Origin of the sequence: Mesorhizobium sp. BR1-1-4 (assembly GCF_020165375.1) — a bacterium.
Lineage (GTDB): Bacteria > Pseudomonadota > Alphaproteobacteria > Rhizobiales > Rhizobiaceae > Mesorhizobium > Mesorhizobium australicum.
This window is the reverse complement of record NZ_JAIUIB010000017.1, coordinates 1-54117: the sequence shown is the minus strand read 5'-3', so window position 1 is coordinate 54117 and position 54117 is coordinate 1. Positions and strand designations below refer to the sequence as shown.

The window sequence follows — 54117 nt, the reverse complement described above, 5'->3', positions numbered from 1 at the left end:
CGTGCCGGCCGCGTCTGGATCCGCATTTTCCCGGACGTGCCGGTCACGTCGAAGCCGACCGAAGTCCGCATGGGCAAGGGCAAGGGCGCGGTCGATTACTGGGCGGCGCGCGTCAAGCCGGGCCGCATCATGTTCGAGATCGACGGCGTCAATGAAGAAACCGCCCGTGAGGCGCTGCGTCTCGGCGCGGCCAAGCTCTCGGTCAGGACGCGCTTCGTACAGCGCATCGCAGAATAAGGACGGGCTGATCATGAAAGCCGAAGACATCCGGACCAAGACCCAGGACCAGCTGACCGACGACCTGGCCAGCCTGAAGAAGGAGCAGTTCAACCTGCGCTTCCAGAAGGCCACCGGCCAGCTCGAGAAGACCGCGCGCGTGAGGCAGGTTCGCAAGGACATTGCGCGTATCAAGACCATCGCTGCGGAAAAGTCCGCGGCCAAGAAGGCTTAAGGACGAAAACCATGCCAAAGCGCATTCTGCAGGGCACCGTCGTCAGCGACAAGAACGAGAAGACGGTTGTCGTCAAGGTCGAACGGCGCTTCACGCATCCCGTGATGAAGAAGACCGTGCGCATGACCAAGAAGTACAAGGCGCACGACGAGAACAACGCCCACAAGGTCGGCGATCAGGTGTTCATCCAGGAATCGAAGCCGATTTCTAAGGATAAGCGCTGGATCGTCGTATCCTCGGATCAGGCGTAAACAAACGAATTTTGGACAGACCGGGGAGGGGCTTCGAGCCCATCCCGTTAGAAAAGAAGAAGGCGGCCAGTCATGATTCAGATGCAAACAAACCTCGACGTGGCGGATAATTCCGGCGCGCGTCGTGTCATGTGCATCAAGGTGCTGGGCGGCTCGAAGCGGAAATACGCTTCCGTGGGCGACATCATCGTGGTGTCGATCAAGGAAGCCATTCCGCGCGGCCGCGTTAAGAAGGGCGATGTGATGAAGGCGGTCGTGGTTCGCACGGCCAAGGACATCCGCCGCCCGGACGGCAGCGTGATCCGTTTCGACAAGAACGCGGCCGTTCTCGTCGACAACAAGAAAGAGCCGATCGGCACGCGTATCTTCGGACCGGTTCCGCGCGAACTTCGCGCCAAGAACCACATGAAGATCATCTCGCTCGCGCCTGAAGTGCTGTAAGGAGCCGGACCAATGCAAAAGATTAGAAAAGGCGACAAGGTCGTCGTGCTGGCCGGCAAGGACAAGGGCCGTTCGGGCGAAGTCCTGTCGGTTCAGCCGAAGGATGACACCGCGCTGGTGCGCGGCGTCAACATGATCCGTCGTCACCAGAAGCAGTCCCAGTCCCAAGAGGGCGGGATCATCACCAAGGAAGCGCCGATCCAGCTGTCGAACATCGCGCTGGCCGACCCGAAGGATGGCAAGCCGACCCGCGTCGGTTTCATCTTCCAGAAGGACGGCAAGAAGGTGCGCGTCGCCAAGCGCTCGGGAGAAGTCATCAATGGCTAAGGCTCAAACCAAGCAGGCGACTGCCAACAACACGCCGCGCCTCAAGCAGGTCTACAACGAGACCATCCGCAAGGCGCTGCAGGAGCAGTTCGGCTACGACAACGAGATGCAGGTTCCGCGCCTCGACAAGATCGTGCTGAACATGGGTGTGGGCGAAGCGACCGCCGATTCGAAGAAGCCTTCGGTCGCGGCCGAGGACCTGGCGATGATCGCCGGCCAGAAGGCCGTCGTCACCCGCGCCCGCAATTCGATCGCGGGCTTCAAGGTTCGCGAGAAGATGCCGATCGGCGCCAAGGTCACGCTGCGCAAGGAACGCATGTACGAGTTCCTCGACCGCCTCGTGAACATCGCGCTGCCGCGCGTCCGCGACTTCCGCGGACTGAACCCCAAGAGCTTCGATGGCCGTGGCAACTACGCCATGGGCATCAAGGAGCACATCGTGTTCCCGGAGATCAACTACGACAAGGTTGATCAGATCTGGGGCATGGACGTCATCGTTTGTACGACTGCGAAGACGGACGACGAAGCCAGGGCTTTGCTCAAGGCTTTCAACTTCCCCTTCCGCCAGTAACGGCAGCGAGAAAAGGAAAAATCTGAAATGGCAAAGACCAGCTCAGTCGAGAAGAACAACAGGCGCCGCAAGCTTGCCGACCAGTACGGTCCCAAGCGCGCTGCGCTCAAGGCGATCATCATGGATCAATCCAAGCCGATGGAAGAGCGCTTCCGCGCTCAGCTCAAGCTTGCCGCCATGCCGCGCAACTCGGCCAAAATCCGCATCCGCAACCGCTGCGAAGTCACCGGCCGCCCGCGTGCCTACTATCGCAAGCTCAAAGTATCGCGCATCGCGCTTCGGGACCTCGGCAATAACGGCCAGATCCCGGGCCTGGTCAAGTCGAGCTGGTAAGGAGGACATAACATGTCATTGAGCGATCCTCTCGGCGATATGCTGACCCGCATCCGCAACGCCTATGGCCGCAAGAAGTCGAGTGTCTCGACGCCGGCCTCGCGTCTGCGCACCCGCGTCCTCGACGTGCTGAAGGCTGAAGGCTATATCCGCGATTACAGCCAGACCGATTTCGACAACGGCAAGTCCGAGATCGAAATCGAGCTGAAGTATTTCGACGGTGCCCCGGTCGTGCGCGAAATCGCCCGCGTTTCGAAGCCCGGCCGCCGCGTTTACGTCTCGGCCAAGTCGATCCCGCACGTTGCCAACGGCCTCGGCATTGCCATCCTTTCGACACCGAAGGGCGTGATGGCCGACCATGAAGCACGCGAACAGAACGTCGGCGGCGAGATCCTCTGCCAGATCTTCTGATCCGGCAGCTTACCGCACGTGGAATTCGGTCTTCGGATCGTTCCCGAAGACAGAGACCTGAAACAAGAGAAGTGACGAGGACAACCTGATGTCTCGTATTGGAAAGAAACCCGTTTCGCTGCCGCAGGGCGTGACCGCGACCGTCAATGGCCAGACCGTGACGGCGAAGGGCCCCAAGGGCGAGCTGAAGTTCGTGGTGAACGACGAAGTCCTGGTCAAGATGGAAGGCAGCGAAATCGCTGTCCAGCCTCGCGACCAGACCAAGACCGCCCGCTCTAAGTGGGGCATGTCGCGCACGCAGATCGTCAACATCCTGCAGGGCGTGAAGGACGGTTTCGAGAAGAAGCTCGAGATCACCGGCGTCGGCTATCGCGCCGCCTTGCAGGGCAAGAACCTGCAACTGGCCCTTGGCTTCAGCCATGATGTCGTCTACGAGACGCCGGCCGGCATCACGATCACCGTGCCGAAGCCGACCGAAATCACCGTGGCCGGCATCGACAAGCAGCAGGTCGGCCAGGTCGCGGCGGAGATCCGCGAATACCGCGGTCCCGAGCCCTACAAGGGCAAGGGCGTCCGCTACGCTGGCGAGAAGATCGTCCGCAAGGAAGGCAAGAAGAAGTAATCGGCTTGGTCCTGAAAAGTTGCAGACTTTTCGGACAGGGACCAAGCCACGGAAGTTAACGCCGCGGGGAGCGGTCGCGGGAGGCGCTTCGCCTACCGCATATGGCGGCCCCCGTTTTTTGAAGGCAAGGAACTGTCATGGCTATCAAGGAATCCATCCAGCGCCGCGCGCAGCGCGTGCGCCGTCAGATCAAGAAAGTCGCCGGCGAGCGTCCGCGTCTGTCGGTTCATCGCACGTCGAAGAACATCTACGTTCAGGTCATCGACGACGCCAAGGGCCACACCATTGCCGCCGCCTCGACGCTCGAGAAGGACCTCAAGGGGTCGCTCAAGACCGGCGCTGACACTGCTGCTGCCGCTGCGATCGGCAAGCTGATCGCCGAGCGCGCCACCAAGGCCGGCGTCAAGGAAGTCGTCTTCGATCGCGGCGCCTACATCTATCACGGCCGCGTCAAGGCGCTGGCTGAAGCGGCCCGCGAAGGCGGTCTCAGCTTCTAAGCATGACCCCGAAAAGTTGCAGACTTTTCGGATAAGATCATGCAAGGGAAGAACTAATTTTCACCGTCGGCGACCCAAAGCGGCGCCGGCAATCAGCAACCCGTGCTTCCGGAAAAGAACAAGGAACAGGATATGGCACAGGAACGTAGGGATGGCGGCCGCGGCCGCGATCGTGAAGAACGCGATGACGGCATGGTGGACAAGCTTGTCCACATCAACCGGGTCGCCAAGGTCGTCAAGGGCGGCCGTCGCTTTGGTTTTGCCGCGCTCGTCGTCGTCGGCGACCAGAAGGGCCGCGTTGGCTTTGGTCACGGCAAGGCGCGCGAAGTGCCGGAAGCTATCCGCAAGGCAACTGAATCCGCAAAGCGCGACATGATCTTCGTGCCGTTGCGCTCGGGCCGCACGCTGCACCATGACGTCGAGGGACGTTGGGGCGCTGGCCGCGTTCTGCTGCGCGCTGCCAAGCAGGGTACCGGCATCATCGCCGGCGGCCCGATGCGCGCCGTCTTCGAGACGCTCGGCATGCACGACGTGGTTGCCAAGTCGATGGGTTCGTCGAACCCGTACAACATGGTTCGCGCCACCTTCGACGCGCTGAAGAGCCAAATGCATCCCAAGGATGTGGCTGCCGCGCGTGGCATCAAGTATTCGACCCTTCAGGCCCGCCGCGGCACCGCCGTTGCGGCTGAAGAATAGTCGATCTGACCAGGGATTTTGACCATGGCCAAGAAAGCAACCAAGACCATCACCGTTGAGCAGATCGGTTCGCCGATCCGCCGCCCGAAGGAACAGCGCGCAACGCTGGTCGGCCTCGGCCTCAACAAGATGCACAAGCAGCGCACGCTGGAAGATACGCCTTCCGTGCGCGGCATGATCGCTGCCGTCCAGCATCTCGTCCGCGTCGTGGACGAGGGCTGAGCAAGAGCGCAGGAGAACCCAGATGAAACTCAATGATCTGCGTGACAAGGACGGTGCGACGCACTCCAAGAAGCGTCTCGGCCGCGGTATCGGCTCCGGCTCGGGCAAGACCGCCGGTCGCGGCGTCAAGGGCCAGAAGGCGCGCTCCGGCGTCGCCGTCAACGGCTTCGAGGGTGGCCAGATGCCGCTCTACAGGCGTCTGCCGAAGCGTGGCTTCAACAACATCTTCGCCAAGAGCTTCACCGTCGTCTCGCTGGCCCGTATCCAGGAAGCCGTCGATGCCAAGAAGCTTGACGTCAAGGCGACCGTGACGGCCGAGGCGCTTGTCGCCGCCGGCGTCATCCGCCGCGTCAAGGATGGCGTGCGCGTGCTGTCCGATGGCGAACTCAAGGCCAAGCTCGCCTTCGACGTCGCCGGCGCCTCCAAGGCCGCGATCGAGAAGATCGAAAAGGCCGGCGGTTCGGTCAAGCTGCCGGAAAAGGCAGCCGCCGAGTAAGGGCAATTTGAAGAGCGGTCGGCAAGAGTGGTATCCGTTTTTGCTTCCGATCGCGCTTTGACCTGCTCAATTTAGCGGCCGCGTCGACGCGGCCGCTTGCATGTTTACAGCCCGGAGCTTATCTCGTGAGCTTCGGTGAAACGCACCGCCTGACCTCACGGGCCATCAAGCGTTACCAAGCGGAGAATCAGGCATGGCTTCGGCTGCTGAACAACTAGCCTCGAATCTGAATTTCTCGGCCTTCGCCAAGGCGGAGGACCTTAAGAAACGCATCTGGTTCACCATCGGCGCGTTGCTCGTCTATCGCCTCGGCACCTACATCCCGCTTCCCGGCATCAATCCCGATGCTTTCGCCCAGGCCTTCTCCTCGCAGAGCAAGGGCGTGCTCGGCATGTTCAACATGTTCGCCGGCGGTGCCGTGCAGCGCATGGCGATCTTTGCACTCGGCATCATGCCCTACATCTCCGCTTCCATCATCATGCAGCTGATGACCTCGGTCATTCCCTCGCTGGAAGCGCTGAAGAAGGAAGGCGAGCAGGGCCGCAAGGTCATCAACCAGTACACGCGCTACGGCACCGTGCTCCTGGCGCTGGTACAGGCCTATGGCATTTCGGTGGGACTGGAGAACGGCAACGGCATCGTCAGCGATCCCGGCATGTTCTTCCGCATCTCCACCGTCGTCACGCTGGTCGGCGGCACCATGTTCCTGATGTGGCTGGGCGAGCAGATCACAGCGCGCGGCATCGGCAACGGCATTTCGCTGATCATCTTCTCCGGCATCGTCGCCGGCTTGCCGCATGCCATTTCCGGCACACTGGAACTCGGCCGTACCGGCGCCCTGTCGACCGGCCTGATCCTGGCGATCATCGTGCTGGCCATCGTCGTCATAGCGCTTATCGTGTTCTTCGAGCGCGCCCAGCGCCGCCTGCTGATCCAGTATCCGAAGCGCCAGGTCGGCAACCGCATGTTCCAGGGCGATACCTCGCATCTGCCGCTTAAGCTCAACACCTCGGGCGTCATCCCGCCGATCTTCGCGTCGTCGCTGCTTCTGCTGCCGGCCACCGTCGCCGGCTTCTCGCAGACGACCAACATGCCGGCCTGGGCTAGCACCATCCTGGCCTCGCTTGGCCACGGCCAGCCGCTCTACATGGCATTCTATGCGGCGATGATCGTGTTCTTCGCCTTCTTCTACACAGCGATCGTGTTCAACCCGAAGGACACCGCCGACCAGCTCAAGAAGCATTCGGGCTTCATCCCTGGCTATCGTCCGGGCGAGCGCACCGCCGACTATATTGATTACGTCCTTACCCGCATCACCGTCGTCGGCGCCATCTATCTGGTGCTGGTGTGCCTGCTGCCGGAGTTCCTGATCTCGGCGACTGGCGTACCATTCTACCTCGGTGGCACATCGCTTCTGATCGTGGTCAGTGTCACGCTCGATACGGTTGCGCAGATTCAGGGGCACCTGATCGCGCACCAGTATGAAGGCCTGATCAAGAAGTCGAAGCTGCGCGGGGGGAAGAAAGCCAGATGAGGTTGATTTTGCTTGGGCCGCCAGGAGCGGGCAAGGGGACACAAGCACAAAGACTGGTAGAAAAACACGGCATACCCCAGCTCTCGACGGGTGATATGCTGCGTGCCGCCGTTCAGGCCGGTACCGAGGTCGGCAAGCGTGCCAAGGCGGTGATGGATGCCGGCGAGCTGGTGTCCGACGCCATCGTCAACGCCATCGTCGCCGAGCGTATCGATCAGGCTGACTGCGCCAAGGGTTTTATCCTCGACGGCTATCCGCGCACGCTGGTGCAGGCGGATGCGGTTGAATCGATGCTTTCAGAGCGTGGCATTGGTCTCGACACCGTCGTCGAACTGGTCGTCGACGACAGGGCCCTGGTTGGTCGAATCGTCAAGCGCGCCGATGATGCAAAGGCCGCCGGCCAGCCGGTGCGCAAGGACGACAATCCCGCCGTGTTCGAAGAGCGGCTGCGGGAGTACTACAAGAAGACCGCTCCGCTGACCGGCTACTATTACGCCAAGGGCAAGCTCAAGACTGTGGACGGCATGGCCAGTATCGACGCGGTAACCGCCGAGATTGAAGCCGTGCTCGCGGCGGCCGAGAAGGCGCGGTAAGGGAATTTAAAGATTAAGCTTGACGGAGACGACTTGCTGCGGTATGGCGGCCCGTCTTCCTATCAGATGCGCGCTTTGCCTGTCCGCAAGGGCAGGGCAGTCGCTTTGAACTGGAAACTCCCGCAAGGGCCGGCCTCCACCGGACGCGGGGCAATCTGAATAATGCCGGCTTGTCCGGCCCACATGGAGAAGAGAAGAACATGGCTCGTATAGCCGGCGTCAACATTCCGACCAACAAGCGCGTCGTCATCGCGCTTCAGTACATTCACGGCATTGGCAAGAAGTTCGCCCAGGAGATCGTCGACAAGGTCGGCATCCCGGCCGAGCGCCGCGTCAACCAGTTGACCGATGCGGAAGTGCTGCAGATCCGCGAGACCATCGACCGCGACTATCAGGTCGAAGGCGACCTGCGCCGCGAAGTGTCGATGAACATCAAGCGGCTCATGGACCTTGGCTGCTACCGCGGCCTGCGTCACCGCCGCTCGCTACCGGTTCGCGGCCAGCGCACGCACACCAATGCACGTACCCGCAAGGGCCCGGCCAAGTCGATCGCCGGCAAGAAGAAGTAATAAGAGTGAGTGATTGGTAGTGGGTGGTGAGGACGTCATCGCTACTCACTAATTCACTATTCACTTCCAGGTGGAGCCGCTGGCATTACGGCGGTGTAGAGATCAACTGAAAGGACTGTCATGGCCAAGGAAGCCGCTCGTGTTCGCCGTCGCGAACGCAAGAATATTTCGTCGGGCGTTGCCCACGTCAATTCGACCTTCAACAACACGATGATCACCATCACCGACGCGCAGGGCAATTCGATTGCCTGGTCGTCGGCCGGTGCCCAGGGCTTCAAGGGTTCGCGCAAGTCGACCCCGTTCGCCGCCCAGATGGCTGCCGAGGACGTTGCCAAGAAGGCCCAGGAACACGGCATGCGCATGCTCGAAGTCGAGGTCTGCGGACCGGGCTCCGGTCGTGAATCGGCGCTGCGCGCCCTGCAGGCGGCCGGCTTCACCATCACCTCGATCCGTGATGTGACGCCGATCCCGCACAATGGCTGCCGCCCGCGCAAGAAGCGTCGCGTCTAAGCAATTTATCGAACGCCGCGTGAGCGCCCAAGGGCGTTCCTCCACGGTATTCCAGGTCGCCCGCCACGATTGGATGGTGGCGGGTCAACGGAAGGAAAGCATCATGATCCAGAAAAATTGGCAGGAACTGATCAAGCCGAACAAGATCGAGTTCTCGTCGAAGAAGAAGACGCTGACCACGCTGGTCGCCGAGCCGCTCGAGCGTGGCTTTGGCCTGACGCTTGGCAACGCGCTGCGCCGCGTGCTTCTGTCTTCGCTGCGCGGGGCGGCCGTCACCGCCGTGCAGATCGACGGTGTTCTGCATGAATTCTCGTCCATCGCCGGCGTGCGCGAGGACGTGACCGACATCGTCCTGAACATCAAGGAAATCGCAATCCGCATGGAAGGCGATGGCCCCAAGCGCATGGTCGTTCGCAAGCAGGGCCCGGGTGCGGTTCTTGCCGGCGACATCCAGACGGTTGGCGACGTCGAGATCCTCAACCCCGACCACGTCATCTGCACGCTGGACGAAGGCGCTGAAATCCGCATGGAATTCACCGTCGACACCGGCAAGGGCTACGTGCCTGCCGAGCGCAACCGCGCCGAGGACGCGCCGATCGGCCTGATCCCGGTGGACAGCCTCTATTCGCCGGTGAAGAAGGTCTCCTACAAGGTCGAGAACACCCGCGAGGGCCAGGTTCTCGACTATGACAAGCTGACCATGACCATCGAGACCGACGGTTCGATCTCGGGCGAGGACGCGGTGGCTTTCGCCGCCCGCATCCTGCAGGACCAGCTTGGCCTGTTCGTCAACTTCGACGAGCCGCAGAAGGAAGTCGCCGCCGAAGCCGTTACCGAGCTCGCCTTCAACCCGGCGCTGCTCAAGAAGGTCGACGAACTCGAGCTTTCGGTGCGATCGGCCAACTGTCTGAAGAACGACAACATCGTCTATATCGGCGATCTCATCCAGAAGACCGAAGCCGAGATGCTGCGCACCCCGAACTTCGGCCGCAAGTCGCTGAACGAGATCAAGGAAGTGCTGGCGGCGATGGGCCTGCACCTCGGCATGGAAGTGCCGGACTGGCCGCCGGAAAACATCGAAGACCTCGCCAAGCGTTACGAAGACCAATATTGAGCATGAATTCCAAGGATCTGCGGCGTGAGCCGCTCGATCCGACGGTCATGCGGAAAACCCTCGGAGGCCGTGGCCTCTTGAACAACTGAAGAAGGAAAAGAGCCATGCGCCACGGTTTCAAAGGCCGCCGCTTCGCCCGCAGCATAAGCCACCGCAAGTCGATGTTTGCCAACCTGGCGGTGTCGCTGCTCGAGCACGAGCAGATCGTCACCACCTTGCCGAAGGCGAAGGACCTGCGTCCGATCGTCGAGAAGCTGGTGACGCTCGGCAAGCGCGGCGACCTGCACGCGCGCCGCCAGGTGATCGCGCAGATCGGCAATGAGGGCGTCGTCAAGCGCCTGTTCGACACCATCGCCCCGCGCTATGCCACCCGCAACGGCGGCTATCTGCGCATCATGAAGGCCGGCTTCCGTCACGGCGACAATGCCGCGATGGCGGTCATCGAGTTCGTCGATCGCGACACCTCGGCCAAGGGCGCCGGCGATCGCGCCCGCATCGAAGCCGAAGGCGCGGACGAAGCCGCGGCCGCATAAGGCTTCGCCTTTTCGGAGTGAATTAGAGGGGCCTGCGGGCCCCTTTTTCATAACTGCGTGCGCCCAAGGCGTGCCAAAAACGATTGACTGCCGCGAAAATAATCGGATTTCAGCGGCTTAGCCTTTCATTTTGCACATTCGTCGGGACAATGCGCCCGAACTCGCTTGGAGGATTCGCAATGCGCGCCAAAAGACTGTCCCTTGTTCTGCTCTGCGCCTTCATGGTGTTCGCAGCCGCACCGGCAGTTCGGCAGGCGCAGGCCGAAGACGCCGCCAAGCCCGCCGATCCAGGCCTCTCCGATGTGTTGACGGACTTGCTGCATGGCGTCGAAGGCGAGAATGCCACTTCAGGTCCGGACAAGCGCGTGCCTTTCGGCCGCGAGGAGGTCCAGCTTTCGTTCGCGCCGCTGGTCAAGCAGACGGCACCCGCGGTGGTCAATGTCTATGCCTCGCAGACCGCCAAGGTGACATCGCCTTTCGAAGGCGATCCGTTCTTCGAGGAATTCTTCGGCCGTGCCCAGCCGCGTGCGCAGTCTTCGCTCGGCTCGGGTGTGCTCGTCGATCCGAGCGGTGTCATCGTCACCAATTTCCACGTCATCAAGGATGCCGACGAGGTCAAGGTGGCGACCGCCGACGGCCGCGAATTCACCAGCAAGGTGATGCTGAAGGACGAGACGCTCGATCTCGCCGTGCTCAAGATCGAGTCCGACAAGCCGTTCCCGGTCATCGCCATCGGGGATTCCGACGCGCTCGAGGTCGGCGACCTTGTGCTGGCCATCGGCAACCCGTTCGGTGTTGGCCAGACCACCACCAGCGGTATCGTTTCCGCGCTCGCCCGCAGCCATATCGGCGTTTCGGATTCGGGTTATTTCATCCAGACGGACGCCGCCATCAATCCCGGCAATTCCGGCGGCGCGCTGATCAACATGGGCGGTCAGCTGGTCGGCATCAACACCGCCATCTACAGCCGCAGCGGCGGCTCGATCGGCATCGGGTTCGCCATCCCCGCCAACATGGTGCGGGCTTTCGCCGATGCCGCCAAGGCCGGTCTCGATTTCTTCGAACGGCCCTATATCGGCGCCGAATTCGAAGCGGTGACGCCGCAGATCGCCGAATCACTGGGCATGGAAAAGCCGACCGGGGCGCTGGTCTCCTCGGTCGACGCGACGGGTCCCGCTGGCAAGGCAGGGTTGAAGCCGGGCGATGTCGTGCTGCAGATCAATGGCAAGCCGGTCGAGAGCATCGAGGCGCTCGACTACCGCATGGCGACACTGTCGATCGGCACCAAGGCGAATTTCGCGATCCTGACCAAGGGTCAGCAAGCGGCGATGGACATTGCGCTGGAGCGCGCGCCGGAGGGGGCAAAAGCCTCGGAAGTGACGCTGCATGGCCGCAGCCCGTTCTCGGGCGCGAAGGTCTCGGAACTGTCGCCGCGGCTTGCCCAGAAGCTTGGCTTGCGTACCGACCTCAAGGGTGTGACGGTGATCGATATCAATCGCGATTCGCCGGCCGCCGATTTCGGCTTTCAGCCAGGCGACATCGTGCGCGAGGTCAACGGCACCACCATCGACACCGCCGCAGTGCTGGCGCAGGTAGCCCAGCAGGATACGCGCTGGTGGCGCTTTACCGTCGAGCGCGGCGGGCAGATACTGCGCCAGGTTTTGCGTTACTGAGTTCGACCCTGAAGGGATCGCGCTCCAAACTTGGAGCAGGTCGGCGTTTCACCAAAACGCCGACCTGCCCTATATCCTTGTTTTGACGCAATCCCGGACCGAAAGTCGCTTCACACTTTTCCGGGAATTGCTCTGAGGAAGTGCATGGCCGATCTGTTCAGCGTTGACGAACCGGAAAAGGTGCCGCCCGGACGGCCGCTGGCCGACAGGCTGCGTCCGAAGAATCTTGGGGAGGTCGTTGGCCAGGAACATCTGACGGGACCCGATGGCGCGCTGACCCGGTTGATCGGCTCCGGTTCGCTGGGATCGATGATCTTCTGGGGGCCGCCAGGCACCGGCAAGACCACGGTGGCGAGGCTGCTTGCCGGCGAGACCAGCCTTGCCTTCGAGCAGATATCGGCGGTCTTTTCCGGCGTCGCCGACCTGAAGAAAGTGTTCGAGGCGGCCAAGCTGCGCCGTGCCAACGGCCGCCAGACTTTGCTCTTCGTCGACGAGATTCATCGTTTCAACCGCGCCCAGCAGGATTCATTCCTCCCCGCCATGGAGGATGGGACGGTCGTGCTGGTGGGTGCCACCACCGAAAACCCGTCCTTCGAACTCAACGCGGCCTTGTTGTCGCGCGCGCGGGTCATGGTCTTTCATTCGCTGGGTGAGGACAGCATCGCCAAGCTGATGACGCGGGCGGAGGAGGCGGAGGGCAGGGCGCTGCCGCTTGATGATGAAGCACGCACGATGCTCATTCGTATGAGCGATGGCGACGGACGCGCATCGCTGACCCTGGCGGAAGAGGTCTGGCGCGCGGCCAAGGCTGGCGAGATATTCGATCCCGAAGGGCTTCAGCGCATCGTCCAGCGCCGTGCGCCGATCTACGACAAGGGCCAGGACGGCCATTACAACCTGATCTCGGCCCTGCACAAGTCGGTGCGCGGCTCGGATCCCGATGCCGCCCTTTACTATCTCGCGCGCATGTTCGATGCCGGGGAGGATCCGCTCTATCTCGGCCGCCGGCTGGTTCGCATGGCGATGGAGGACATTGGTCTGGCCGATCCGCAGGCCCTGGTCGTCGCCAACGCGGCCAAGGATGCCTATGACTATCTCGGCTCTCCGGAGGGCGAACTCGCCTTTGCCGAGGCCACCGTCTATCTCGCCACCGCGCCCAAATCCAATGCCGTTTACACTGCCTTCAAGGCTGCCACGCGGGCCGCCAAGGAACATGGCTCGCTGCTGCCGCCGAAGCACATTCTCAACGCGCCGACCAAGCTGATGAAGGAAGAGGATTACGGCGCCGGCTACCGCTACGACCATGATGAGCCAGATGCCTTTTCAGGCCAGGATTATTTTCCGGAAAAGATGGGCCGCCAGACCTTCTACGATCCGCCCGAGCGTGGTTTCGAGCGCGACATCAGGAAGCGGCTCGACTACTGGGCAAAGCTGCGCAAAGAGCGGGAATAGCCGGCTTGCGGAGCCCGGTGGCCTTGTCAGTGCGAAACGAGGCCTCGCCCTGGGGGATTTCCACTTCGGTTCTCCTGCATGGGCTGCTCGCCGCCAGCGTTATGTTGTTACCATCGCCGAAGCGCTCGAGCGGGAGAGAGGAGGAGGAGCGCGTGTCGGTCGCCATCCTGACGCCACAGCAATTCGAGGTTTCGACAAGGCCGCCCGCACCTCCCATCGAGGAGGCACCCCGCGCACCCATGCCCGAGGCACCGGCGCCTGCTCCAAGCGCTCCTCGATTTCCCGCCACGCCCGCCATGATCCGCCCAACGCGGATGCTGTCGGCCAAGACCCTCGCCGATCCGCGCAGCAAGCAGGCCCGCGCCGATCTCAAGACCTTCGCATCCGATGAGCGCATGGTGCAGCTTTGCAATCTGGAGGCCATGGACCAAATCCGCAATGGCATGCGGATTTCCAGCCGGAGCGGGTGGTGCCCTACGCGACCGCGGAGGAGAAGATCACCGGCACGACGATCGCCGCTAATGGTGCGGCCTTTCGCAGCCGTAAAAGCTGGTACAGTCTGAAGTTCAAATGCCAGCTCGCCAAGGACGGCGAAAGCGTCATTGGCTTTGAATTTCTAGTCGGCGATCCCGTGGCCAGGGACAAATGGGACGAGCTTGGCTTGCCGGCAGTGCATTGACGGCCCGGCAAACTCCACCAGGCAACCAGCCCGGCCAGACACCATGGCCGTTGTGCGGTGACCCAAAAAACCTTATCAAGGCGCACGGTCGGGCGGTGGCCGTTGCCATGATTGGGCACCTCATTCGCAACAGGATCGCGCTTCGCGCGTGGAAAAATGACAAAAACCCTTCGCAAATCCCTTCGCAAATTCGCCATTGCCATCCCGCTTCTCGCCCTTGGCTTCTATTTCATCCCCATCCTGACGACGATCTTCATCGTCTGTGGTCTGATCGACGTGTTGCGCAACGACAGGAAGGATTTGGCGCTGTTCAGTGGCTACTTTCTTGGCAACGGGCTCTTCACCTGGTTGCTGTCGCCCTTCAACCTGCTGGTCGATCTCCTGTGCTACAGAAATCCGGGCGTGTGGAAGCTGGAGCAGTTTCCCGCCGACTACCAGCGTGAGGTCAATGAGGTCCTTGATATCTTCAAGGCGCGCAAAGATGAGATCATCGCCGACATCGACGCCAATTTCGGCGCCGGCCGGCGCGGCATGTATGTCTACCAGTGGTACGGCAAGCACAGGATCGACAACGTCGAGGAATTCAACAAGGACTTCAAATACATCAAAACGATTGCCGTTTCCGTCTTCAGCAAGCGCGAATCGACCTCCTGGCATTTCGGACCGCTGCGGCTCAGCCTGCGTATCCTCTACAATCTGATCCCGGTGAAAGCGGAGATTTTCGTCGAATGCGGCAACGTCAAGAACTACTGGTACGACAATCCGCAGTTCATTTTCGACGACACGCTGCTGCATCGCTCGGTCAACGAGTATGATGGCCGCCGCTACTGCGTGTTCATGGATATTATCAGGCCATCCCCGGTGCCCCGCCTGATCGCTGGCATGCTTGCGGTCGTCTCGGTGAGCGTCGAGCGCATCAACTCGATGTTCTACAAGAACTGGAAGATGATTGGCTCGACAAAGCCAAAGAAGGTCGAAACCACCTAAGTTGAAGATCTGTCGATACTGCCGGCGGAGCCGGCAGTATCCTGAATGCGTCACGGCAGTGATTGCGCTACGTGAGTTGGAAGCCCGGTTCTTGATAGGTCGACTATCTCTGCCATCCCGAAGCTGCGTCACCTCGCTCAAGGGATTGACGCCGGCGTCCTCGCGGGGGCAGTAACGTTCTATGTTCAATCTGCTTCTCGTAGCCGTCGGCGGCGGCATCGGCGCCGGCATCCGTCATCTGACCAGCATGGGCGCGCTGCGCCTCGTCGGTCCCAACTATCCCTGGGGCACGATGGCGATCAACATCGTCGGCTCGTTTGCGATGGGGCTGTTCATCGCCATCCTTGCGCGTCGCGGCGGGTCCGATGAGGTCAGGCTGTTCGTTGCTACCGGCATTCTCGGAGGCTTCACCACCTTCTCCGCCTTTTCGCTCGACTTCGCCGCCCTGTGGGAACGAGGTTCGACACTGCCGGCATTCGGATATGCGCTTGCCAGCGTCGTTGGCGCGATCATTGCCCTGTTTCTGGGACTTTGGCTCGCAAGAACCGTTTCATAATGTTATTGCCGCGCCAAGCGCAGGCCAAGAGCCCTGCTCGGGAAACGGATAAGCGAAGAAGACATGGCAGGCGTTGAACAGATCACTGTGGAGGCCGGCGAGGCGGGCATGCGGCTCGATCGCTGGTTCAAGACGCATTTCCCGGGCCTTGGCTTCGGCCATCTACAGAAGCTGCTGCGCTCCGGCCAGATCCGCGTCGATGGCGGCCGGGTCAAGGCCGACACCCGCGTCGAGCCGGGGCAGATGGTCCGCGTTCCGCCGCTCGAGGTGGACAAGAAGGGCGAGAGCGCGCTCACCGGCCACTCGATCCGCAACCAGGGCGACGCCGATGTGCTCGCCAAGATGCTGATCCACGAGGATCCCAAGGTCTTCGTCTTCAACAAGCCGGCGGGCCTCGCCGTTCAGGGCGGCTCCGGCGTTACCCGCAATGTCGACGACATGCTGGAAGCCTGGCGCAGCCAGAAAGGCGAGAAGCCGCGGCTGGTGCACCGGCTCGACCGCGACACGTCGGGCGTGCTGGTGGTGGCCCGCACCAGGCTGGCCGCGATGAAGCTTTCAGAGGCGTTCCGGGCGCGGGAAACCAAGAAGACCTACTGGGCGCTGGTCAAGGGCGTGCCGCCCAAGCGCGAGGACAAGATCTCGACCTGGCTGATCAAGGAGGCTACGCCGGACGGCGACCGCGTGCGCATCGCCGCGCATGGCGAAAAAGGCGCCGACCATGCCGTGTCCTATTATCGCATTATCGAGCAGGCGGCGCAGACCATGACCTGGCTGGAGATGGAACCTTATACCGGCCGCACACACCAGCTTCGCGTCCATGCCGCCCATATCGGCTGCCCGATCATCGGCGACCCGAAATACTTCGAGGCCGACACCAACTGGGATTTTCCTGGCGGCATACAAAACCGCCTGCATCTGCACGCGCGCCGCATCATTATCCCGCACCCGGACAAGGGCGTCATCGACGTCACCGCTCCGATGCCGCCGCATATGCGCCAGAGCTGGAACCTGATCGGCTTCGACGACGCCAGCGCGGAGGACTAACCGTGAGCGGCGCCACCGATGCGCTCGATCGGCGCGACGCGGTCGACATGGCCGCAGCCGCCATCATGGTCGGCCTGACCTTTTCCTGGGGGCTGAACTACGTCGCCGCCAAGATCTCCTATGCAGGCTATGATCCCGTCTTCCTATCGATCGCGCGTTCGGTCATCGGTGGTTTCTGCGTCTTTCTCTGGTGCCGCTGGCGCGGCATTGCGCTGTTCAGCAGGGATGGGACATTGCCGGCGGGCATTGCGGTCGGCGTGCTTTTCGGCGTTGAGTTCCTTTGTCTCTACGTTGGCCTGGAGCATACGACCGTGGCGCGCAATACGCTGCTGGTCAACTCAATGCCGTTCTGGATGCTGATCGGCGGCCATTTCCTGCTCGGCGAACAGATCACCATGCGCAAGTTCCTCGGCCTGCTGTTGGCCTTCGCCGGTCTTGCCACGGTCTTTTCCGACAAGCTCGGCGGTAGCGGAGACATGCTGTTCGGTGATCTCCTGAGCCTCGGTTCGGGGTTTTTCTGGGCCCTGACCAATATCCTTATCAAACGATCAAAACTGGTCGAGGCGAGTGCGGAAAAACTGCTGCTCTATCAACTCGCCGGCGCGGCGATCGTTGGCATGATGGTGCTGCCTCTTGCCGGCCCACCGGTGCGCGATCCGTCCCTGTTGCCGACATTGGCGCTGCTTTTCCAGGCGGTCTATATCGTCGCTTTCACCTATGTGCTCTGGTTCTGGCTGCTGCGCCGCTATCCGGCTTCAGGCTTGTCCAGCTTCACCTTCCTGTCGCCGGTCTTCGGTGTCCTGTGCGGTGCGATCATCTTGAACGAGCCGCTGACCATTCGCATTTTTCTCGCACTTGGCTTGATTGCGGCCGGCCTGATCATCGTCAACCGGCCGGCACGCAAGCTGATACCGGTGTAAGAAAGGCACTTCATGCGTGATATCCTCAACGACCTCGAAGCGGGCAAGTATCTTTCCGATCCGGATCCGGTGCGTCGCGCCCAGATTCAGATGAAGACGCCGCTGCCCAAGCGCTTCTATAAGGAGGTCTCGGTCGCGTCGGCGGAAGGTGGCTTTGCCGTCCATCTCGACGGCAAGCCGGTGCGCACGCCGGGCAAGGCAATGCTGGCGCTGCCGACCGAGGCGGCCGCGACGCTGGTTGCCGGCGAGTTCGCGGAACAGGGCGAGACGATCAATCCGATGACGATGCCGGTGATGCGGCTGGTCAACACCGCCATCGATGGCGTGGCCAGCGATCCGCAGGCGGTGCTGGAAGACATTCTGCGTTTTGCCTCGTCGGATCTGCTCTGTTATCGCGCCGATGCCCCGCAAGGGCTGGTCGAGCGGCAGAACGAGCGGTGGGATCCCGTCATCGACTGGGCTCGCGCAGCACTTGGGACCCGTTTCAACCTTGCCGAGGGCATCATCCATGTCGAGCAGCCACGCGAAACCATTGCCGTGCTGGGCAGCCATCTGGCGCAACGCGCCGAACCGCTGCGCCTTGCCGCCATCCATGTCATGACATCGTTGACCGGCTCGGCATTGCTGGCGTTGGCGGTCGATTTCGGCGAGCTCGACGGCGAGGAGGCCTGGGCCGCCGGCCATGTCGATGAGGACTGGCAGATCGCACAGTGGGGACAGGACGCCGAAGCCGTCGCGCGCCGCGCCGCTCGCAAACGGGACATGATGGCCGCCGTCAGCTTGCTCGAAGCGCTGCGGGCCTGAGGGCTTCGCTCCGCCTTCGCACTGCACCTAATACGAAAGTCATAATCCCATCGTCGCGGTGCCCTTTCCCCGCCCTTTCTGCCATTTTTCCTGTGTTGGCTGCGTCTTTGAGTCCGCGTTCGGAGGAGAACGCGGACGTCGGCGCGCAGCATCGAGGTCTCACGGGAGGATAGCTCTATGGCAATGGCATCGACCGCCGGCGGAACGAGCCGCGGCATGACGCGGGAGGAGAAGAAAGTCATCTTCGCTTCCTCGCTCGGCACTGTTTTCGAATGGTACGATTTCTATCTCTACGGCTCACTGGCGGCTTTCATCGGCTCGACCTTTTTCAGTCCGACCATTCCCGAGGCAACGCGCAACATCTTCGCGCTGCTGGCCTTTGCCGCAGGCTTCCTGGTTCGCCCGTTCGGCGCGCTGCTGTTCGGTCGCATCGGCGACCTCGTCGGCCGCAAATACACGTTCCTGGTCACAATGACGATCATGGGCCTGTCGACCTTCCTGGTCGGTCTGCTGCCCGGCTATGCAACCTTGGGCATCGCGGCTCCGGTGATCCTTATCGTCCTGCGCATGCTGCAGGGTTTGGCGCTGGGCGGCGAATATGGCGGCGCGGCGACCTATGTCGCCGAACATGCACCCGATGACCGCCGTGGCTTCTACACCTCGTGGATCCAGACGACCGCGACGCTCGGCCTGTTCCTGTCGCTGATCGTCATCCTGATCGTGCAGGGATCGCTGAGCAAGGAGACCTACGCCGCCTGGGGCTGGCGCATTCCGTTCATCGTCTCTTTCCTGCTGCTCGCCGTTTCGATCTGGATCCGGTTGTCACTCTCGGAGTCTCCGACCTTCCAGAAGATGAAGGACGAAGGCAAGGGCTCAAAGGCGCCGCTCTCGGAAGCCTTTGGTCAGTGGAAGAACGCCAAGATCGCGCTCCTGGCGCTGCTCGGCCTCACAGCCGGTCAGGCCGTGGTTTGGTACAACGGCCAGTTCTACGCGCTGTTCTTCCTGCAGAATGTGCTGAAGGTCGACGCGCAGTCGGTCAACATCATGATCGCCATCGCGCTGGCTATCGGCTCGATCTTCTTCGTCGTCTTCGGCTGGCTCTCCGACAAGATCGGCCGCAAGCCGATCATCATGGCTGGCCTTGCGCTGGCCATTGTCTGTACCTTCCCGCTGTTCAAGGCGTTGACCTGGGCCGCTAATCCGGCGCTCGCCAAGGCTCAGCAGAGCACTCGGGCAACGGTGACGGCAGCTCCCGGCGACTGCAAGTTCCAGTTCAATCCGGTCGGCACGGCGAAGTTCACGACGTCCTGCGACATCGCGACTTCGTTCCTGACCAAGAACTCGGTTCCCTATGAAGTGGTGTCGACGGCTGCGGCCGGGACGCCTGCGTCAGTCAAGATCGGTACAGAGACAGTGGCGTCCTACGATGCGGTCGCCGCCGGCGATCAGGCCAAGGCTAAGGACGCCGCCTTCGTCAAGGCAGTCAACATGTCCTTGCAGGACGGCGGCTATCCGCTGAAGCGAGCGCCGATCAAGGTCGCGGACCAGAAACTCGATGCCTTCATCGCAGCCAATCCTGAACTTAAGCTCGACGCGGCCGCCATCCGCGGCGGTGAAAAGGCAGCGGTGCCGACCGACCAGGCGGTTAAGGACAAGCTCTTGACCGCCGATGAGGCAGCGGGCGCCCCCGAGGTCACCGTCTACAACATACCGGGCGGCGGTGCCTTTGCCATGTTCGCCGATCCGGCGGCGGTTAACTGGCCGATGACGATCGGCATCCTGTTCATCCTGGTCCTGTTCGTGACCATGGTCTATGGGCCGATCGCGGCGATCCTTGTCGAGATGTTCCCGACTCGCATTCGGTACACGGGCATGTCATTGCCCTACCACATCGGCAATGGCTGGTTCGGCGGCCTGCTGCCGGCGACGGTGTTCGCGCTCAGCGCCTACAAGGGCGACATCTACTACGGCCTTTGGTATCCGGTGGTCATCGCGGCGATGACCCTGATCATCGGCATGATCTTCGTCAAGGACACGCTCGGCACCGACCTGCACGCCAAGGAATAGTCGGTAGGCCAGAACGAAAAGCCCGGCGCGAGCGATCGCGCCGGGCTTTTTTATTCAAGATCGACGTGGAAGGGTTCAGCCCTTCCGCCGCGGGTCTTCTTCCTCGACGGCGGCCTCGTGATACCAGCCATCGAAATCGGCGTGCTCGCCGCGAAGCGCGGCAAGCTCTGCCGCGAATTTGGCCTTGGCGCCTAAATTTAAGGCAGTCCTGCGCGCTGCCAGCGGGAACATCAGGATTTTCGCCGACGGACGCGATTGCGTGACTTGCATTGCCGGTGTCCCCGCTTTTTCAGGCGCTCGTTGATTCAGCTTTCACCAAAATAGGTCCTGCGATTCATTTAGGCAATATGCCTATGAAAAGATCATGATTTGCCTATGATTTAAGCAATATTGCTGCCTGGATCATCCGCAAGCATTGCTGAGGCGGCTCATTAAAATAATCGCCTGGGCACGATCATTTTGCCGCACCCTGCGAGAGCCGAGTGGCACACGAATTGCTTTTTATCCATCGGCAGGCCGGCCTGTTTCGGCCATGCATCGACATCCGCCTGCTTGCGGTGTCCAAGCAACGAGAGGCTCTAGAATGACCAAATACAAGCTCGAGTATATCTGGCTCGATGGATACACCCCGGTCCCGAATCTTCGCGGCAAGACGCAGATCAAGGAATTCGCTGAGTTCCCGACGCTCGAGCAACTGCCGCTGTGGGGTTTCGACGGATCCTCGACGCAGCAGGCCGAGGGCCACAGCTCCGATTGCGTGCTGAAGCCGGTCGCGGTCTATCCCGATCCGGCCCGCACCAACGGCGTGCTCGTCATGTGCGAAGTCATGATGCCCGACGGTGTTACGCCGCATGCATCCAACAAGCGCGCCACCATCCTCGACGACGAAGGCGCCTGGTTCGGCTTCGAGCAGGAATATTTCTTCTACAAGGACGGCCGTCCGCTCGGCTTCCCCGAGAGCGGCTATCCCGCACCACAGGGGCCGTACTATACCGGCGTCGGCTACTCGAATGTCGGCTCCGTTGCGCGCCAGATCGTCGAGGAACATCTTGATCTCTGCCTCGCGGCCGGCATCAACCATGAAGGCATCAACGCCGAAGTGGCGAAGGGGCAGTGGGAATTCCAGATATTCGGCAAGGGTTCCAAAAAGGCCGCCGACCAGATGTGGATGGCCCGCTATCTGATGCAGCGCTTGACCGAAAAGTACGGCATCGACATCGAATACCACTGCAAGCCCCTCGGCGACACCGACTGGAACGGCTCGGGCATGCATGCCAATTTCTCGACCACCTATATGCGTGAAGTCGGCGGCAAGGCCTATTTCGAAGCGCTGATGGCGGCTTTCGACAAGAACCTGATGGACCACATCGCCGTCTACGGCCCGGACAACGACAAACGTCTGACCGGCAAGCACGAGACCGCGCCGTGGAACAGGTTCAGCTACGGCATCGCCGATCGCGGCGCCTCGATCCGCGTCCCGCATTCGTTCGTCAAGAACGATTACAAGGGCTATCTGGAAGACCGCCGTCCGAACTCGCAGGGCGACCCCTACCAGATCGCCTCGCAGATCCTGAAGACGATCGCTTCGGTGCCGGCGAGCGCAGAGATTTCGGCCGCCGCCTGATCCGTTTTGCGGGCGCTTCAATGCGCGGCAGATGGATGTTCTTGCAATAAAGGCCCGGGCGGAAGCGCCCGGGCCTTTCTTTTTACCGACCCGACATGACGCCACGCGCGGTCAGCGTCGTCACCGACTGCCCCGGAGCGGCGAATTCCCCCAAAAAAAGTCAGGTTGAAAAACAACGAGCGGTTTCACCGAAACGAGCGGCTTTGGCTGACGCTCCTTGCCGCTACTCGTCTCGTGCGGTTCCAAGTTTTCATTGAAAAAGCCCGGAAAACAGCCTGTTTCAGCTCGGTTCGTACGCGGCGGTCCTTTATATAAGCCACTGTTCATACATTGAAATCGGCGATTTATGCCTCCGTGTGGCGGCGTTGACAGGCTACGCCGCGGCATGCGTATTCGTGGCCTTGGGGTTACGCCAAGCGATGCTGTTCGAACGGGGCGGGGGTTTCGTGAACGACGGCATTGGCGGGGGCGCCGGACGAGCGGGCATTGCAGCCTGAGGCAGTGTGCCGCTCGCTCCTGGCGATTGATTGCGTCCCCCAAAAAAGCAAGTTGACCATCGTTGTGTGGCTGGCCGCACGCAATCCATCGATGAGCCTTTGGATCAGCAAAAAGCCCTTGAAGGGGGAAAGCCTTCAAGGGCCTTAAAACATTATTCGAGCGGAATCCTAGACCGAATAGTACATGTCGTACTCGACCGGATGCGGAGTCATTTCGAAGCGCATCACTTCGGCCATCTTGAGCTCGATATAGCTGTCGATCTGGTCGTCGTCGAAGACGCCGCCGGCCTTCAGGAAGCCGCGGTCCTTGTCGAGGCTCTGGAGCGCTTCGCGCAGCGAACCGCAGACGGTCGGGATCTTCTTCAGTTCCTTCGGCGGCAGGTCGTAGAGATCCTTGTCCATCGGCTGTCCCGGATGGATCTTGTTCTTGATGCCGTCGAGACCTGCCATCAGCATGGCGGCGAAAGCGAGGTAGGGGTTCGCGCCCGGATCGGGGAAGCGGACTTCGACGCGCTTGGCCTTTGGTGAGCTGCCGAACGGGATGCGGCAGGAAGCCGAACGGTTGCGCGCCGAATAGGCAAGCAGCACCGGCGCCTCGTAGCCCGGCACCAGGCGCTTGTAGGAGTTGGTCAGCGGGTTGGTGAAGGCGTTGATCGCCTTGGCATGCTTGATGATGCCGCCGATGTAGAACAGGCAGCTCTCCGAAAGACCGGCATATTCATTGCCGGCGAAAGTCGGCTTGCCGCCTTTCCAGATCGACTGGTGAACGTGCATGCCCGAGCCGTTATCGCCGAAGATCGGCTTCGGCATGAAGGTGGCCGTCTTGCCATAGGCATTGGCGACCTGGTGCACGACGTACTTGTAGATCAGCATCTTGTCGGCGTTGCGGACAAGCGTGTCGAACTTGATGCCGAGCTCGTGCTGGGCGGCTGCCACCTCGTGGTGGTGCTTTTCGACGCGCACGCCCATTTCGGCGAGTACGGTCAGCATTTCGGAGCGCATGTCCTGCGCCGAATCGATCGGCGGCACCGGGAAATAGCCGCCCTTGATGCGCGGGCGGTGGCCGAGGTTGCCGGTCTCGTAATCGGTGTCGTCGTTCGACGGCAGTTCCGTCGAATCGAGCTTGAAGCCGGTGTTATACGGATCGGCCTTGTATTTCACGTCGTCGAACACGAAGAACTCGGCTTCCGGGCCGACATAGATGGTGTCGCCGATGCCTTCCGACTTCATGTAGGCCTCGGCCTTCTTGGCGGTGCCGCGCGGGTCGCGGTTGTAGGATTCGCCCGAGACCGGATCGAGAATGTCGCACAGGATGACCATGGTCGACTGCGCGAAGAACGGATCCATGTGGACGGTGTCCGGATCGGGCATCAGCACCATGTCGGACTCGTTGATGGCCTTCCAGCCGGCGATCGAGGAGCCGTCGAACATGACACCGTCGGCGAACATGTCTTCCTCGACCTCGACGACATCCATGGTGACGTGCTGCAGCTTGCCCTTCGGGTCGGTGAAGCGCAGGTCGACGAATTTCACGTCGTTGTCCTTGATCTGCTTCATGATGTCTTTGGCTGTCGTCATGTCATGTAATCCCTGTGTGCTGACGTTTTTTGATGGATGACGTTTCTTAGAGGATGGCCGGCTCGGATCAAACCGCGTCCATTCCGGTTTCGCCGGTGCGGATGCGCACCACTTCCTCGATGTTGGAGACGAAGATCTTGCCGTCGCCGATGCGGCCGGTCTGGGCCGCCTTGCGGATAGCCTCGATCGCGCCTTCCACGGCATCGTCGCCGAGCACGACCTCGATTTTCACCTTGGGCAGGAAGTCGACGACATATTCGGCGCCGCGGTAGAGTTCGGTATGACCCTTCTGGCGGCCGAAGCCTTTGGCCTCGGTCACGGTAATGCCTTGCAGTCCGGCCTCCTGAAGCGCTTCCTTCACTTCGTCCAGCTTGAATGGCTTGATGATCGCTTCGATCTTTTTCATGTAAAAAGTGGCCTCCACTGCCAAAAAAACGGGTTGTGAGCCCCCGCTTGCGCCTCAATCAAGCACGAACTGTGCCAGTCGAAGGGAACAGAAGCGGTGTCATACGATTTCAAAGTCATGTCACCCCCATATGCAAATTCGCGTCATTCGCTGCATCGGAAGCGGCATAGATGGCTGCAGCCTACCCGGCACGACTGTGCATGTCTGCCCAATATTCGGGCAAATTGCTCATCTTGCGGGCAGATCGGTGCCTGCAATCCTCGCGCCGATCGACGTGCTCATGACAGCGCCAACTCCTCCCCGTTTGCGTCGAGCCGAAAACTGGACAATGCTTGATCGAATGCGGATCGGCAATCCATGAGCCACGAACTTCTTACCTCCGCCGAGATGGGCGAGGCGGATCGGCTGACAATTGCAGCAGGTCCAACCGACGGCGTTGGATTGATGCGCCGTGCCGGGCAGGCCGTCGCGACCGAAGTGCTCAGCCGCTATCCCTCGGCAGCGCATGTCCATGTGTTATGCGGCCCGGGCAACAATGGCGGCGACGGTTATGTCGTCGCTCGCATTCTGGCCGGCAGCGGTGTCGCCACCACGGTCTGGACGTCTGGCCCGCCGAGGCCGGGTAGCGACGCGGCAGTCGCCGCCGCGGAATGCCCCATCAAGCCCCGACCGCTATCGGACTTTGATCCCGGTCCCCGCTCGATCGTGGTCGATGCGCTTTATGGGGCAGGGCTGTCCAAGCCGCTGTCCGGCGACGCCGCCAGGGCGGTCGATCTGGCCGCCAAGCTGCATTTGCGGGTTGTCGCCGTCGACCTGCCTTCCGGCATTTCCGGTGACAGCGGCAAAGTGCTCGGAACGTCGTTTTCAGCAGACCTCACAGTGACCTTCGCGCGCAAGAAACCCGGCCATCTGCTGCTGCCGGGCCGGGAAAGATGCGGCGAGATCGTGCTTGCCGATATCGGCATAGTGGCGGAGATCATCGCAAGGCTGCAGCCCCGCACGTTCGAGAACGGTCCAGCGCTTTGGTTGCGCGATTTACCGGTGCCGGCAATCGATGCCCACAAATACAAGCGCGGTCATGTCGGCGTCTTTTCCGGCGGGCCGAGCGCCACTGGCGCGGCGCGGCTCTCAGCCCTTGCCGCTGCCCGAAGCGGGGCAGGGGCGGTGACGGTTCTGTCGCCGGGCAACGCCATGCAGGTCAATGCCGCGCACCTGACCTCGATCATGCTGCGCAAGGCCGACGAAGCTGCCGACATAGAAGCATTCGTCGGGGAGCGCCGGCCATCGGCCTTCGTTCTCGGGCCCGGCTTTGGCATCGGCGAAAAAACCCGGGCGTTCGCACTTGCGCTACTCGCGTCGGGCAAGCCGGCCGCGTCCACCGGAATTGACGGCCTGGTCTTCGACGCCGACGCGATCACCTCGTTTCGTGAGGCGCCGGATGTCTTGTTCGAAGCCGCCCGCAGGCCGGACGCGCCCGCGCTGGTGATGACACCGCACGAAGGCGAGTTCGCCAGGCTGTTCGCGGACATCGCCGATGACAATGTCTCGTCCAAGCTGGACAAGGCACGCGTGGCGGCCGCGCGCGCCAATGCCGTCATCGTCTACAAGGGCGCCGACACGGTGATCGCCGCTCCCGATGGCAGAGCGGCGATCAATTCCAACGGCGTGGCCTGGCTTGCCACCGCAGGATCGGGCGATGTGTTGTCCGGCATCACGGCCGGCCTGCTTGCCCAAGGCATGCCGGCTTTCGAAGCGGCCTGCGCGGCGGTCTGGATCCATGCCGAGGCCGGCAGTCGGTTCGGGCCGGGGTTGATCGCCGAGGATTTGCCGCTGGCGATGGTGCCGGTGCTGCGCGAACTGGTGGCTGCCAGAGGAGGGCGCTGATCAACCGCACTTGAGCGATGACCTCGACACCGTTCACAGTGGGATGTTGTCGTGCTTCTTCCAGGGGTTCTGCATATCCTTGTTGCGCAGCATGCGAAGCGCCCGGGCCATGCGGCGGCGGGTCGAATGCGGCATGATCACCTCGTCGACATAGCCGCGCTCGGCGGCCACGAAAGGCGACAGGAAGCGGTCCTCGTAAGCCTTTGTATGAGCCGCGATCTTTTCGGCATCGCCGATGTCCTTGCGGTAGATGATCTCGACCGCGCCTCTCGCCCCCATGACGGCGATCTGCGCCGTCGGCCAGGCATAGTTCATGTCGCCGCGCAGATGTTTTGACGCCATCACATCATAGGCGCCGCCATAGGCCTTGCGGGTGATCACGGTGATCTTCGGCACGGTCGCCTCGGCATAGGCGAAAAGCAGCTTGGCGCCGTGCTTGATCAGCCCGCCATATTCCTGCGCCGTGCCCGGCAAAAAGCCTGGAACATCGACAAAGGTAACGATGGGAATAGAAAAACAGTCGCAGAAGCGCACGAAGCGCGCCGCCTTGCGGCTGGCGTCGGAATCGAGCACGCCGGCCAGCACCATCGGCTGGTTGGCGACAAAGCCAACGGTACGGCCTTCGACCCGGCCGAAACCGGTGACGATGTTCTTGGCAAAACTCTGCTGGATCTCGAAGAAGTCACCTTCGTCGGCGACCTTCAGGATCAATTCCTTGATGTCGTAAGGCTTGTTGGCGTTGTCGGGGATCAGCCGGTCGAGCGACATGTCATGGTCGGTGACCGACTGGAAGCATTCGATCTCGGGGATCTCCGACGTGTTGGAAGCTGGCAACAGGTCGATCAGCCGCCGCATCTGCAGGAGCGCCTCGACGTCATTGTCATAGGCGCCGTCGGCGATCGAGGACTTCGTCGTGTGCACCGACGCGCCGCCGAGGCTCTCGGCGGTCACCGTCTCATTGGTTACGGTCTTCACCACGTCCGGTCCGGTGACGAACATGTAGGAGGTGTCGCGCACCATGAAGATGAAGTCGGTCATGGCGGGCGAATAGACGTCACCGCCGGCGCATGGGCCCATGATGACCGAAATCTGCGGAATGACGCCGGACGCAAGCACGTTGCGCTGAAAGATCTCGGCATAGCCGCCGAGGGCTGCCACGCCCTCCTGGATACGCGCCCCGCCGGCATCGTAGAGGCCGATGATTGGCGCACGGTTGCGCAGCGCCATCTCCTGCACCTTGATGACCTTCTCGGCATGGGCTTCCGACAGCGAACCGCCGAACACGGTGAAATCCTTGGCGAAGAGGTAAACGGGACGGCCATTGACCGTGCCCCAGCCGGTGACGACGCCATCGCCGGCGATCTTTGTCTTCTCCATGCCGAAATCGGTCGAGCGGTGCTCGACATACATGTCGAATTCCTCGAACGAGCCTTCGTCGAGAAACACTTCGATGCGTTCGCGCGCGGTGAGCTTGCCCTTCTTGTGCTGCGCATCGATACGGGCCTGGCCACCACCCATGCGGGCGATGTCGCGCCGCCGCTCGAGTTCCTTCAGCACGTCCTTCATCGTTCGATCCCCAAAATCGGAAGCTGCGTTTGTGGTAATGATGCCGGTCGGGGAGTGCAAGCGTCGGCTTTTTGGCTGGTTTTTGCTGCACCGCAACATTGCGCCCCTTGCATTCCAGGCCGAACTCAGCCATATGCAGCCCATAGGCGCTTGGGCCGGGAGATTCCGGCCTTCTCGACAAATGAGACTGGTTGCGTCTGTTTTCCCTCTTTCCGGTATATCGGCCCTCTTCCGATACATCACAAAGTGGCGAAAAAGCCCCGTGGCATGATGCCTGCGGGCACGACAGCGCAGCCGAGTGGACGCACGCGTCCGCCCGCCTTGTCGTTTCATATAAAATTTTCGACGGCAGGTTGCGCCCTGCCGCCATTGACGTTTGCGGCCAGAGGCCGCGTGAAAGAAGATTATTTTGACCAACGAAAACACATTGCCCGGCAACGACACCGCGGAACTCTCCGGTTTCGCGGCGCTGGGAATTACCGGTGCGCTGCTCAAGGCCACCCACAATGCCGGCTTCGCCGAACCGAAGCCGATCCAGATGCAGGCGATCCCGCCGCAGCTGGAAGGCCGTGACATTTTCGGCATCGCCCAGACCGGCTCCGGCAAGACCGCTGCCTTCGCGCTGCCGATCCTGTCGAAGATCATCGCACTCGGCACCAAGCGGCGCGCCAAGACGACCCGCGCGCTCATCCTGGCGCCGACCCGCGAACTCGCGGTGCAAATCGAGGACACCATCAAGATCCTCGCCAAGGGCGCGCATGTCTCGACGGCACTCGTGCTGGGCGGTGTCTCGCGCTTCAGCCAGGTGAAGAAGGTTGCTCCCGGCGTCGATATCCTCATCGCCACGCCCGGCCGGTTGACCGACCTGGTGCGCGAGGGCGACCTCATCCTCTCCGACACCAAATGGCTGGTGCTGGACGAGGGCGACCGCATGCTCGACATGGGCTTCATCAACGACGTCAAGCGCATCGCCAAGGCGACCGCGCCCGATCGTCAGACGGCGCTGTTCTCGGCCACCATGCCGGACGAGATCGCCGAACTCGCCAAGGGCCTCCTGAAGAACCCGGTCCGCATCGAGGTCTCGCCGCAAAGCACCGCGGCGGCCGAGATCGTGCAGGGCGTCGTCTTCGCCCGCACCAAGCAGAAGCGCCAGGTGCTGTCGACGATGCTCGCCGACGAAGCGATGAAGTCCGTCATCATCTTCTCGCGCACCAAGCATGGCGCGGACCGGGTGACCAAGGACCTGGAACGCGACGGCTTCAAGGCCGCCGTCATTCATGGCAACAAGTCGCAGAATGCCCGTCAGAAGGCACTGAATGATTTCCGTGATGGATCGGTGCGCATTCTGGTCGCGACCGACATCGCCGCGCGCGGCATCGACGTGCCCGGCATCAGCCATGTCGTGAATTTCGACCTGCCGGACGAAGCCGAAAGCTATGTCCACCGTATCGGCCGCACCGGCCGCAACGGTATGGATGGCATCGCGATCACGCTCTGCGATCCTTCGGAGAACAGCAAGCTGCGTCAGGTCGAGCGCATCATCCGCACCAAGCTGCCAATCGTTGCCGACCATCTCGGCAGCCCCGATCCCGCACGCAATCCTGCGGAAAAAAACGAGCGCTTCGAACCTGCCAACGATCGCGACCGCAATGGCCGTCGCGACGGCAGGCGGCCGGGCGGCGAGAAGAAGCCGAACAACGGCTTCGGCAAGAAGCGTTTCGGCGACAAGCCGGCCTTTGCCGGTGAGCGCAAGCCGGAAGGTGCAAAACCCTTCAAGGGCAACAACAAGCGCCGCTTCGGCGGCAAGCGTCCGGCCGCACGGGCTGCCTAACGAAACCTCGCGGCAACCGGCCAGTTCCTAACGGTTGCCTGGTGCCGACTACGAATGAAACGGCGGCTGAACATTGCTTCAGCCGCCGTTTTGTCTTCCAACCTCACTTCGCCACCGCTTCGATCCAGACGGCAATCCGTTGCGCCAGGAATGCGGTGGTGGATGGCGATAGCGCGTCGCCGGCAATGACATGGTTGTCTGGATCGCCAGTGCTTTCGATGGGCACCAGCTCATGCGCGGCACCCCAGCGCGCGGCGATCTCACGCGTGCGGTCGGGTCGCACGACCCTGTCTATATCCGAGAAGATGAACAGGGCGGGAATGGTCGCCTTCTCCACCGGCGCGCCATAGGCAAGGTCGGTCAGCGCCTGCATCGGCATCGTCGCGGCGATCGGATATCTGGTGGTCCAGAATTTCTCATGCAGCGCGTTGCGCGGCGCGAAGCTGCGTTCCTTGCCGGCGACGAGTTCCGCGATCTGCTTGCCCCAGGGCATGGTCAGGATCTCGGCGCCGGATGCTTTCACGCCGAAATTGGGCGAGATGAATGCAATGGCCGCCACACCCTCGGACGCCCCGGGCTGCGTCGCCGCCCAGGCCGCCAGCGCGCCGCCGGTCGATGTCGAGATGACGATCACCTTGTCGCCGATTGCCCGGCCGATGGCGAGCGCCTCCTCATAGTCGTTGATCCAGGCGTTGACGCTGCCTTGCGTCATCGCCGCGCCGTCCTGCCCGTGGCCGGTGAGGCGGGTGTAGAACAGGTTGGCGTCGAGCTGGTCGGCCACGTCGTCGGGCAAGGGTCGGATCTCGCCCTTCGATGCGGAAAAGCCGTGGATGTAGACGATCGACAGCGGTGTCTTTGCGTGCACCATTGGGTTGGCCCAGACGATCTCCTTCTCCAGCCCGTCGCGGATACCGGGTACGGCAGCCTCCACTTTTGCCACATAGGCCTGTGGGTCGTCGCCGATGGCGGAAGGATCGAAATGGATCGTGGTGTCGACGAGTACGCGTGGACCCAGTAGGAAGGTCAGTGCAAGGACGGCGATCAGGCCCAGCACAGCAAGCACGATCCGTCGCCCCATCGCAGACTCCACGCAACAACATTCAAACTATGGTGGTGGCCATGAACAGGCAACGGCCGTTCAGGCGGCCAAGCCACCAATCCTGTGGGCATTATTTGTTGGGCGGTTTGCGCTCATAATGCAGCGGGCGCGCTTTCCAGCTGGTCGTCAGGCTGATCACCCATCGGCATAGCGGCCTTGGCAGCATGCCGAGAATTTTCAACGGCCAGCTCGTTCTGTACGGGAACGTCACTTCGAAGCCGCCGGATTTGATTCCCCGCACCATGCGGCGCGTCGCGCGGCCGACCGGCATCAGGCCAGGCATCGGCAGCATGTTCTTTTCGGTCAATGGCGTGTCGACAAAACCGGGGTTAATCACCTGGACGCGGATGTTCATCTTGTCGAAATCATATTTCAGCGACTCGGCCAGAATGTTGATAGCCGCCTTGGTACCGCCATAGGCCGCCGTGGTCGGCCAGCCGAAATAGGCGGTCACCGAGCCGACCAGAACGACATGCCCACGCGCGCGCACCCGCATATGCTCGACGACAGGCACCAGCCCATTGATGATGCCGAAATAGTTGACTTCGAAGGAGCGGCGGAAATCCTTGACGACGAGGGACTCTCCGGGTGTCGAGATGTAATTTCCGGCATTGAAGATGGCGAGCACGATCGGCCCGAGGTCGTTCTCGATCGCCGCCACCGTTCTTGCCATGCGCGGCTCGTCGGTGACGTCGCAGGGAAAGGACACGACCTTGCCCGGCATCTGCGCGGTCTCGACGATGAGCGTGTCGATCGGATCGTCGTCCAGCGCTGTCACAGCCACCGCATAGCCTTGTGACGCCAGATCCCTGGCCAGCGAGCGGCCAATGCCGCTGCTGCCGCCGGTGACCCAGGCTACGCCGTGTTTCGGATCGGCCCGATAGAGTGTCATGCTGCGCCCTGCCGAGTTGTTATGTCTTGCTCTAGCGGTGGAGAAATCGAATGAAAAGAGTGCTTCTCGACGCCGGGTGCAAATGAACTGTCCGGTGTCCACCGGTCCCCGGCGACATCCATACACCGCAGCGCCGGAAATGCGACTGGACCAGACGAATTCTTGCCTTGAAACCGAAGCGTTGGGTTTCTAGGGTTTCGGCGCACGCATACAAGGAATCCCGAATGCCCCGTTCAGTGATCGACGCGATCGGCAACACGCCCCTGATCCGCCTCAATAAGGCTTCCGAAGAAACCGGCTGCGAGATCCTGGGCAAGGCCGAGTTCATGAATCCGGGGCAGTCGGTTAAGGATCGCGCCGGCCTGTTCATCATCCGTGATGCCGAACAACGCGGCCTGTTGCAGCCGGGCGGTGTCATCGTCGAGGGAACCGCCGGCAACACCGGCATCGGGCTGACGCTCGTCGCCAAGGCGCTGGGCTATCGCACTGTCATCGTCATTCCGGATACGCAGAGTCAGGAAAAGAAGGACACGATCAGGCTGCTCGGCGCCGAGCTGATCGAAGTGCCGGCCGTGCCTTACAGGAATCCCAACAACTACGTAAAACTGTCGGGACGGCTGGCGGAGCAGATGGCCAGGAGCGAACCGAACGGCGCGATCTGGGCCAACCAGTTCGACAATGTCGCCAACCGCGATGGCCATATCCGCACCACGGCCGAGGAAATCTGGGCCCAGACCGGCGGCAAGGTCGACGGTTTTGTCTCGGCGGTGGGGTCGGGCGGAACGCTGGCCGGTGTCGGGCTCGGATTGAAGGCCAAGAGCAAGAACGTCAAGATCGCGCTCGCCGACCCTCTCGGCGCCGCGCTCTACAGTTTCTACACCAGCGGCGAGCTGAAGTCAGAAGGCAGTTCGATTACCGAAGGCATCGGGCAGGGGCGCATCACCGCCAACCTCGAAGGCTTCACGCCTGACTTCTCCTACCAGATCAGGGATGAGGACGCGCTGCCGATCGTCTTTGACCTGATCCAGGAGGAAGGCCTGTGCGTCGGCGGCTCGACCGGCATCAACATCGCCGGCGCGATGCGGCTGGCTGCGGAATTGGGTCCGGGCCACACCATCGTGACGATCCTTTGCGACTACGGGACGCGCTACCAGTCGAAGCTATTCAACCCCGAATTCCTGCGCGAAAAGCAACTGCCGGTACCAGGCTGGATGGAATTGCAGAGCAAGATTTCAGTGCCCTTCGAGAAGGTCACGTGATGGCGCACCGGACCGAAGCGCTGTTTCGCGACGACGCCTATCTCCGCACGGCGGATGCCACGGTCGTCGCCATCAATGAGCGCGGCGGCATCATCCTCGACCGGACGATCTTCTATGCCACTTCCGGCGGCCAGCCGGGCGATAGCGGCACGTTGGAGCGTGCCGACGGCAGCCGCGTCGCAATTGCCGCCACGATCACTGGCGAGACCAAGGACGAGATCATCCATGTGCCGTCACCGGAGCAGGCCTTGCCGGAGGTGGGCGAGACGGTGAAGCTCGCCATCGACTGGGAGCGCCGGCATCTGCTGATGCGCATGCACGCGGCTTGCCACCTGCTCACCGTTGTCTGCCCGTTCCCGATCACCGGGGCGGCGGTTTCCGAGGACGACAGCCGTGTCGATTTTGACATTCCAGACGCCAGCTTCACCAAGGAAGAGGTGACCGCCGGCATGATGGATCTGGTGCGGGCCGATCATCCCATCTTCACCAGGCTGATCAGCGACGAGGAATTGGCCGCGAATCCTGGCTTGGTGAAGTCCAAGAACGTCCGACCGCCTGTTGGCACCGGCAAGATCCGTCTGGTCTGCATCGGTGACAATGCCTCGGTGGACAGCCAGCCCTGCGGCGGCACCCATGTGAGGAGCACCGGCGAAATCGGCGAAATCCACATCGGCAAGATCGAAAAGAAGGGCCGGGAGAACAGGCGCTTCCGCATCCGCTTCGGCCCGATGCCGGCGAACTGAACAGACAGACACCATCAAAAGGCGGCAGGAGAAAAGAATGGCCGAAGACAGTCCTTTTACCGTCGATGCGGACTGGCTGCAGGAACGCCTCGGCCAGCCGGGCCTGACGATCATTGACGCCTCCTGGTATCTGCCTGCACAAAGGCGCGACGCGCGCGCCGAGTATGATGCGGCTCACATTCCTGGCGCCCGTTTCCTGGACCAGGACGCGGTTTCGGATCCTGACGCTGCCTTGCCGCATACACTGCCATCCCCGCAGCATTTCGCCCAATATGTCGGCGCGATGGGCGTTTCGGCCGATGACACCATCGTCGTCTATGATGGCCCGGGCTTTTTCTCCGCACCGCGGGCATGGTGGATGTTCCGGATCATGGGTGTCTTCCAGACCTATATTCTGGACGGCGGCTTTGATGGCTGGAAGGCGACCGGCCGGCCGGTAACGGCCGAGCCGACGAAGATCGCGCCAAGCGTCTTTCATGCCGATTTCGACGCCGGTCGCGTCGTCGGTCTGGCCGATATGCGCCGGATTGTCGATACAAAGACAGCACAGATCGCCGATGCCCGTGGGCCGGGCCGCTTCACCGGTAGCGAACCCGAGCCCCGCGCTGGCATCCGCTCCGGCCACATGCCGGGCGCGCGCAATGTGCCGTACTCCGCATTGTCGGAAAACGGCAGGCTGCTGCCGAAGGACCGTTTGCGCAAGGTGATAGAGGACACCGGTGTCGACCTATCCAAGCCCGTGGTCACATCCTGCGGCTCCGGCGTCACCGCCGCGGTGGTCACGCTGGCGCTGGAGACGCTTGGCCATACCGACAACAGGCTTTATGACGGCTCATGGACCGAGTGGGGCGGATTGTCCGATACACCAGTCGTGACCGGCCCAGCGACCACCGGCCCTGCAACGACCGGCCCAGCAACGACCGGCCCAGCAACGACTGGCCCAGCAACGACTGGCCCAGCAACGACCGGCAAGGAATGAATTGATGGAAAACGGCGTGCTGCAGGACATTGAGGTCACGGTGACTTTTCTCGAAATGCATGCCCCACCGCCCGTCTCGCCACCGGTACCCTACAACCGCCAGGTCGCGCTGCTGAAAACCAGGGACATTCCCTTGCACTTCTATCGCTACCTGATGGACCGGGTGGGACGCAAATGGCACTGGGTGAATGTCCTGAGGCTGAATGACGATGAGCTGTCAGCCGGAATCCACCGCGAGGATCGCGACATCAGGGTGCTCTATCTCGACGGTGCGCCGGCCGGCTTCTTCGATCTCAAGCCGCATCTGCCCGAGGAAGTCGAACTCGCCTATTTCGGCATGATGGAACATGCCACCGGTCAAGGCATCGGCCGCTGGTTCCTTGGTTCGGCGATTGCCGCAGCATGGTCGTATGGGCCGAAAAGGGTGACGGTGCAGACCTGCACGCTCGACCACCCGGCCGCGCTACCGCTCTACCAGAAGCTCGGTTTCAAGCCGGTGGCGCAGAAGAAGGAAGTCGTGCATCCCCTGCCTTTCGCCGAGCGCTCGGCCAGCGTCATGCGGCCGTAAGTTCAGCCGGAATCCGCCGCCGCTTCGATGATTCATCAAGGGATTGTCGAACTGATTAGCCGATTAACGATTTCGGTGGCCCTCCCGGAGCTCGAAGGGAGGATCCGACATCGGATCGGCTCATGCACGCTTGGCAGGAATCGGGTGGGAAGCACGGCGGCGAGCGCATAGTTTCCGGTCGCCAGTACCGGAGATCTTACGATGACCATCCAATTCACAGCTCTGCCGACCGAAAATGTCAGGGCGCTGCAGCGCGGCGGCCCCGATGCCTATGGCCGTACGCCCGAGCGGAAAAACTCTGACGGCGACGGGATGCCTTGCCGTCATTGTCTCAGGAATATCGCCGCCGGCGATGTCTATCTCATCCTCGCCTACCGGCCATTTCCAGACCCTCAGCCCTATGCAGAAACCGGGCCGATCTTCCTGCATGCCCAGGAATGCGAGCGTGCCGTCGGGACAAGGGAGCCGCCGGAGATCCTCGACAGCCCGGACTATATCGTGCGCGGCTATGGCGGCGATGATCGCATCGTCTACGGCAGCGGTGGCATTATCCCGACCGGAGCAATTGCCGCACGAGCCGAGACTTTGTTGGAGCGTGAGGACATTGCCTATGTGCATGTCCGCTCGGCGCGCAACAATTGCTATCAGTGCCGCATCGAGCGCGCATAAGATCAAGGGATTGGCGGCAGAAAGTCTCTGTCGCACTGCTGTCGCATAGACGCGCTAGAAAGCCAGTGTCGATCGATTGGCCGACCGCGGATGAACCGGCGGCAATCTCGATATCGAGGAAGCGGGGCTTTGGCTCCGCTTTTTTGTTGCCCGCGTTCGGCCCTAACGTCTTTCGCCGCAAAAAAGCCCGCCGGCATGGCCGACGGGCTTCGACTGTTTGCCTGGAGGGGGCTTAGTTGAACTTGTACTTCGCGCCGATACGCACGGTATGGAAGGAAGCCTTGGAAGTGATGGAGTCGTCGGGGAGGCCGAGATCCGACGAGAAATCCTTCTTGGCAAACTGCGAATAGCGGTATTCCAGACCGAGCGTGACGTTGCTTGACACTGCCGTTTCCAGGCCACCACCGACTGAGAAGCCGCTGGAACCCCAGTCGATGATATCACCGACCGGATCGGAAGCGTTCAGATCGAAATGCTGCCAGCTATAGCCAGCCAGTGCATAGGCAAGGGTCGATTCGTTCATCTTCATGCCGACGCGGCCCAGCACATCGAAGCCGTAGTCCGTATCAAGATTGATCGAGCCGCCTGGGATGTCGAGCTGGCTGGTCATGCCCGAATAACGAGCATCGACCATGACACCCGCAACCCAGCTGCCGAAGTCATGATCATAGCCGACGTTCAACTCGCCAAGCACGCCTTCACCACCAAGGCCGTTGAACTTGGCACCGAGAAGCGGCGGGATTTCGAGCTGGTGCACCGATGCGCCGGCGCCCAAGCCACCACCGATATAGAAGCCGGTCCAGTTGTAGGCGGGTGTTTCAAACGAAGCGGCGGCTCCGTTCTGCGCACCGAAGCGATAGCTGGCGGCAACCTGGAATGTGTGACGCGACGTGTCGAGATTGAGTGCGCCGTCCGGCGAAGGAATGCCAGCTTCGGAAAGGAGATCGTCCTTGGTGCCGAAGCGGGTGTAGCGGTATTCTGTTTTGATCGTCCAGTTGCTGTTGATCGCGGTTTCGAGACCACCCCCGACGAAATATCCGCTCTGGTCCCAATCGAAGCCGAAACCGGCATTGGTATCGAGCTTGTACTTCTGCCAGGAATAGCCGCCCATGACGTAGCCCAGCGTAGTCGGCGTGATCAGGTAACCAGCACGCAAACCGGCATCGAAGCCGTATGTCTCCTGAATAGACGCGTCGAAAGGGCCGACATCCAGCGACGTTTCAATGTTGCCAACATGGACATCGACAAGCCCACCCAGAAGGAAGCGGGGCGACACCATATAGTCGTAACCAGCGGTAAGTTCGCCGTAGACCCCTTCACCGCCGATGCCATCCAAAGACAGACCGGGGATGAAATCGCTGCTGAGCTTGTGCGAGTTGGCTCCGGCGCCGATACCGAAGCCAACATAAACGCCACTCCAGTTAAAACCGGATGCCTCGACCGGTTGCACAACATCAGCGGCATGCGCGACCGACATAATTGCCACCGCCGATACTGCACTAAGAAGAATAGATTTCGCTGAAACGCGAAGAAACATAGCCCGTACCCCTAATCAATAAGCCCAAGATGTTCCTAGCAGGGAGTCGGCCAAGACGGGTATGACAAAAATGCAACAATAGGGGGTAAAGTGCCCCTACGGCACACGCTTCGATGGTCCTCTGGGAAGCGGGTTTGGCGCATCATTGCCCAAAGCAAAAAGCCCGCCGGAGTGAACCGGCGGGCAAGAGTGTGAGTTGACTTTTTCTGGGTATGTTCCGGGTATATTAAGCCGCCAGCACTGCTTTCGGCTCGACCAGTTCGTAGCCGAGCGCTTCGGCGACCGCGCGGTTGGTGATCTTGCCCTTGTGGACATTCAGGCCGTTGCGCAGGTGATGGTCATCGACCAGAGCCTTCAGGCCCTTGTCCGCGAGTTGCAGACCATAGTGCAGCGTCGCGTTGTTGAGCGCGTGGGCCGAGGTGACCGGCACGGCACCTGGCATGTTGGCAACGCAGTAGTGGATCACGCCGTCGACCTCGTAGGTGGGCTCGGCATGGGTGGTGGCGTGCGAGGTCTCGAAGCAGCCGCCCTGGTCGATGGCGACATCGACCAGTACCGAGCCCTTCTTCATGCCGGACAGCATTTCGCGGCTGACGAGCTTCGGTGCGGCGGCGCCCGGGATGAGCACGGCGCCGACGACGATGTCGGCCGAGAAGCATTCTTCCTCGAGCGCCTCGACGGTCGAGTAACGGGTGTGGACCCGGCCGGCGAAGAGGTCGTCAAGCTGGCGCAGGCGCGGGATCGAGCGGTCGATGATGGTGACATCGGCGCCAAGGCCGGCGGCCATACGGGCCGCGTGCAGGCCAACGACGCCGCCGCCAAGCACGGTGACCTTGCCCGGCAGCACGCCGGGTACGCCGCCGAGCAGCACGCCGCGGCCGCCATTGGCCTTCTGCAGCGCCGTGGCGCCGGCCTGGATCGACAAGCGGCCGGCGACTTCCGACATCGGGGCCAGCAGCGGCAGGCCGCCACGATCGTCGGTCACGGTTTCGTAGGCGATCGCCGTCACGCCCGAGGCGAGCAGGCCCTTGGTCTGCTCCGGATCCGGAGCCAAATGGAGATAAGTGTACAGGATCTGGCCTTCGCGCAGCTGTGCCCATTCATTGGGCTGCGGCTCCTTGACCTTGACGATCATGTCCGACTTGGCGAACACGTCGGCGGCCGTCTTGGCGATGATGGCGCCGGCGGCGCGGTAGGCGTTGTCATCGGCGCCGATGCCGGCGCCCGCGCCGGTCTCGACCAGCACTTCATGGCCATGGGCGACATATTCGCGTACCGAGCCCGGCGTCAGGCCGACACGGTATTCGTGGTTCTTGATTTCCTTGGGGCAGCCGATGCGCATTTTCTTCTCCTGATCCGGGCCCTTTTGGGCTCACTCCCTGTAGTGCTGGAGTGAACCATGAATCGGCGTGCAGGTGTTTGCGAATGCGCTTGCGCGAACAGGCCGGTTTCGATATTTGTTGCAAAAAATAAACGGATTTTCGCAGGAATCACGAAAAATGCCGCTCGACAGGATTGATATCGCCATTCTTGAGACTTTGCAGAAGGACGGGCGGATGCCGAACGCGGCCCTTGCCGAGAAGGTTGGCCTGTCGCAGTCGGCCTGCTCGCGGCGGCTCGACAATTTGGAGAAGTCCGGAACCATCCGCGGCTATCACGCCCGGCTGTCCAACGCGGCCCTTGGCCACCAGATGACGGCGATCGTCCACATATCGCTCTCCGGCCAGTTCGAAAAGACGCTGTCGGATTTCGAGGCGGCGATCAAACGCTGCCCCAACGTGCTGTCGTGCCACCTGATGTCGGGCGAGTACGACTATATCCTGAGGATCGCGGCCAAGGATCTCGTCGACTACGAGCGCATCCACAAGGAATGGCTGTCGGCGATGCCGCATGTAACGAAGATCAATTCGTCCTTCGCCTTGCGGGAAATCGTCGACCGGACGGCTATGGGCCTGAAGCCGGAGATGGCCTAGAGCCCTATACCGTGGCCGCCTCCGTCACGATGCGATCCATCGGGATGTCGTGCGGCTGCGGATAGATGGTGGCGATACGCTGCAATTCGTAGCCAACACCGATGACCAGTGGCTTGAACGGCATGGCGGCCAACGTACGATCGAAGAAGCCGCCACCATAGCCCAGGCGATAGCTTGCCGGATCAATGCCGACAATGGGCGAGATGACGATGTCCGGCAGCACCGGATCACCCTCTGCCGGAATCGGGATGTTCCAGACGCCCCTTTCCAACCGGTCGCCCGGTTTGTAGGCGCGGAAGATCAGCGGTTGCCCTTTCTCGACAACGATAGGCAGCGCGGTGCGGCCGCCACGCTCATTGACGGACGCCATCCAGGGCCGCAGATCCGGCTCGCCGCGAAAAGGCCAGTACAGGCTGACCATGCGGCCCGCGATCTCGCCGACAAGTGCATCCAGCCCGCCGGCGATGCGTTGCGACATTGCTGTTCGGGCGTCGGCTGAAACTTCAAGTCGGGCGGCGATTAGCCTTTCGCGCTCGGCTTTGCGCCAACGCCGCACGTCGGTCCAGTCGCTGAGTGGTGCCTGGAACGCAGGGTCGAGCTCGTGCATGAAGCAGGGCGGCGAAGAGTATTGCGCCGGGCCCTCGTTGTCATGATCGTTAGCCATGCCTCACCTCATCTCATGTTCGATGACGCTATACCTCGCGATACGATAGAACATGTGCATTCACGACATGGAACGACGAGTCTCAAGCACTGTCCTGCCATTGTTGCATTGCACAAGATACCTACATCTAGGGCAGGCAATCTTGCCCATCAGGGGTGAATCAAATGAGCGATGCCAGACATCATGTCGTCGTCGTCGGCGCCGGGTTCGGCGGTCTCGAATTCACCCGCGCACTGGCCGGCGCACCGGTGCGCATCACCATGATCGACAAGCGCAACCATCATTTGTTCCAGCCGCTGCTCTATCAGGTGGCAACCACCGCCTTGGCAACCTCGGAGGTTGCCTGGCCGATCCGCCATCTCCTGCGCAAGCGCAAGGATGTGACGACACTGCTCGCCAATGTCACGGGTGTCGACCGGGCCGGCAAACGCGTTCTGCTCGACGACGGCGGCGCCGTCGCCTACGACACGCTGGTGCTCGCCACCGGAGCGCGCCATGCCTATTTCGGCCATGACGAATGGGAGCCTTTCGCGCCGGGCCTGAAGACTTTGGAGGATGCCACCACCATTCGGCGCCGCATTCTTCTGGCCTTCGAGCAGGCGGAGCGGGAATCTGACCCTGCCAGGCGCCAAGCGCTGCTGACCATTGTCATCGTCGGCGGCGGGCCGACCGGGGTCGAACTCGCCGGAACCATTGCCGAACTGGCACATGACACGCTGCGCGGCGAATTCCGCAACATCGATACGCGCCAGACGCGCGTGGTGCTGATCGAGGCCGGCGACCGCATTCTGGCCAATTTCGCGCCAAAGCTCTCCGACTACGCCGGGAAGGCGCTGGAACGGCTTGGCGTTTCGGTCGAGCTCGGCCGGGCCGTTACGCGCTGCGATGCCGAAGGCGTGGTTTTTGGCGACACGGTTCTGCCGGCCCGCACGATCCTGTGGGCAGCCGGCGTTGCCGCTTCGCCAGCCGCCGAATGGCTGGCAGCGAAAGCGGATCGGGCGGGCAGGGTGCTGGTCGAGCCTGATCTCAGCGTGCCCGGCAGCCCGGAGATTTTTGTCATCGGCGACGCCGCCCACGTGCTGCGGCCCGACGGGCGGCCCGTGCCCGGCGTCGCGCCTTCCGCCAAGCAGGAGGGACGGCATGTTGCCGCGACCGTCAAGGCCAGGCTTGCCGGCGACACCAGCCCGCGGCTTTTCCTCTACAAGCACGCCGGCGATCTGGCGACGATCGGGAAGCGCGCCGCCGCCATCGATTTCGGCTGGATCAAGCTGACCGGTTGGCTTGCGTGGTGGCTGTGGGGCATTGCCCATATCTATTTCCTGATCGGTTTTCGCAACCGGCTTGCGGTTTCGCTGAGCTGGCTATGGATCTACGTCACAGGCCAGCGCAGCGCCCGGTTGATTACCCAGGGCGACGACGACAAGACCTGACTTTCTTCACCGCGCCTTTCATCCGGCCGTCATCTGTTGTTGATGGATTGGCGTGCCGATGCGCGGGACTTCTTGAGTGGACTTGAGCTGATTTCAGCGCGAAGTTCGCTTCGGGGCAGGGCTCGTCAGGTCGTCGAAGAAGGAGAAAACATGTCGCAACTGCTCCATCCCGTCTCTCGCCGTGGTCTCCTAGCGGGGGCCGCCGCCACGGGGGCGTTGATCATGCTTCATCCCTTCTCCGCCCGGGCGCAGGCCAACCAGGCGCATCTAAGGATCATGGAAACCACCGATATCCATGTGAACGTGCTGCCTTATGACTACTACGCCGACAGAGCCAATGACACGATGGGCCTGTCGCGCACGGCCTCCCTCATCGACGCGGTGCGCAAGGAAGCCGCCAATTCGATGCTGATCGACAATGGCGACCTTTTGCAGGGCAACCCGATGGGCGACTACATCGCCTATGAGAAGGGCCTGAAGGAGGGCGATCTCCATCCGATCATGAAAGGCATGAACCTGCTCGGCTACGAGTGTTCGACACTGGGCAATCACGAATTCAACTATGGCCTGTCCTTTCTGGACAAGGTGCTGGCCGGCGCCAATTTCCCGTTCGTCTGCGCCAACCTGATCCGGGGTACCGAGCTTGCCGCCAACCCGCGCGACGACAAGCTCTACCTCAAGCCTTACGTAATCCTGGACAAGAAGATCAAGGACGGGTCAGGCTCGGAACAGCCGATCAGGGTCGGCATCATCGGTTTCGTGCCGCCGCAGATCATGGTCTGGGACCTCAAGAACCTCGAAGGCAACGTCAAGACACGCGACATTGTCGAAGCGGCGAGGGCGTGGGTGCCGCGGATGAAGGAGGAGGGCGCCGACATCGTCATCGCGCTCTCGCATTCCGGCATCGACGTCAAGCAGGGTGACATGATGGAGAATGCCTCGTTCTTCGTCGCCGGCGTCGAAGGCATCGACGCGGTCTTCACCGGCCACCAGCATCTGGTCTTCCCCGGCAAGAAAGATTTCCAGGCGCTCGAGGGCGTCGACGCACAGAAGGGGACGCTGCAAGGCAAGCCCGCCGTCATGGGCGGGTTCTGGGGCTCACATATGGGCCTGATCGACCTGATGCTGGAGCGCGACGGGTCGAAGTGGAAAGTGGTCTCGGCGACATCGGAGGCACGGCCGATCTTCGAGCGTGTCGACAACAAGAACAAGCCGACCGTCCCGGACGACAAGCGCATCATCGCCGCTCTCGAGCAGGACCACCAGGCGACGCTCGCCTATGTGCGCCGCCCTGTCGGCAAGACGTCCGCGCCGCTCTATTCCTATTTCGCGCTGGTCGCTGACGACCCGTCGGTGCAGGTCGTCAGCCAGGCGCAAACCTGGTACCTGAAGGACATATTGAAAAGCACACAGTGGAAGGACGTGCCGTTGCTGTCGGCGGCGGCCCCGTTCAAAGCCGGTGGACGCAACGGCGCCGATTACTATACCGATGTGCCGGCGGGCGACATCGCCATCAAGAACGTCGCCGACCTCTACCTCTATCCCAACACGGTGCGCGCCGTGGAAATCACCGGGGCTCAGGTCAAGGAATGGCTGGAAATGTCGGCCGGCATCTTCAACAAGATCGAGGCCGGGAAGGCCGACCAGGTCCTGATCAACACTGATTTTCCGTCCTACAATTTCGACGTCATCGACGGCGTCACCTACAGGATAGATCTGTCGCAGCCGCCGAAATACGATGCCAAGGGCGGCGTCGCCAATGCCGGTTCCAATCGCATTGTTGAGCTTATGTTCGACGGAAAACCGATTGATCCGGCAGCGAAATTCGTTGTCGCGACCAACAATTACCGGGCTGGCGGCGGTGGCAATTTCCCCGACATCAATGCCGCGAAGATCATCTACGAGGCGCCGGACACCAACCGCGACGTCATCGTCCGCTACATCGTCAGCCAGGGCACCATCAACCCGTCGGCCGACGACAACTGGTCGTTCGCGCCGTTGCCGGGAACCAGCGTCGTCTTCGACACCGGCGTCAAGGCAAAGGACGTCATCGCCGATGTGAAGTCGCTGAAGATCGAACCTGCCGGCGAGGGCGAAGCTGGCTTTGCCCGATATCGCATCCTTCTCTGATCAGCCGTCAAAGCTGGATGCGGTCAGCCTTGGAGGGGCCGGCGGCACGAATCGCCTGGCATGACAAGATCCAGCGCATCGATGGAAATGCCGCCCGCAAAAGGAAGTCGACGTGCGTACCCAGCTACGCCTTGTAGACCACCTGGCGCACATCGATGTAGCTGGCTCGGAAGCCGGCTTCGCAATAGTGCAGGTAGAACTCCCAGAGTTTCTTGAAACGATCGTCGAAACCGAGCGGTACGATTTTCTCCCAGGACCCTCGGAAACGCTGGCGCCATTCGGCAAGCGTACGGGCATAGTCCTCGGGGAAAACGCGTTCGCGCAGATGGGCAAGGCCGTGCGCGGCGCCAAGTGATTTCAAGATGGACGGCGTCGGCAGCATGCCGCCCGGGAAGACGTAGCGCTGGATGAAATCCGGCCTGGCGCGATAGGTGTCGTAGGCGGCTTCGTTGATGGTGATGATCTGCAGCCCAGCCATGCCGCCGGGCTTTAGGCAGTCCTTCATCTTGGAGAAGAACACCGGCCAGTATTTCTCGCCGACCGCCTCGAACATCTCGATCGAGGCGATGCGATCGTAGGTGCCCGTTTCGTCGCGGTAATCCTGCAACTTGATGTCGACCTTTTCGGCAAGGCCGGCCTTGGCGATGCGCGCCTTGGCGAAGTCGTGCTGCTCGCGGCTGATGGTCAATCCGGTAACCCGGCAACCGATTTCGCGTGCCGCGAATTCGGCAAAGCCGCCCCAGCCGCAGCCAATCTCCAGCACATGATCTTTCCCGCCTATGCCGGTGTCCCTGGCCAGCGCCCGGTATTTGGCGGCCTGGGCGCTCTCGAGATCGTTGACGCCATTGGCGTAAAGCGCCGAGGAATAGGTCATGCTCGGGTCAAGCCATTCCTTGTAGAAGGCGTTGCCGAGATCGTAGTGCGCCGAGATATTACGCTTCGATCCGGTGCGTGTGTTCTCGTTGAACCAGTGACGGATGCGCTGGACTGTGTTGATGAGCCAGCTGGCGCCGCCGGCAACCCTTTCACCGAAGGCGGAGTTGACCACGAATAATTCCAGGAAGCTGGTGACGTCAGGGCTTTCCCAATCGCCGTCCATATAGGATTCGGCAACACCAATTGTGCCGCCGGAAAAGGCGCGGCCCGGCAGGCGCCAGTTCTTGAGCACCAGTTCGGCATCGGGCCCCGGCGCCTTTCCGCCGACGAGAACGGCGCGGCCGTCCGGCATCCAGACTTTCAGCGAACCGCGCGGCAGGTTCATCGCCGCCGACAGCACCATGCGCGCCTTGGCCGGCAGGCCCTTGACGATCTCGGCGAAATTGAACTCGTCGAGCCTGACCGCGTCGCCCGGCGCTATGCCATGATGTTCCCCGTGTGTCATTCCAAGCCCCTGGATCTCCGTGGTGCCGGCGCGATCGCCGAGCCGCGGTTCTCTTGGTTCATCCGCCGGTTCGACCGCCATTGCCTGGTCCCGGTAGTTTGCGGATCCGGCGACAGGCGGGCTCGAACGAAGCGCGCGCCCCTTAGCCAGAGCTTCAGCGCTTCCCGATGAATGCCTGCGCCAATCTTCCACGCCATGAGGCGGAACTTCAAGAGGCATGCCAAGAGCTGGACTGTGCCACGCGGGCGGCTGGCATCCGCCGCCTTGCGGCAGGCTGCTGCCCGAAATCGAAAACGTCTATGGCAGCCGCTGCGCTAGTGCGATAGCTTTAGCCATGCGTTATGTGATTGTCATTGCCGCCATCGCGTTCTTCCTGATCTGGGACGGTCTCTACAATCAGGGCCGGTATCTCGACGTCACGGTCAGGGAACTCTCCCATGTCGTGCGCTACGTCACCGGAAAAGCCTGATATCCCCTCTTGAGATAGCAGCCTGGCGCCTCATTTGAGGTGCTCACCGGTGTGAGACGAGGTCCAGCCCGATCGAGGCGCGTCGCAAGGACGCGTGGCGCCATGACCGGTTGACGCAAAGAGACCGCCGTCACAAAAGACACCGACATTTCAGATCGAGGAGGCGGGATTGATCCGGCATATCGTTTTCTTCAGCGCGCGCCGCAAGGAAGATGTGGAAGCAGTTCGCACCGGACTGCTGGCGCTTGGGGACATTCCTCATTCCAGTCTCTTCGAGGTCACGTTGAACACCAAGGTCGACCCGCTGTCGGATGAAGTCGATGTCGTCGTCTACGCGGAATTTGCCGATGACGCGGCGCTGGCAGCCTACAAGTCGCATCCGCTCTATGCGCAGACCACCAGCAAGGTCAAACCATTGCGCGAGCTGCGCTATTCCGCTGATGTCGTGGCTGGAAGCTGATCCCGTGCCGGGATAGCTCATGTCAAGTCCAGTTGCGGCGGAAGGGAAAGTCCACGACTGTTTCAGGTGGTTGTTGCGGGGCCGCCGCCGGCGGCATTGCGATCAAGTCTTGAACCGATCTTCCGAATGATGCACATCGCGCTTCCATGACCTCGTCAGGCATTCATCCGCTCGATCATCTGGTTCTGCCGACGCAGAGCCTCGATGTGGCGCGTGCCCGGCTCAACGCCCTTGGCTTCGTCGTCGCTCCGACCGGCATCCATCCGTTTGGCACGGAAAACTGCTGCGTTTTCCTCGCCGATGGCACCTATCTGGAGCCGCTTGCGATCGGCCGTGAACAGGCTGCGACAGAGGCGGCCGCCGAGGGCAATGTCTTCGTTGCGCGCGATCGCCTCTATCGCGAAAGTCGTGGCAACGAGGGATTTTCCGCGGTGGTGCTTGGCACGGACAATGCCGATGACGACCATGAACGCTATGTCGAAGCGGGTCTGTCGGCGGGAGACAAGCTGAGCTTCTCCCGAGCCTTCACCGACACGGCGGGCAAAAGCGATACGGCGTCATTCAAGCTCGCCTTTGCCGCGGCTCCCGGCCAAACGGACGCATTTCTTTTTGCCTGTCAGCGCATCAACGCGCCGAGAGTAGACCGAGGAGCCTTGCAGGCTCACCCCAATGGGGTCGACGGAATTGTCGAGGTGGTTGCAATCAGCAGCGCTTCCGCCGAGCAGCATCGGCTGATTTCAGTGGCGGTCAATGATCAGGCCGCCGATGCGCACGACGGCGTTTTTCATCTGCCGAACGCGGCCTTGACCGTGCTGGAGGCCGCCGCTTTCACGGCGCGCTTCGGCATACCGGCCGGTACGCCATCAGAATTGCACTTCGCCGCCGTGGTTTTTTCGATCCGCGACATTGGCGCCACCGCAGGCCTGCTTGCGACCAATGCCGTCCAGCACGATATGTCGGGCAATGACATCATCGTGCGGCCGGCATCCGGGCAGGGCGCGGCTTTCATCTTTCGGGAGATCCCATGAGCAACCCCCTGGCGCCCAATTCGTCGGTAACCGTCGGCAACGTCGTCTTCGACAATGCGGGACCCCTGGCGCTGATCGCCGGCCCTTGCCAGTTCGAATCGCGCCAGCATGCCTTCGACATGGCCGGCACGCTGAAGGAGCTGACCGGCAGGCTCGGCATCGGCCTCGTCTACAAGACGAGTTACGACAAGGCCAATCGCACCTCGTTATCGGCAACGCGGGGTGCCGGCATGGATGCCGCGCTTCCCGTCTTCGACGAGTTGCGCAAGGAATTCTCGCTTCCCGTGCTGACCGATGTCCATACCGAGGAACAGTGCGCGATCGTGGCGCCGCATGTCGACGTGCTGCAGATTCCGGCCTTCCTGTCGCGCCAGACCGATATGCTGGTCGCCGCCGCGAGGACGGGCAAGGTCATCAATGTGAAGAAGGGGCAGTTCCTCGCGCCCTGGGACATGAAGAACGTCGTCGCCAAGATCACCGGCTCAGGCAATGCCAATGTGCTGACCACCGAGCGCGGCGCTTCTTTCGGCTACAACACGCTGGTGTCGGATATGCGGGCGCTGCCTGTCATGGCCGAGATCGGCGCCCCGGTGATCTTCGACGCCACCCATTCGGTGCAGCAGCCGGGCGGGGAGGGCGGATCGTCTGGCGGGGAGCGCCGCTTTGTCGAGACGCTGGCCCGCGCGGCCGTTGCCGTCGGCGTTGCCGGCGTCTTCATCGAGACCCACCAGGACCCCGACAATTCGACTTCCTCCGACGGTCCCAACATGCTGCCGCTAAAGGATATGCCGGCACTGCTGGAAAGGCTGATGGCCTTCGACAGGATTGCAAAGGGCTGAAAAGCCAATGTCTTGTAGCGGATAAGCCCCGGTTGTAGGCTCGTCCGGCAAATGAGCGCTTTGGCAGGAGGAAGCCAATGTCCGTCGCCCGCGTCACCGAAATCACCTCGTCGTCCAGGAAAAGCTTTCAAGATGCCATCGAGAAGGGAATTGCGCGCGCCGCGAAGACCCTGAAGAACGTCGAAGGCGCCTGGATCCAAGACCAGAAGATCGTCGTCGAGGATGGCAAGATCGCAGCCTATCGCGTCAATATGAAGGTGACTTTCATCCTCGCGGAGTGATTGGGCAGCCCGCCAAAAAAGTCGGGAACTTTCGCCCGCGCCCCTCATTGTCAAAGTGCGGATTAACGACAACGAGGAGCAAACAATGACGACGCAAACAGGCCACACCGAAGCCATTGCCGCTTCGCGAGTCATCGGCACGACCGTCTACAACACCCAAGGCGACAGCATCGGCAGCATCGAGGACGTCATGCTCGACAAGACGTCGAACGGCATCATGTTCGCGGTGATTGGATTTGGCGGCTTTCTCGGCATTGGCGAGAAGTACCACGCCATCCCCTGGGCAAGCCTCGACTATGATGAGGCAAGGGGCGGCTATGTCATACCCTTCTCCAAGGAACAGCTGAAGGCAGCGCCTGCCCATTCCATCAACGAACTGGCCGGCGCGGATGGCGAGAGCGCGCGCGACGAGTCATACGAATATTACAAGGTCGCGCCCTACTGGCATTGACGCCACAATCGAAAAAGGGGGTCGTTTCCACGGCCCCCTTTTTGATTCAAATGCAACGCTACTCGCTGATGTGCAAAGCCGGCAAAGACGCAATAGCCTTTGGCGGCGACTGCTGGTTGTCGCATGACGTCAGGAACGCCGCGGCGATCAGGAACAGACTGACAATACCGCTCAACTCAGACATGGCGAACCCCTCCTGTTTCGCCCCGCGATAACATTCCTAACCCGAAATGCGCGTCCGGTGGCATGACTTATGATGACAGGAAATTGCGCTTCGTGAATCGGGCGGGCGGCACTATTCGATCAGGCCCCGATTGCCTTTTGCGTCGCTTTGGCTAAGACGGGCGCGACGTTTTCTCCAGATCAATCGAGGACATCGCAATGACCGCCATCATCGACATTGTCGGGCGTGAAATCCTGGACAGCCGTGGAAACCCGACCGTCGAGGTCGATGTTGTTCTCGAAGACGGTTCGATGGGCCGCGCCGCGGTGCCGTCGGGTGCCTCCACCGGCGCTCACGAAGCCGTCGAGCTTCGCGACGGCGGCGCCCGCTACCTTGGCAAGGGCGTGCTCAGGGCCGTCGAGGCGGTCAATGGCGAATTGTTCGAGGCGATCGGCGGCATGGAAGCCGAAAACCAGATCCATATCGATCAGACCATGATTGAGCTTGATGGCACGCCCAACAAGAGCCGGCTCGGCGCCAACGCCATCTTGGGCGTTTCGCTGGCGGTCGCGAAGGCCGCGGCCGATGCAGCCGGGCTGCCGCTCTACCGCTATGTCGGCGGCACCAAGGCGCATGTCCTGCCCGTGCCGATGATGAACATCATCAATGGTGGCGCGCATGCCGACAATCCGATCGACTTCCAGGAATTCATGATCCTGCCGGTCGGTGCGCCGACGCTGCGCGAAGGCGTGCGCTGGGGCTCGGAAATCTTCCACACGCTGCGCAAGAAGCTGAAGGATGCCGGCCACAACACCAATGTCGGCGACGAGGGCGGCTTCGCCCCGAACCTGAAGAGCGCGCCGGTGGCGCTCGACTTCATCATGGAATCGATCGAGAAGGCCGGATTCAAACCAGGTGAAGAGATCGCGCTCGGCCTCGATTGCGCCGCGACCGAGTTCTTCAAGGACGGCAACTATGTCTATGAGGGCGAGAAGAAGACGCGCGATCCCAAGGCGCAAGCCAAGTACCTCGCCAAGCTCGCGGCCGACTATCCGATCATCTCGATCGAGGATGGCCTTGCCGAGGACGATTGGGAAGGCTGGAAGTACCTGACCGACCTGATCGGCAAGAAGACGCAGCTCGTTGGTGACGATCTCTTCGTCACCAACACGGCGCGCCTGCGCGACGGCATCCGCATGGGCGTCGCCAACTCGATCCTGGTCAAGGTCAACCAGATCGGCTCGCTGACCGAGACGCTGGATGCGGTCGAGACCGCGCACAAGGCTTCCTACACCGCCGTCATGTCGCACCGTTCGGGCGAAACCGAGGATTCGACCATCGCCGATCTCGCCGTCGCCACCAATTGCGGGCAGATCAAGACCGGCTCGCTGTCGCGCTCCGACCGCATGGCCAAATACAACCAGCTGATCCGCATCGAGGAAGAACTCGGCAAGCAGGCGCATTATGCCGGCAAGTCCGTGATCAAGGGCTGATCCGGCCGCACATCGTTGATACGGAGAGGGCGGGACATCCCGCCCTTTTTCATTTCAGGCCGGCATGGCGGTCTCCCGTAACCGTCCGTTAAGCACAATCAGGCGAAAAAGACTTCGAGCCGTTTGAGTTCGCGGCACGGGGAATCGGTTATGTGGACGCGTCAGCACAAGCAGAGAAACACCGGCCGGCTGATCATTCCCTCGCTGTGCGTGCTGTTCCTGGCTTATTTCGGCTTCCATGCCTATCACGGTGAATTCGGCATCAATTCGAAATACAAGCTTGAGGCCGAGACGGTTGCGTTGCAGGGTCAGCTCGATGCGATCAAGGCACGCAGGATGGAACTCGAGCGGCGCGTCAAGCTCATGCACGACGGCACGCTGGAGAAGGACATGCTGGACGAGCAGGCGCGCAAGGCACTCAATCTGTCGCAGGCCGACGAGATCACCATCATGCTGCCGGCTCCGGCGAAGTAACCAATTTCAGGTTAATCACCAATATTTTTAATGATTTTAATTGCTTAGGCGCATGCCAGCTATGCAATTTCGACATGGCGGAACGCCTTTCTACGTGTTAGCCTCCCATAAATCGAAGGGGAGGGCGATCTCCCCGGAGCAGTTTGATCTTGCTCCAGTGTCCGCAAAGAGACGCCAACAGGGAGTGATGCATGGCCACCGCAGCCAGAAAAGCGCCTGCCAAATCGAAATCCGACGGCAAATCCGGTCTATCAGCACCCAAGCCTGTTGACTTCACCAAGGACGAAGAGCTTGCCGCCTACCGGCATATGCTGCTCATCCGCCGCTTCGAGGAGAAGGCCGGCCAGCTCTACGGCATGGGCTTCATTGGCGGTTTCTGCCACCTCTATATCGGCCAGGAAGCGGTCGTCACCGGCATGAAGATGGCGCTGATCGACGGCGATCAGATGATCACGGCCTATCGGGATCACGGCCACATGCTGGCGATGGAGCTGTCGCCGCGTGGCGTGATGGCCGAACTGACCGGACGCCGCGGCGGCTTGTCCAGGGGCAAGGGCGGCTCCATGCACATGTTCTCCAAGGAGAAGCATTTCTATGGCGGTCACGGCATTGTCGGTGCGCAGGTGTCGCTTGGAACAGGTCTGGCCTTTGCCAACCGCTACCGCGACAACAACAATGTCTCGCTGACCTATTTCGGCGACGGCGCAGCCAACCAGGGCCAGGTCTACGAAAGCTTCAATATGGCTTCGCTGTGGAAGCTGCCGGTGATCTACATCATCGAGAACAACCGCTACGCCATGGGCACCTCGGTGTCGCGCTCTTCGGCGGAAACCAATTTTTCGCATCGTGGCGCGTCGTTCAAGATTCCGGGCATCCAGGTCGACGGCATGGATGTGCGTGCGGTGAAGGCGGCTGGCGATCTGGCTACCGAGTGGTGCCGTGCCGGCAATGGGCCGATCATTCTCGAAATGCAGACTTATCGCTATCGCGGCCACTCGATGTCTGACCCGGCGAAATATCGCTCCAAGGAAGAAGTCCAGAAGATGCGCTCCGATCATGATCCGATCGAGCAGGTCAAGGCGCGGCTCATCGAGAAGAAGTGGGCGACCGAGGACGAACTCAAGACCGTCGACAAGGAGGTTCGCGACATCGTCGCCGACGCCGCCGAATTTGCCCAGCACGACGCGGAGCCGGATCCGTCCGAGCTCTGGACCGATATCGTATTGTAAGGGAGGGCCAGGACATGCCGATCGAAATTCTCATGCCCGCCCTCTCGCCGACCATGGAAGAGGGCAATCTTTCCAAGTGGTTGAAGAACGAGGGCGACAAGGTCGTCGCCGGCGACGTCATTGCCGAGATCGAAACCGACAAGGCGACGATGGAAGTCGAAGCCGTCGACGAAGGTACGCTGGGCAAGATCCTGATCGCCGCCGGCACCGAAGGCGTCAAGGTCAACACGCCGATCGCCGTTCTGCTGCAGGATGGCGAAAGTTCTGGCGACATCGACAAGGCCTCCAAGGCGGCTCCCGCCTCGACGCAAGACGCGGTGTCAACTGGTGGGCAGCGCGCCGACGCGGCCGAGGAAGGCTCCCAGCGGGCGCCGCAGGATGCTGGAGAGGCGCCGAAAGCCTCCGTCCCCGCCGCCCCGGTGGTCAACCTCGCTGCCGATCCGGACATTCCTCCCGGCACCGAAATGGTCTCGACCACGGTGCGCGAGGCGCTGCGTGATGCCATGGCCGAGGAAATGCGCCGCGACGGCGATGTCTTCGTCATGGGTGAGGAAGTCGCCGAATACCAGGGCGCCTACAAGATCACACAGGGCTTGCTGCAGGAATTTGGGCCGCGTCGCGTCGTCGACACGCCGATTACCGAGCATGGTTTTGCCGGCGTTGGTGTCGGTGCGGCGATGGCTGGGCTGAAGCCGATCGTCGAGTTCATGACCTTCAACTTCGCCATGCAGGCGATCGACCAGATCATCAACTCCGCCGCCAAGACGCTCTATATGTCGGGCGGCCAGATGGGCGCGCCGATCGTGTTCCGCGGGCCAAATGGCGCGGCGGCCCGCGTCGCGGCGCAGCACTCGCAGTGCTATGCCGCTTGGTACAGCCACATTCCAGGCTTGAAGGTCGTGATGCCGTATACGGCCGCCGACGCCAAGGGCCTGCTCAAGGCAGCGATCCGCGATCCGAACCCGGTCATCTTCCTCGAGAATGAAATCCTCTACGGCCAGTCCTTCGACGTTCCGAAGCTGGACGACTTCGTGCTGCCGATCGGCAAGGCGCGCATCCACAAGGCAGGCAAGGATGTCACCATCGTCTCCTTCGGCATCGGCATGACCTATGCGGTCAAGGCTGAAGCCGAGCTGCGCGGCATGGGGATTGACGCCGAGATCATCGACCTCAGGACTATCCGTCCGCTCGATCTCGACACCGTCATCGCCTCGGTCAAGAAGACCAACCGGCTGGTCGTGGTCGAAGAAGGCTACCCGCAGAATTCGGTTGGCGACCACATCGCCAACCAGGTCTCGCAGCGCGCCTTCGATTTCCTCGACGCACCGGTCATCACCATTGCCGGCAAGGACGTGCCGATGCCTTATGCGGCGAACCTCGAAAAACTGGCTTTGCCGAATGTCGGCGAAGTCATCGAGGCCGTCAAAGCCGTCACATATCGCTGAACCGGCTGGGAGGACAATATGCCAATCAACATCACCATGCCGGCGCTCTCGCCCACTATGGAAGAGGGCAATCTTTCCAAGTGGCTGGTCAAGGAAGGCGACAAGGTTTCGCCGGGCGACGTGATCGCCGAGATCGAGACCGACAAGGCGACGATGGAGGTCGAGGCCGTCGATGAGGGCAGGGTTGCCAAGCTGGTCGTCCCGGCCGGCACCGAGGGCGTCAAGGTCAACGCGCTGATCGCGGTGCTTGCGGCGGAAGGCGAAGATGCCGGCGCCGCGGCGAAAAGCGGCGGCGCCACACCGGCGAAAGCCGAAGCTCCGAAAGCGGATGCGCCTAAAGCCGAAGCGCCGAATGCTGAAGCGCCAAAGGCCGAGGCCGAGGCCCCAAAGGCGCAGGCGGCTCCGGCCGCCAATGGCAACGCGGCTGGCGACCGCACCTTTGCATCGCCGCTTGCCCGCCGTATCGCCAAGGACGCCGGCGTCGACGTCTCTGCGGTCACCGGCACCGGCCCGCACGGCCGCGTGGTCAAGGCTGACGTAGATGCCGCGATTGCCGGTGGTGGCGCCAAGGCGGCACCGGCTGCCAAGGCTCCGGCCGGCGCGCCTGCCTCCGCCCCGGCGGTAAAGGCGATGTCGGACGAGCAGGTGCTGAAACTGTTCGAGGAAGGCTCCTACGAACTCGTCCCGCACGACAATATGCGCAAGACCATCGCGCGGCGCCT

General features: G+C 61.7%; 62 protein-coding genes (1 of these 62 only partly in view). 50 read left to right on the top strand and 12 right to left on the bottom strand.

From position 1 onward, the window contains the following. The 28 genes from rplP to LB571_RS27975 form a co-directional block, all read left to right on the top strand. Positions 1–237, top strand: the 3' portion of a protein-coding gene (gene rplP / locus LB571_RS28110; protein WP_006205460.1) for a 50S ribosomal protein L16. It extends 177 nt beyond the left edge of the window; the window shows 237 of its 414 coding nt (coding positions 178–414); its start codon lies beyond the left edge, outside the window; it ends in the stop codon at positions 235–237. 13 nt (positions 238–250) lie between these two features. Then, on the top strand, positions 251–451 hold the full coding sequence (gene rpmC / locus LB571_RS28105) for a 50S ribosomal protein L29 (RefSeq protein ID WP_006205459.1): 201 nt from the start codon (positions 251–253) through the stop codon (positions 449–451). Positions 452–462: 11 nt separating this feature from the next. Next, the gene (gene rpsQ, locus LB571_RS28100; protein WP_010909280.1) at positions 463–702 is read left to right on the top strand and encodes a 30S ribosomal protein S17; all 240 of its coding nucleotides are present in this window, start codon (positions 463–465) and stop codon (positions 700–702) included. Positions 703–774: 72 nt separating this feature from the next. Beyond that, positions 775–1143: a 50S ribosomal protein L14 gene (gene rplN / locus LB571_RS28095; RefSeq protein WP_006205457.1), complete on the top strand. Its 369-nt coding sequence runs from the start codon at positions 775–777 to the stop codon at positions 1141–1143. A 12-nt stretch (positions 1144–1155) separates the two neighbouring features. Further along, entirely contained in the window at positions 1156–1470 is a 315-nt protein-coding gene (gene rplX / locus LB571_RS28090) for a 50S ribosomal protein L24 (protein ID WP_006205456.1), read from the top strand. After that, a complete protein-coding gene (rplE, locus tag LB571_RS28085; protein ID WP_023773630.1) occupies positions 1463–2041 on the top strand; it encodes a 50S ribosomal protein L5 in 579 nt (192 codons plus the stop codon). The genes rplX and rplE overlap by 8 nt, the downstream gene beginning before the upstream one ends. 27 nt (positions 2042–2068) lie before the next feature. After that, complete coding sequence (gene rpsN, locus LB571_RS28080) at positions 2069–2374, top strand: 30S ribosomal protein S14 (protein WP_013895695.1); 306 nt, start codon at positions 2069–2071, stop codon at positions 2372–2374. 12 nt (positions 2375–2386) lie between these two features. Further along, positions 2387–2785, top strand: a complete 399-nt coding sequence (gene rpsH, locus LB571_RS28075) for a 30S ribosomal protein S8 (protein WP_006205453.1) — start codon at positions 2387–2389, stop codon at positions 2783–2785. 88 nt (positions 2786–2873) lie between these two features. Continuing rightward, the gene (gene rplF, locus LB571_RS28070) at positions 2874–3407 is read left to right on the top strand and encodes a 50S ribosomal protein L6 (protein WP_013895694.1); all 534 of its coding nucleotides are present in this window, start codon (positions 2874–2876) and stop codon (positions 3405–3407) included. A gap of 137 nt (positions 3408–3544) precedes the next feature. Further along, positions 3545–3904, top strand: coding sequence for a 50S ribosomal protein L18 (gene rplR / locus LB571_RS28065; RefSeq protein WP_015317978.1), 360 nt, complete (start codon positions 3545–3547; stop codon positions 3902–3904). A gap of 132 nt (positions 3905–4036) precedes the next feature. Continuing rightward, positions 4037–4600 (top strand): 30S ribosomal protein S5, encoded by a 564-nt coding sequence (rpsE, locus tag LB571_RS28060; RefSeq protein WP_006333394.1) that lies wholly within the window; start codon positions 4037–4039, stop codon positions 4598–4600. A gap of 24 nt (positions 4601–4624) precedes the next feature. Then, positions 4625–4822: a 50S ribosomal protein L30 gene (rpmD, locus tag LB571_RS28055; protein WP_006205449.1), complete on the top strand. Its 198-nt coding sequence runs from the start codon at positions 4625–4627 to the stop codon at positions 4820–4822. 22 nt (positions 4823–4844) lie between these two features. Beyond that, positions 4845–5318, top strand: a complete 474-nt coding sequence (rplO, locus tag LB571_RS28050) for a 50S ribosomal protein L15 (RefSeq protein WP_015317977.1) — start codon at positions 4845–4847, stop codon at positions 5316–5318. 193 nt (positions 5319–5511) lie between these two features. Continuing rightward, on the top strand, positions 5512–6852 hold the full coding sequence (secY, locus tag LB571_RS28045; protein ID WP_015317976.1) for a preprotein translocase subunit SecY: 1341 nt from the start codon (positions 5512–5514) through the stop codon (positions 6850–6852). Next, positions 6849–7445, top strand: a complete 597-nt coding sequence (locus LB571_RS28040; protein ID WP_224599626.1) for an adenylate kinase — start codon at positions 6849–6851, stop codon at positions 7443–7445. Before secY ends, LB571_RS28040 begins: the two co-directional genes overlap by 4 nt. Before the next feature lie 200 nt (positions 7446–7645). Further along, entirely contained in the window at positions 7646–8014 is a 369-nt protein-coding gene (gene rpsM, locus LB571_RS28035; RefSeq protein WP_006205445.1) for a 30S ribosomal protein S13, read from the top strand. A gap of 120 nt (positions 8015–8134) precedes the next feature. Beyond that, positions 8135–8524: a 30S ribosomal protein S11 gene (gene rpsK, locus LB571_RS28030; protein WP_006205444.1), complete on the top strand. Its 390-nt coding sequence runs from the start codon at positions 8135–8137 to the stop codon at positions 8522–8524. A gap of 103 nt (positions 8525–8627) precedes the next feature. After that, positions 8628–9638: a DNA-directed RNA polymerase subunit alpha gene (locus tag LB571_RS28025; RefSeq protein WP_006205443.1), complete on the top strand. Its 1011-nt coding sequence runs from the start codon at positions 8628–8630 to the stop codon at positions 9636–9638. Positions 9639–9742: 104 nt separating this feature from the next. After that, positions 9743–10171: a 50S ribosomal protein L17 gene (rplQ, locus tag LB571_RS28020; protein WP_140792844.1), complete on the top strand. Its 429-nt coding sequence runs from the start codon at positions 9743–9745 to the stop codon at positions 10169–10171. 179 nt (positions 10172–10350) lie between these two features. Further along, positions 10351–11844: a DegQ family serine endoprotease gene (locus LB571_RS28015; protein ID WP_140720525.1), complete on the top strand. Its 1494-nt coding sequence runs from the start codon at positions 10351–10353 to the stop codon at positions 11842–11844. Between the two features lie 144 nt (positions 11845–11988). Beyond that, entirely contained in the window at positions 11989–13296 is a 1308-nt protein-coding gene (locus LB571_RS28010; RefSeq protein WP_224599625.1) for a replication-associated recombination protein A, read from the top strand. Positions 13297–13765: 469 nt separating this feature from the next. Next, positions 13766–13975, top strand: a complete 210-nt coding sequence (locus LB571_RS28005) for a DUF930 domain-containing protein (RefSeq protein ID WP_318011707.1) — start codon at positions 13766–13768, stop codon at positions 13973–13975. A gap of 156 nt (positions 13976–14131) precedes the next feature. Further along, positions 14132–14962, top strand: coding sequence for an aspartyl/asparaginyl beta-hydroxylase domain-containing protein (locus LB571_RS28000; protein WP_140619545.1), 831 nt, complete (start codon positions 14132–14134; stop codon positions 14960–14962). Positions 14963–15143: 181 nt separating this feature from the next. Then, a complete protein-coding gene (gene crcB / locus LB571_RS27995) occupies positions 15144–15518 on the top strand; it encodes a fluoride efflux transporter CrcB (RefSeq protein ID WP_140664338.1) in 375 nt (124 codons plus the stop codon). A gap of 63 nt (positions 15519–15581) precedes the next feature. Continuing rightward, entirely contained in the window at positions 15582–16562 is a 981-nt protein-coding gene (locus LB571_RS27990; RefSeq protein ID WP_015317967.1) for an RluA family pseudouridine synthase, read from the top strand. A gap of 47 nt (positions 16563–16609) precedes the next feature. Further along, entirely contained in the window at positions 16610–17482 is an 873-nt protein-coding gene (locus LB571_RS27985) for a DMT family transporter (RefSeq protein ID WP_051041371.1), read from the top strand. Positions 17483–17494: 12 nt separating this feature from the next. Beyond that, positions 17495–18286, top strand: a complete 792-nt coding sequence (locus LB571_RS27980; RefSeq protein WP_224599621.1) for an ATP12 family chaperone protein — start codon at positions 17495–17497, stop codon at positions 18284–18286. 177 nt (positions 18287–18463) lie between these two features. Then, the gene (locus tag LB571_RS27975) at positions 18464–20353 is read left to right on the top strand and encodes an MFS transporter (RefSeq protein ID WP_140664349.1); all 1890 of its coding nucleotides are present in this window, start codon (positions 18464–18466) and stop codon (positions 20351–20353) included. Between the two features lie 75 nt (positions 20354–20428). Here LB571_RS27975 and LB571_RS27970 read toward each other — a convergent pair whose 3' ends face one another. After that, complete coding sequence (locus LB571_RS27970; RefSeq protein WP_140619551.1) at positions 20429–20623, bottom strand: DUF2735 domain-containing protein; 195 nt, start codon at positions 20621–20623, stop codon at positions 20429–20431. Between the two features lie 313 nt (positions 20624–20936). Here LB571_RS27970 and LB571_RS27965 point away from each other — a divergent pair, with 313 nt between their 5' ends. Continuing rightward, on the top strand, positions 20937–21977 hold the full coding sequence (locus LB571_RS27965) for a glutamine synthetase beta-grasp domain-containing protein (RefSeq protein ID WP_015317962.1): 1041 nt from the start codon (positions 20937–20939) through the stop codon (positions 21975–21977). A 665-nt stretch (positions 21978–22642) separates the two neighbouring features. On the opposite strand, the gene glnA is transcribed toward LB571_RS27965, so the two are convergent. Further along, on the bottom strand, positions 22643–24052 hold the full coding sequence (gene glnA / locus LB571_RS27960) for a type I glutamate--ammonia ligase (protein WP_015317961.1): 1410 nt from the start codon (positions 24050–24052) through the stop codon (positions 22643–22645). 67 nt (positions 24053–24119) lie between these two features. After that, positions 24120–24458, bottom strand: a complete 339-nt coding sequence (locus tag LB571_RS27955) for a P-II family nitrogen regulator (RefSeq protein ID WP_006205430.1) — start codon at positions 24456–24458, stop codon at positions 24120–24122. 357 nt (positions 24459–24815) lie between these two features. On the opposite strand from LB571_RS27955, the gene LB571_RS27950 reads away from it, so the two are divergent. Beyond that, complete coding sequence (locus tag LB571_RS27950; RefSeq protein WP_140619557.1) at positions 24816–26342, top strand: NAD(P)H-hydrate dehydratase; 1527 nt, start codon at positions 24816–24818, stop codon at positions 26340–26342. Positions 26343–26375: 33 nt separating this feature from the next. Here LB571_RS27950 and LB571_RS27945 read toward each other — a convergent pair whose 3' ends face one another. After that, the gene (locus tag LB571_RS27945; protein ID WP_140619559.1) at positions 26376–27908 is read right to left on the bottom strand and encodes an acyl-CoA carboxylase subunit beta; all 1533 of its coding nucleotides are present in this window, start codon (positions 27906–27908) and stop codon (positions 26376–26378) included. 409 nt (positions 27909–28317) lie between these two features. Between LB571_RS27945 and LB571_RS27940 the strand changes: the two genes are divergently transcribed. Next, entirely contained in the window at positions 28318–29739 is a 1422-nt protein-coding gene (locus LB571_RS27940) for a DEAD/DEAH box helicase (RefSeq protein WP_015317958.1), read from the top strand. A 103-nt stretch (positions 29740–29842) separates the two neighbouring features. On the opposite strand, the gene LB571_RS27935 is transcribed toward LB571_RS27940, so the two are convergent. Then, positions 29843–30817, bottom strand: a complete 975-nt coding sequence (locus LB571_RS27935) for an alpha/beta hydrolase (protein WP_140619560.1) — start codon at positions 30815–30817, stop codon at positions 29843–29845. Between the two features lie 91 nt (positions 30818–30908). Beyond that, positions 30909–31730 (bottom strand): SDR family oxidoreductase, encoded by an 822-nt coding sequence (locus LB571_RS27930; protein WP_140619562.1) that lies wholly within the window; start codon positions 31728–31730, stop codon positions 30909–30911. Positions 31731–31954: 224 nt separating this feature from the next. Between LB571_RS27930 and LB571_RS27925 the strand changes: the two genes are divergently transcribed. The 5 genes from LB571_RS27925 (at position 31955) to LB571_RS27905 (ending at position 35948) form a co-directional block, all read left to right on the top strand. Further along, the gene (locus LB571_RS27925) at positions 31955–32989 is read left to right on the top strand and encodes a cysteine synthase A (protein ID WP_140717259.1); all 1035 of its coding nucleotides are present in this window, start codon (positions 31955–31957) and stop codon (positions 32987–32989) included. Next, the gene (locus tag LB571_RS27920) at positions 32989–33732 is read left to right on the top strand and encodes an alanyl-tRNA editing protein (protein WP_140664369.1); all 744 of its coding nucleotides are present in this window, start codon (positions 32989–32991) and stop codon (positions 33730–33732) included. The genes LB571_RS27925 and LB571_RS27920 overlap by 1 nt, the downstream gene beginning before the upstream one ends. Before the next feature lie 37 nt (positions 33733–33769). Continuing rightward, a complete protein-coding gene (gene sseA / locus LB571_RS27915; RefSeq protein ID WP_224599619.1) occupies positions 33770–34711 on the top strand; it encodes a 3-mercaptopyruvate sulfurtransferase in 942 nt (313 codons plus the stop codon). A gap of 4 nt (positions 34712–34715) precedes the next feature. Continuing rightward, positions 34716–35279 (top strand): GNAT family N-acetyltransferase, encoded by a 564-nt coding sequence (locus tag LB571_RS27910; RefSeq protein WP_015317952.1) that lies wholly within the window; start codon positions 34716–34718, stop codon positions 35277–35279. Positions 35280–35480: 201 nt separating this feature from the next. Beyond that, positions 35481–35948: a DUF1203 domain-containing protein gene (locus tag LB571_RS27905; RefSeq protein WP_224599617.1), complete on the top strand. Its 468-nt coding sequence runs from the start codon at positions 35481–35483 to the stop codon at positions 35946–35948. 232 nt (positions 35949–36180) lie between these two features. Here the strand turns inward: LB571_RS27905 and LB571_RS27900 are convergent, their stop codons facing one another. Together LB571_RS27900 and ald are read right to left on the bottom strand one after the other, a co-directional pair. Continuing rightward, positions 36181–37485, bottom strand: a complete 1305-nt coding sequence (locus LB571_RS27900; protein WP_140619569.1) for an outer membrane protein — start codon at positions 37483–37485, stop codon at positions 36181–36183. A 226-nt stretch (positions 37486–37711) separates the two neighbouring features. Further along, entirely contained in the window at positions 37712–38827 is a 1116-nt protein-coding gene (gene ald, locus LB571_RS27895) for an alanine dehydrogenase (RefSeq protein ID WP_015317949.1), read from the bottom strand. A gap of 157 nt (positions 38828–38984) precedes the next feature. On the opposite strand from ald, the gene LB571_RS27890 reads away from it, so the two are divergent. Then, entirely contained in the window at positions 38985–39458 is a 474-nt protein-coding gene (locus LB571_RS27890; protein ID WP_015317948.1) for an Lrp/AsnC family transcriptional regulator, read from the top strand. A gap of 4 nt (positions 39459–39462) precedes the next feature. Here LB571_RS27890 and LB571_RS27885 read toward each other — a convergent pair whose 3' ends face one another. Beyond that, positions 39463–40122 (bottom strand): 5-formyltetrahydrofolate cyclo-ligase, encoded by a 660-nt coding sequence (locus LB571_RS27885; RefSeq protein ID WP_224599615.1) that lies wholly within the window; start codon positions 40120–40122, stop codon positions 39463–39465. Between the two features lie 164 nt (positions 40123–40286). Between LB571_RS27885 and LB571_RS27880 the strand changes: the two genes are divergently transcribed. Both LB571_RS27880 and LB571_RS27875 read left to right on the top strand, forming a co-directional pair. After that, entirely contained in the window at positions 40287–41552 is a 1266-nt protein-coding gene (locus LB571_RS27880) for an NAD(P)/FAD-dependent oxidoreductase (RefSeq protein ID WP_224599613.1), read from the top strand. Between the two features lie 150 nt (positions 41553–41702). Continuing rightward, positions 41703–43682, top strand: coding sequence for a bifunctional 2',3'-cyclic-nucleotide 2'-phosphodiesterase/3'-nucleotidase (locus tag LB571_RS27875; RefSeq protein ID WP_224599612.1), 1980 nt, complete (start codon positions 41703–41705; stop codon positions 43680–43682). A 124-nt stretch (positions 43683–43806) separates the two neighbouring features. Here LB571_RS27875 and LB571_RS27870 read toward each other — a convergent pair whose 3' ends face one another. Further along, positions 43807–45063, bottom strand: a complete 1257-nt coding sequence (locus LB571_RS27870; protein ID WP_140664383.1) for an SAM-dependent methyltransferase — start codon at positions 45061–45063, stop codon at positions 43807–43809. Next, entirely contained in the window at positions 45060–45260 is a 201-nt protein-coding gene (locus LB571_RS29000; protein ID WP_348642081.1) for a hypothetical protein, read from the bottom strand. Before LB571_RS29000 ends, LB571_RS27870 begins: the two co-directional genes overlap by 4 nt. 137 nt (positions 45261–45397) lie before the next feature. Here LB571_RS29000 and LB571_RS28855 point away from each other — a divergent pair, with 137 nt between their 5' ends. The 6 genes from LB571_RS28855 to LB571_RS27845 all read left to right on the top strand — a co-directional run bounded on the left by LB571_RS28855 (position 45398) and on the right by LB571_RS27845 (position 48591). Continuing rightward, complete coding sequence (locus tag LB571_RS28855; RefSeq protein ID WP_023773660.1) at positions 45398–45532, top strand: hypothetical protein; 135 nt, start codon at positions 45398–45400, stop codon at positions 45530–45532. Between the two features lie 169 nt (positions 45533–45701). Beyond that, the gene (locus LB571_RS27865) at positions 45702–45992 is read left to right on the top strand and encodes a Dabb family protein (RefSeq protein ID WP_015317942.1); all 291 of its coding nucleotides are present in this window, start codon (positions 45702–45704) and stop codon (positions 45990–45992) included. 146 nt (positions 45993–46138) lie between these two features. Continuing rightward, positions 46139–47020 (top strand): VOC family protein, encoded by an 882-nt coding sequence (locus tag LB571_RS27860; protein WP_224599609.1) that lies wholly within the window; start codon positions 46139–46141, stop codon positions 47018–47020. Next, a complete protein-coding gene (kdsA, locus tag LB571_RS27855) occupies positions 47017–47859 on the top strand; it encodes a 3-deoxy-8-phosphooctulonate synthase (RefSeq protein ID WP_224599607.1) in 843 nt (280 codons plus the stop codon). Before LB571_RS27860 ends, kdsA begins: the two co-directional genes overlap by 4 nt. A 77-nt stretch (positions 47860–47936) precedes the next feature. Then, complete coding sequence (locus LB571_RS27850) at positions 47937–48140, top strand: dodecin family protein (protein WP_015317939.1); 204 nt, start codon at positions 47937–47939, stop codon at positions 48138–48140. Positions 48141–48225: 85 nt separating this feature from the next. Beyond that, positions 48226–48591 (top strand): PRC-barrel domain-containing protein, encoded by a 366-nt coding sequence (locus tag LB571_RS27845; RefSeq protein ID WP_015317938.1) that lies wholly within the window; start codon positions 48226–48228, stop codon positions 48589–48591. A gap of 58 nt (positions 48592–48649) precedes the next feature. On the opposite strand, the gene LB571_RS28850 is transcribed toward LB571_RS27845, so the two are convergent. After that, positions 48650–48775, bottom strand: coding sequence for a hypothetical protein (locus tag LB571_RS28850; protein WP_140619584.1), 126 nt, complete (start codon positions 48773–48775; stop codon positions 48650–48652). 197 nt (positions 48776–48972) lie between these two features. Between LB571_RS28850 and eno the strand changes: the two genes are divergently transcribed. The 5 genes from eno to LB571_RS27820 form a co-directional block, all read left to right on the top strand. Next, positions 48973–50247 (top strand): phosphopyruvate hydratase, encoded by a 1275-nt coding sequence (gene eno, locus LB571_RS27840; RefSeq protein WP_224599604.1) that lies wholly within the window; start codon positions 48973–48975, stop codon positions 50245–50247. 150 nt (positions 50248–50397) lie between these two features. Beyond that, entirely contained in the window at positions 50398–50721 is a 324-nt protein-coding gene (locus tag LB571_RS27835; RefSeq protein WP_140619588.1) for an FtsB family cell division protein, read from the top strand. Positions 50722–50912: 191 nt separating this feature from the next. Next, positions 50913–51950: a pyruvate dehydrogenase (acetyl-transferring) E1 component subunit alpha gene (gene pdhA, locus LB571_RS27830; protein WP_140619590.1), complete on the top strand. Its 1038-nt coding sequence runs from the start codon at positions 50913–50915 to the stop codon at positions 51948–51950. Between the two features lie 14 nt (positions 51951–51964). After that, the gene (locus LB571_RS27825) at positions 51965–53395 is read left to right on the top strand and encodes a pyruvate dehydrogenase complex E1 component subunit beta (protein WP_224599602.1); all 1431 of its coding nucleotides are present in this window, start codon (positions 51965–51967) and stop codon (positions 53393–53395) included. Between the two features lie 18 nt (positions 53396–53413). Next, the coding region (locus tag LB571_RS27820; protein ID WP_224599599.1) for a biotin/lipoyl-containing protein at positions 53414–54117 on the top strand (704 nt) is incomplete at its 3' end.

Coding starts and splice junctions, on each gene's coding strand:
- LB571_RS27985 (WP_051041371.1), top strand. CDS start 16,610: ATGGCCGCAGCCGCCATCATGGTCGGCCTGACCTTTTCCTGGGGGCTG.
- LB571_RS29000 (WP_348642081.1), bottom strand. CDS start 45,260: ATGGCGTGGAAGATTGGCGCAGGCATTCATCGGGAAGCGCTGAAGCTC.
- rplO (WP_015317977.1), top strand. CDS start 4,845: ATGAAACTCAATGATCTGCGTGACAAGGACGGTGCGACGCACTCCAAG.
- rpsM (WP_006205445.1), top strand. CDS start 7,646: ATGGCTCGTATAGCCGGCGTCAACATTCCGACCAACAAGCGCGTCGTC.
- LB571_RS27835 (WP_140619588.1), top strand. CDS start 50,398: ATGTGGACGCGTCAGCACAAGCAGAGAAACACCGGCCGGCTGATCATT.
- glnA (WP_015317961.1), bottom strand. CDS start 24,052: ATGACGACAGCCAAAGACATCATGAAGCAGATCAAGGACAACGACGTG.
- LB571_RS28040 (WP_224599626.1), top strand. CDS start 6,849: ATGAGGTTGATTTTGCTTGGGCCGCCAGGAGCGGGCAAGGGGACACAA.
- LB571_RS27925 (WP_140717259.1), top strand. CDS start 31,955: ATGCCCCGTTCAGTGATCGACGCGATCGGCAACACGCCCCTGATCCGC.
- LB571_RS27965 (WP_015317962.1), top strand. CDS start 20,937: ATGACCAAATACAAGCTCGAGTATATCTGGCTCGATGGATACACCCCG.
- rpsK (WP_006205444.1), top strand. CDS start 8,135: ATGGCCAAGGAAGCCGCTCGTGTTCGCCGTCGCGAACGCAAGAATATT.
- LB571_RS27920 (WP_140664369.1), top strand. CDS start 32,989: ATGGCGCACCGGACCGAAGCGCTGTTTCGCGACGACGCCTATCTCCGC.
- LB571_RS27970 (WP_140619551.1), bottom strand. CDS start 20,623: ATGCAAGTCACGCAATCGCGTCCGTCGGCGAAAATCCTGATGTTCCCG.
- LB571_RS27955 (WP_006205430.1), bottom strand. CDS start 24,458: ATGAAAAAGATCGAAGCGATCATCAAGCCATTCAAGCTGGACGAAGTG.
- LB571_RS27935 (WP_140619560.1), bottom strand. CDS start 30,817: ATGGGGCGACGGATCGTGCTTGCTGTGCTGGGCCTGATCGCCGTCCTT.
- LB571_RS28000 (WP_140619545.1), top strand. CDS start 14,132: ATGACAAAAACCCTTCGCAAATCCCTTCGCAAATTCGCCATTGCCATC.
- LB571_RS27990 (WP_015317967.1), top strand. CDS start 15,582: ATGGCAGGCGTTGAACAGATCACTGTGGAGGCCGGCGAGGCGGGCATG.
- rplR (WP_015317978.1), top strand. CDS start 3,545: ATGGCTATCAAGGAATCCATCCAGCGCCGCGCGCAGCGCGTGCGCCGT.
- rplF (WP_013895694.1), top strand. CDS start 2,874: ATGTCTCGTATTGGAAAGAAACCCGTTTCGCTGCCGCAGGGCGTGACC.
- LB571_RS27945 (WP_140619559.1), bottom strand. CDS start 27,908: ATGAAGGACGTGCTGAAGGAACTCGAGCGGCGGCGCGACATCGCCCGC.
- LB571_RS27875 (WP_224599612.1), top strand. CDS start 41,703: ATGTCGCAACTGCTCCATCCCGTCTCTCGCCGTGGTCTCCTAGCGGGG.
- secY (WP_015317976.1), top strand. CDS start 5,512: ATGGCTTCGGCTGCTGAACAACTAGCCTCGAATCTGAATTTCTCGGCC.
- LB571_RS27890 (WP_015317948.1), top strand. CDS start 38,985: ATGCCGCTCGACAGGATTGATATCGCCATTCTTGAGACTTTGCAGAAG.
- LB571_RS27930 (WP_140619562.1), bottom strand. CDS start 31,730: ATGACACTCTATCGGGCCGATCCGAAACACGGCGTAGCCTGGGTCACC.
- LB571_RS27845 (WP_015317938.1), top strand. CDS start 48,226: ATGACGACGCAAACAGGCCACACCGAAGCCATTGCCGCTTCGCGAGTC.
- LB571_RS27980 (WP_224599621.1), top strand. CDS start 17,495: ATGCGTGATATCCTCAACGACCTCGAAGCGGGCAAGTATCTTTCCGAT.
- LB571_RS27910 (WP_015317952.1), top strand. CDS start 34,716: ATGGAAAACGGCGTGCTGCAGGACATTGAGGTCACGGTGACTTTTCTC.
- eno (WP_224599604.1), top strand. CDS start 48,973: ATGACCGCCATCATCGACATTGTCGGGCGTGAAATCCTGGACAGCCGT.
- rpsN (WP_013895695.1), top strand. CDS start 2,069: ATGGCAAAGACCAGCTCAGTCGAGAAGAACAACAGGCGCCGCAAGCTT.
- LB571_RS27850 (WP_015317939.1), top strand. CDS start 47,937: ATGTCCGTCGCCCGCGTCACCGAAATCACCTCGTCGTCCAGGAAAAGC.
- LB571_RS27950 (WP_140619557.1), top strand. CDS start 24,816: ATGAGCCACGAACTTCTTACCTCCGCCGAGATGGGCGAGGCGGATCGG.
- rpmD (WP_006205449.1), top strand. CDS start 4,625: ATGGCCAAGAAAGCAACCAAGACCATCACCGTTGAGCAGATCGGTTCG.
- LB571_RS28025 (WP_006205443.1), top strand. CDS start 8,628: ATGATCCAGAAAAATTGGCAGGAACTGATCAAGCCGAACAAGATCGAG.
- LB571_RS28850 (WP_140619584.1), bottom strand. CDS start 48,775: ATGTCTGAGTTGAGCGGTATTGTCAGTCTGTTCCTGATCGCCGCGGCG.
- crcB (WP_140664338.1), top strand. CDS start 15,144: ATGTTCAATCTGCTTCTCGTAGCCGTCGGCGGCGGCATCGGCGCCGGC.
- rplE (WP_023773630.1), top strand. CDS start 1,463: ATGGCTAAGGCTCAAACCAAGCAGGCGACTGCCAACAACACGCCGCGC.
- sseA (WP_224599619.1), top strand. CDS start 33,770: ATGGCCGAAGACAGTCCTTTTACCGTCGATGCGGACTGGCTGCAGGAA.
- LB571_RS27975 (WP_140664349.1), top strand. CDS start 18,464: ATGGCAATGGCATCGACCGCCGGCGGAACGAGCCGCGGCATGACGCGG.
- rpsQ (WP_010909280.1), top strand. CDS start 463: ATGCCAAAGCGCATTCTGCAGGGCACCGTCGTCAGCGACAAGAACGAG.
- rpsH (WP_006205453.1), top strand. CDS start 2,387: ATGTCATTGAGCGATCCTCTCGGCGATATGCTGACCCGCATCCGCAAC.
- rplX (WP_006205456.1), top strand. CDS start 1,156: ATGCAAAAGATTAGAAAAGGCGACAAGGTCGTCGTGCTGGCCGGCAAG.
- rpsE (WP_006333394.1), top strand. CDS start 4,037: ATGGCACAGGAACGTAGGGATGGCGGCCGCGGCCGCGATCGTGAAGAA.
- LB571_RS27885 (WP_224599615.1), bottom strand. CDS start 40,122: ATGGCTAACGATCATGACAACGAGGGCCCGGCGCAATACTCTTCGCCG.
- rplN (WP_006205457.1), top strand. CDS start 775: ATGATTCAGATGCAAACAAACCTCGACGTGGCGGATAATTCCGGCGCG.
- pdhA (WP_140619590.1), top strand. CDS start 50,913: ATGGCCACCGCAGCCAGAAAAGCGCCTGCCAAATCGAAATCCGACGGC.
- LB571_RS28855 (WP_023773660.1), top strand. CDS start 45,398: ATGCGTTATGTGATTGTCATTGCCGCCATCGCGTTCTTCCTGATCTGG.
- LB571_RS28010 (WP_224599625.1), top strand. CDS start 11,989: ATGGCCGATCTGTTCAGCGTTGACGAACCGGAAAAGGTGCCGCCCGGA.
- kdsA (WP_224599607.1), top strand. CDS start 47,017: ATGAGCAACCCCCTGGCGCCCAATTCGTCGGTAACCGTCGGCAACGTC.
- LB571_RS27900 (WP_140619569.1), bottom strand. CDS start 37,485: ATGTTTCTTCGCGTTTCAGCGAAATCTATTCTTCTTAGTGCAGTATCG.
- ald (WP_015317949.1), bottom strand. CDS start 38,827: ATGCGCATCGGCTGCCCCAAGGAAATCAAGAACCACGAATACCGTGTC.
- LB571_RS27870 (WP_140664383.1), bottom strand. CDS start 45,063: ATGACACACGGGGAACATCATGGCATAGCGCCGGGCGACGCGGTCAGG.
- LB571_RS27880 (WP_224599613.1), top strand. CDS start 40,287: ATGAGCGATGCCAGACATCATGTCGTCGTCGTCGGCGCCGGGTTCGGC.
- rplQ (WP_140792844.1), top strand. CDS start 9,743: ATGCGCCACGGTTTCAAAGGCCGCCGCTTCGCCCGCAGCATAAGCCAC.
- rpmC (WP_006205459.1), top strand. CDS start 251: ATGAAAGCCGAAGACATCCGGACCAAGACCCAGGACCAGCTGACCGAC.
- LB571_RS27860 (WP_224599609.1), top strand. CDS start 46,139: ATGACCTCGTCAGGCATTCATCCGCTCGATCATCTGGTTCTGCCGACG.
- LB571_RS28015 (WP_140720525.1), top strand. CDS start 10,351: ATGCGCGCCAAAAGACTGTCCCTTGTTCTGCTCTGCGCCTTCATGGTG.
- LB571_RS27905 (WP_224599617.1), top strand. CDS start 35,481: ATGACCATCCAATTCACAGCTCTGCCGACCGAAAATGTCAGGGCGCTG.
- LB571_RS27825 (WP_224599602.1), top strand. CDS start 51,965: ATGCCGATCGAAATTCTCATGCCCGCCCTCTCGCCGACCATGGAAGAG.